The sequence below is a fragment of the Pseudomonas syringae group sp. 243L2 genome (assembly GCF_032587875.1).
Lineage (GTDB): Bacteria > Pseudomonadota > Gammaproteobacteria > Pseudomonadales > Pseudomonadaceae > Aquipseudomonas > Aquipseudomonas amygdali.
On the sequence record NZ_JAWHPL010000021.1, the window covers coordinates 893,398 to 950,235 of the forward strand.

Below are 56,838 nucleotides of genomic sequence, written 5' to 3' on the forward strand. Positions count from 1 at the left end.
CCGGATCGTTCTCGTAATCGCCCTGCCACAGTGCCGGGTCCATTTCACGGGTTTTGATGTCGACAATCACCTTGGGCACCCGCCCGCACAGCATGTCCCAGAACCCCGGAATGCCTGAACCCGGATAGACCACGGTGACATCCAGAATGGCGTCCAGTTGCTCGCCCATGGCAGCCAGCACGAATGCGACGCCACCGGCCTTGGGCTTGAGCAGATGGGTATAGGGCGATGCTTGAGTCGCATGTTTGCCCGGAGTAAAGCGCGTGCCTTCCAGATAGTTGACGATGGTCACTGGCTGACGCTTGAACAGCTCGCAGGCGGCCTTGGTGATTTCCAGATCCTTGCCCTTCAGTTCCGGGTGCTTCGCCAGAAACGCCTTGCTGTAGCGCTTCATGAACGGGTAATCCAGCCCCCACCACGCCAGGCCCAGCAGAGGCACCCAGATCAGTTCTTTTTTCAGGAAAAACTTGAAGAAGGGCGTGCGCCGGTTGAGTGCCTGGACCAGCGCGGGAATATCCACCCACGACTGATGATTGCTGATGACCAGATACGAAGTATCACCGCGCAAGCCCTCATCGCCACGAATATCCCATTGCGTCGGTACACAGGTTGCGAAGATGACCTTGTCGATCTCGGCCCAGGTTTCGGCAATCCACATAACGGCGACTGAACAGCGATCGCGCATTCGGCCTCTGAACAGCAGCTTGAGCAAGGCAAAAACCAATAACGGACCTATCAATACCAGCGTATTGATCAGTAACAACAAAGCAACAAAACAGCCGGTGAGCAGACGGCGCATAGCGGACTCTTGAAGGTTCAGGGGCGGCAATAATAAAGACCCACGCGTTTTACGCCAATTACACAGGTGCTTACAAATGTTTCACGTCCGGGCACTTATGCTGGCCTGACACTCTTGCTGGCGAACCTACTGCAGGTTCGCTGTCTAAAAACGCGCGCCAATCAGGCGCTGACCATTGCGAGGAACCTCTCACGTGAAACCGATCCTGGCGCTATTGTCGTTGCTGGCCCTGCCGGTCATGGCTGCTGAACCGACGCTGTATGGCCGCTACGAGAACATCAAGGTTCTGGACGTAGACCAGACCTTCAAGGCCAAGATGGACACCGGCGCACTGACTGCTTCACTGTCGGCCAAGGACATCGAGCTGTTCCAGCGTGATGGCGATGACTGGGTGCGATTCCGTCTGGCAACCAAGGGCGCCGACAACAAGGTGTATGAGCACAAGGTGTCGCGGATCAGCAAGATCAAAGGGCGTGCAGAAGGTGATGACGAAGACGACGAAGGCATCAACCCTGCCAAGCGTCCTGTTGTAGACCTGGAACTGTGCCTGGGAAACAAGAAGCGTACGGTCGAAGTCAATCTGGTCGACCGCAGCCACTTCAACTTCCCGCTACTGATCGGTGCCAAGGCGCTGCGCGAGTTCGACGCAGCAGTTAATCCGGCCCGCCGCTACACTGCTGATGAGCCTGACTGCTGAGGCGTCTATCGTGCTCATGCTTCTTCCTGACTATCGTGCGACGCTCCGCGTCGCATGCCGTTCTGGACGCTCCGCGTCCGGTCTTGAGGGCGTGGCGCGGCGCAGATTTGTGACGCAGAGCGTCACCCACGGCATTCCCACGCTGGAGCGTGAGGAACGATAGCCGCACGCGAGAACACCATCGTGCCCACGCTCCGCGTGGGTATGCCGTTCAGGACGCTGCGCGTCCTATCTTGACTGTGCGGCGCGGCGCAGATTGACTCAAACTGGCGGCAGGGTCGCGATCATCGAAGGGCGTTGACTGACGTCCAGATACCAGGCGGCCAGTCGCGGATAAGTGCTGCGCCAGTTCAGATCCGGCTGGCGAAAGTCCAGATAACCGAGCGCCACGGCGACGCTGATCGATGCGACATCAAAGGATGTGCTGAGCTCTGTGACCGCATCGCTTTCGAAGTAATGCAGCGAGCGTTCAATCTTCTGCTGCTGGTTGTCCAGCCACTGGTCCCAGTGTTTTTCCTGCGGACGCAAGGCAGTTTCGTAGCGGATCATTACCGCTGCATCCAACACCGCATCGGCCAGAGAAGCCAGGGTCAGGCGCCTCCAGCGTGCCGAGCCTTCCCGGGGGATCAGTGGCAGGCCCACGTGCTGGTGGTCGAGAAAATCAAGAATCACCCGGCTGTCATGAATGACATTACCGTCAGCCAGTCTTAGCGCGGGAAGTTTGCCGGCCGGGTTGTCTTCATTGAGCTCGGCAGAGGGGCTGACCGGCGTCAGCACTGTGGTCTGCAACTCAACGCGGTCGAGCTGAGCAGTTTCATGAAGCATCACCATCACCTTGCGGGCAAAAGGCGAGGCGGCGTTGAAGTACAACGTCATCGTGGGCGCTGACATGGGTGTTCCTCGAATGAGACAGGATCCTAGACTAGTCAGCCTGTGACGCGCCTGCAATGAGCGTTTCAATCAGCCGCGCCGCACCAGCAAGCCCTTGATGCTCAACAGGGCAGCCGTCCCCATGCCCAGCCACGCCAGCGTATCCCACCAGCCATCACCCAGCAGCGCGGCGAACAAGCCGACGCCGATAAGCAGCGCTATCAAGGCGGGTATCGCAAAGGTCTTCCAGAATCGCGATGGCCTGGAACTCATTGCGCCGCCTGAGCGCGAATCACGCTCACCGAGCGCGTGGCACGCCGTCTCACCCACCACAGGTACACCCCGCTGCCGAGCACAATGATGGTCAGCACATCCAGTACCGCCCAGAGAATCTTCATCGGCATGCCGCCGTAATCACCGAAATGCAGAGGCTGCGACATACCCAATGCATCCATGTACCAGGGACGCTCGACCACGGCCGTGACTTGCAGCGTCTGCGCGTCGATCAGCACTGGCGTGGCCAAGTGCGCAGTCAAGTGCGTGTTGCCTTTGAGGAACACCGCGTAATGATGCTCGCTGGAGAAGCGCGTGCCGGGGAAAGCGATGAAATCGGCCTGCATGCCGGGCGCAGCGGATTCGGCAATTTCCAGCAATCGAGTCGCCGGGGCGCGCTGGGTCAATGGCGGCGCGTCCTTGTAAGGGGCGATCATGGTCGCCAGCGCATCATTGCGCCAGGAGGCAATCAGCAGATCGGCACAGGCACTGATCACCCCCGTCACGCCCACCACCAGCGCCCAGGTCAATGTCACCACACCGATCAGGTTGTGCAGGTCCAGCCAACGCGTACGCCTGGATTTATTGACCCGCACCTGGCCGAACTCCAGCTTGCGCATGAACGGCGCATACAACACGGTCCCGGAAACAATCGCCACCACAAACAGCAAACCCATGAACGCCAGCAGCAATTTGCCGGGCAGGTTGGCGTACATGTCTACGTGCAGGCGCAGCATGACCATCATGAAGCCGCCATTGGCAGAAGGCATTTCCAGCGCTTCACCGGTGCGTGCATCAAGGGCGAAGGTATGCGATGAGTTGGGCTCGGTATCTGCGGTTGCCGCGGTGATGGCCATCACGCCATTGGGGTCTTCGTCATCCCAGCCGAAATACTGCATCAGCTCGCCGGGGCGATGTGCTTCGGCGGCCTTGGCCAGTTGCTCCAGGTTCAGATGCGGCGTGTCGGCAGGCATCTCCTGGTACTGCGGGGCGTCGCCCAGCAGGTGATCGATTTCATGATGGAAGATCAACGGCAGTCCTGTAACCGCGAGCATCAACAAAAACAGGGTGCAAATCAGGCTGCTCCAGGTATGCACGATGGACCAGCGGCGCACGGTTTGGCTTTTCATGGTTTATCCACAGGCGAAGGGACGCAAAACCGAGCGCGTCCCCGAAATGACTTGTAAGACTAAGCCGCTCGAAACCGGAAAAGTGTCAGGGCGATCCGGTGCAGGCATGAAGAGGTATGTTTCAGAGTTTTGCCGGATTGCTGCTGGCCTGCTCATCCCTGGCCAGCACAGTGACCCACCACGCGGTGTGTTGTTCGATCTGCACGGGTAAGGTCGGCAACAACGCCTTGAGCGCCAGGTCAGTGTCGGCCAGCGGGAATGTGCCGGTAATACGCAGATCAGCCACGGTCGAGTCGACACCCAGATGGCCTGTACGGTAACGACCCAGTTCAGCAAGCATGTCCGCCAGCCGGGCGTTGTCCACCACCAACATGCCGCGCGTCCAGGCGTCGGCGCCGGAAGGCATGCTGAGCAACGGGCCAAGGCCATTGCGCGTGAGGAGAACCTGCTGGCCCTCGCGCAGAACCTGTTCACCGGACGCATTGCGCGCATTGGCGGCAACCGCTGATTGCAGCACGCTGAGCAGTGTTCCGTCTGGCTCGCGACGGACCAGAAAGCGCGTACCCAGGGCGCGCATTTTGCCATCCGCAGTTTCGACGATGAAGGGACGCGGATCGTCATGATTGCCGGTCTGCACCATTATTTCGCCGTCCTGCAGAATCACCCGACGTTGCTGCGCATCGAAGCGCACATCAATCGCGCTGTGGGTGTTAAGGCGAATCAGGGTGTTGTCCGCCAGACGCACGTCACGCTGTTCACCGGTGGCGGTGCGCTGATCGGCAAGCCAGTAATCTATCGGCAGGTAGCGGTCGCCGACGAACAATGCCAGCCCCAACGCCATGAACACGCCGACCAGACCGCCGCCAAGCTTGCGCAAGCTATGCCGCTGGGCACCAGGCGAGTGCTGCAATGCCTTGCGCGCCGGACCTGCTGGCAAGGCAAAACGCTGATTGACCATGCCCAACTGGTTCCAGGCCCTGGCATGCTCTTCGTCGGCGGCCAGCCAGCGAGCAAGTTCAGCGTCATTGCCGCTGCTGCCATCCATGTTCAATTGCCACTGGATAGCGGCGTCCAGAACACGGGCGGATACCGGCCTGGTGTTCATGTCGGCTCACCGTAGATCGCCACATAGCACTGACGCATGGCCTGAGCCAGGTATTGCCTGACGCGCGAGACCGAAACGCCCACCCTCTCGGCAATCTCAGCGTGACTCAGCCCGTCGAGGCGACTGTACAGAAAGGCTGCCCGTGCCTTGCTGGAGAGACTGCCCAGCATGCGGTCGATCGCTTTGAGATCTTCCAGAATCAGCAACTGCTCTTCCGGCGAAGGCTGCTCGGCCTCGGGAACCTGCATCAACTCCCCGAGATAAGCCTGCTCCAGCGCAGCGCGGCGGAAGTAGTCGAACATCAGTCCCTTGGCAACGGCCGCCAGGAACGCTCGAGGCTCTCTGGGCGTCAGCAATTCCTGTCGCCCGAGCAAACGCACGAACGTGTCCTGACTCAAATCCTGAGCACGCTGTGGACAGGCGACATTGCGTCTGAGCCAGGCCAGCAGCCAACCACGATGATCGCGATACAGCGCGCCAACAATCTCGCTATGAGTGCTTGGGACTGACGACACGAATAGCCTCGATGAGAAAGATCTAACTAAAGAGAATCATTCGCGATTGTGGCAGAGCGCAAGGGTAGTGGCAATTCGCGTCTGTCGGGAGGATGACGCGAATAATAAGAAAGAAGGGAGTTTGAGCGGGGTAGCGGTAGCAATCATCCCCACGCTCCGCACAAGAGCATGGGGATGAACCGGTGTTGCGATCAGGCCTGGTGGCTGATTTCGCGCAGCGGCTTGCCACGTGCAGGTTTGTCGCCTGCAACGAAGTAGTCGGCGGTGCTGCGTGGCAGGGGCTGACGACCGCGGATCTTGTCGGCGATTTTCTCGGCGATCATGATTGTCGGTGCATTCAGGTTACCGGTGGTGATGATCGGCATGATCGAGGCATCGACTACGCGCAGGCTTTGCAGGCCATGCACACGGCCCTGACCGTCGACAACGGCCATCTCGTCGGTGCCCATCTTGCACGAGCAGGACGGGTGATAAGCCGTTTCAGCATGCTCGCGCACGAACTGATCCAGCGCTTCATCAGACTGCACATCGATACCGGGGCTGATTTCGCGGCCACGGTACGGGTCCAGAGCCGGTTGCTGCATGATCTCGCGCGTCAGGCGGATACCATCGCGAAACTCCTGCCAGTCCTGCTCACTGGACATGTAGTTGAACAGGATGCTCGGGTACTCGCGCGGGTCTTTGGATTTGACCTGCACACGACCACGACTCGGCGAACGCATGGAGCCAACGTGAGCCTGGAAGCCGTGTTCCTGAACGCCCTTGGTGCCGTTGTAGTTAATCGCGACCGGCAGGAAGTGGTACTGAATGTTCGGCCATTCAAACGCTTCGCTGGAGCGAATGAAACCACCGGCTTCAAACTGGTTGCTCGCACCGATACCGGTGCCGAGGAACATCCACTCTGCACCGATGGCAGGCTGGTTCCACCACTTCAGCGAAGGGTACAGCGACACCGGCTGGGTGCAGGCGTACTGCAGGTACATCTCCAGGTGATCCTGAAGGTTCTGGCCAACGCCCGGCAGGTCATGAACCACCGGAATATCCAGCTTGTTCAGCACTTCGGCCGGGCCGACGCCGGAACGCTGGAGAATCTGTGGCGAAGCGATCGCGCCGCCACACAGCAGCACTTCCTTGCGGGCACGGGCCTGGATGCGGGTGTCGCTGTCACCTACCAGGTACGCCACGCCGACGGCACGCTTGCCTTCGAACAGAATGCGATCGGTCAGCGCGTGAGTGACGATGGTCAGGGTCGAGCGCTTCTTGGCCTCGTCCAGATAACCACGGGCGGTACTGGCACGACGACCGTTAGGCGTCACAGTGCGGTCCATCGGACCGAAGCCTTCCTGCTGATAACCATTGAGGTCGTCAGTGCGCGGGAAACCGGCTTGCACGCCCGCCTCGACCATCGCGTGGAACAGCGGATTGTTGCCCGCCTTGGGCGTGGTCACGCTGACCGGACCGTCGCCGCCGTGATAATCATTGCCGCCGATGTCACGCGTCTCGGCCTTGCGGAAGTACGGCAGGCAATCGAGGTAGCTCCAGTCTTCAAGACCCGGTTCTTTGGCCCAGCCGTCATAGTCCATCGCGTTGCCGCGGATGTAGCACATGCCGTTGATGAGCGACGAACCGCCCAGGCCTTTACCACGACCGCATTCCATACGGCGGTTGTTCATGTACGGCTCTGGCTCGGTCTCGTAGGCCCAGTTATAACGGCGGCCCTGCAGCGGGAATGCCAGTGCGGCTGGCATCTGGGTACGGAAATCCAGACGGTAGTCCGGGCCACCGGCTTCCAGCAGCAGAACAGTGACGCCTGCGTCTTCGGTGAGACGGGCTGCCAGGGTGTTACCGGCAGAGCCGGCACCAATGATGATGTAGTCGTATTCGGATTGAGTCGTCATAGAGGCTCCCTCATAGAGCTGCAAGTCTCAAGCCTCGGCTGCAAGCAGAAGCAGCGAGGCGATACTTGTGAAAATGGGGTGCGGCAAGCCGCTTTTGATTGCGTCTGCTTGAGATTTGCCGCGTGCCACTTGAAGCGTGTTTAGAAAACCGAGGCGTAGTCGCCCAGCTCGATCTGTACCGACTTGATCCGCGTGTACTGCGCCAGCGAGCTGATGCCGTTCTCACGACCAACACCCGATTGCTTGTAACCGCCGACCGGCATTTGTGCCGCCGACTCGCCCCAGGCGTTGATCCAGCAGATACCGGCTTCCAACAGATGAATCACGCGGTGTGCGCGGTTCAGGTCGCGAGTCACGATGCCTGCGGCCAGACCGAAGTCGGTGTCGTTGGCGCGGCGCACCACTTCTTCTTCGGTGTCGTAGCCGAGGATGCTCATTACCGGGCCGAAGATTTCTTCACGCACGATGGTCATGTCGTCGGTGCAGTCGGTGAACACGGTTGGCGCAACAAAAGCGCCCTTGTCGAACACACCACCGGTCAGACGATCACCGCCGCACAACAGGCGTGCGCCCTGCTCTTTGCCCTTGGCGATGTAGCCCAGCACGCTTTCCATATGCTCGAAGCTGACCAGCGGGCCGAAGTTGATGTTTTCGTCTTCCGGGTTACCGGCGCGAATACGCTTCACACGCTCAAGGATTTTCGCTTCGAACTCGGCTTTCAACGCGTTCGGTACAAACACACGCGTACCGTTGGTGCAGACCTGGCCGGAGCTATAGAAATTGGCCATCATTGCGATGTCGGCAGCACGGTCCAGATCAGCGTCGTCAAACACGATCAGCGGCGACTTGCCGCCCAGCTCCATGGTCACTTCCTTGAGCGACGAGCTTGAGGCACTGGCCATGACTTTCTTGCCGGTGTCGGTGCCGCCGGTGAACGAGACTTTCTCGATGCGCGGGTGCTCGGTGATCCAGGTGCCGACTTCGCGACCGCTACCGGTCAGCACATTGAACACGCCATTTGGCACGCCAGCTTCGGTGTAGATTTCTGCCAGTTTCAGAGTGGTCAGCGAGGTGACTTCACTTGGTTTGAAGATCATCGCGTTGCCCGCAGCCAGCGCCGGTGCGGATTTCCACAGGGCGATCTGGATCGGGTAGTTCCACGCACCGATGCCTGCAACCACACCCAGCGGCTCTCGGCGGGTGTAAACGAAAGAGGAATCACGCAGCGGGATCTGTTCGCCTTCGATGGCAGGCACCAGGCCTGCGTAGTATTCCAGTACGTCAGCGCCGGTCACGATATCCACGTAGCGGGTTTCGGAAATGGCTTTACCGGTGTCCAGCGTTTCCAGCGCGGCCAGCTCATCGTTGCGCTCACGCAGGATGTCGACGGCACGGCGCAGGATGCGCGAACGCTCGACGGCGGTCATGGCCGCCCAGATCTTCTGGCCTTTTTCAGCAGCAACGACTGCGCGCTCGACGTCTTCCTTGCCGGCGCGCTGGATCTGCGCCAGTACTTCGCCGTTCGCCGGGTTGATGGCATCGAAGGTTTCAGTGTTGCTGGCATCGACGTAACCGCCATCGATGTAAAGTTTCTGCAGTTCAAAACGGGCCATAAAGTCCTCGCAAATTCAGTTGGGGGGGCGATGACTGATTTCAGTGTGCCGGGTTCGTTCGGCAACAGGCTTTTACAGTCGTTCGGTAAGGGGCTTCGAAAGCCTCAGCTCGCCGATTTCGCCAATTGGAAATCCATGTACTCGTAAGCAATCCGTTGCGCTTGCTCGGTGTCGAATGCATCGCCTGACAGCGCGCCTCTCAGCCACAGCCCATCTATCAGGGCAGCAAGCCCGCGGGCGGCGCTGCGTGCCTGTTCCAGTGGCAAGGTACGGCGGAACTGACAGCACAGGTTCGAATACAAACGGTGGTCGTTGATACGCTGCAATCGGTGCAGCGAAGGGTGATGCATGCTGGTCGCCCAGAAGGCCAGCCAGGTTTTCATGGCCGGGCCGCTGACCTGACTGGCGTCGAAGTTACCTTCGATGATCACTTGCAGATGAGCCCTTGGGCTGTCTTCGGTCAGCGCCTGCCGACGTTCGCGGACGTTCTGGATCAAGGCGTTCATCAGATGCCGCATCGTGGCGGCGATCAGGCCGTTCTTGTCCTGAAAATAGTGACTGATGATGCCGTTGGACACGCCCGCCAGTCGCGCAATCAGAGCAATGCTGGCGTCGCCCATACCGACCTGATCGACCGCTGTGAGCGTGGCCTGGATCAGTTGTTGGCGGCGGATGGGTTGCATTCCGACCTTGGGCATTGGCGCGATTCTCCCGGGTGTCTGCAATGATCGTTGTACCAAAACGGTGAGGCCAGTCTAAAGATTTTTTATTGAACGATCAATCAATAAAAATAATCGGCAGGTTTTCGCCGGCAAACGGCAAGCTGAAAAGCGCCTGAATGCGGGGTTTCTGGAGGATGCGTCAAGGCGCAGATTTGTGATGCGGAGCGTCACCCACGGCATTCCCACGCTGGAGCGTGAGGAACGCTATCTCAACTATCGTGCTCAGCTTCATCCTCAACTATCGTGCGACGCTCCGCGTCCAGTCTTGGGGCCGTGGCGCTGCACAGACCTGTGACGCAACGGCATTCCTACGGTGGAGCGTGAGGAACGATCACCTCAACTATCGTGCGACGCTCCGCGTCGCATGCCGTTCTGGACACTCTGCGTCCGGTCTTCAGCGCTGCGACAGTCAATCCTGCAAAACCACATCCGCCAGCTCATCAATCGCTTCCTGCCGCTCAGCCTGATTCGGTTTGGCGTGCGGATTGAGTGTTGACCATTGCGGGTGGGCGCGGGCACGGGTGAGCGGCTCGGGGATTTTGCCTTTGCGCCAGGTTTTGTCCTGCGGCGTGGTCAATTCCATGCGGTGAATGGCCGCGTGGCCTCTCACTCCCAATGCCAGCAACAAGTGCCCCTGTCGCAGTGCGAGAAGGCGCAGCACTGCATCGTCCACCGTCAATTCCCTGCGGCCCTTCAACTTGCCCAGCAATCGTCCGCCGTAGCTGCGCGCCGTCAACAGGGCACCGCCCGCAATTGCGCCGACTAAAGCCGCAGCGCCAAGCGTTACGCCGCCGACCATCAGATCGACCCCTGCCCCGGCCGCAGCACCGGCTGCCACGCCGCCGCCAACCCGCACGCCCATCAACCTGAGGGTTTCCGGATTGAACAGATCATCGCCCCAACGGCCATCCATCAACGGCAAATCGCTGGTAGACACATCATCATTGCGAAACGCATACAGCTTGAGCAGCGCCTCGACACATTGCTGCTCACGCTGGCGAACAGCCTTGCGCAACGCTTCCACAGCCTGCTGTTCCTGCTCGGCAGTGGTCTCGACGCTACGCCGACACGCTGCACAGTCAATCAACAGTTCGGCGATAAGCCGCGCCGCGCTGTGTTTTCTGGCTCGACGTTGTTTCTCCTGATCCTCAATCAAACGCTCAAGCCGAGGCCGCGCGCTTTCCAGCAGCAGCGCCAGGCTTTCGTACAGACGACGACCGCCATCTTCCGGCGGTGCGACGCTGTCGAAACGCACCAATGCATGCAAACCCAAGCGTGAAAGCGCCTCTCGCCATTCCGGCTCCCGGTGCTCGCGCGCACTGACGAAATTCAGCACCGGCAGCAACGGCTTGCCACAGCTGGCCAGCACTGCCAGCTCGTCACGGTATTTGGCGAGTACCGGTTCACGCGCATCGATCACATACAGCCCAGCATCCGAGCCGAGCAACTGGCGCATGACCTTGGCCTCTTGCTCAAAGCGCTGGCGTGCTTCACTGCCCTCCAGAAAGCGCGCCAGTCGCGCCGGGCCATCCAGACGTTCACCGGGACGATCAAGCCGCTCCAGGTAATCGAGCAGCGCAATGGCGTCCTCCAGGCCGGGCGTGTCGTACAGATCGACCAGCGCCTGACCGTCCACTGACAGGCGGGCGCCTTCCACATGGCGGGTGGTGCTGGGCCGGTGAGACACTTCGCCGAAGCTGACATCGCCGGTCAGGGTACGCAGCAGCGACGTTTTGCCGACATTGGTGTGGCCAACCACCGCCAGCTTGATGGCGCGGACATTGTCTGCTTCAGTCATGGCCTGTCTCCAGCCAGTTCAAGGGCGCGCTGTCTGTGCGCGGCAATTGCAACTGATCCAGCGCGGCGTGCCAGTCGCCCAGACGCTCCAGATCGAGCACCTGCCCGGCAGGCGCGGGCAACAGCCATACACGTGTCGCCCCCGCGCTGCGCGCCAGTTCGGCAATCAGTGCCAGACTGCCACGATCCGGTGAGCGGCGCGGATCGCAGGCGACCACCATGCGCGCAGGCGGATACTGGGTCAGTTGCTCCAGCAGCTTGTGGCGCGACTCACGGCTGTCGAGAATGCCTGCATCGACCACGCCTGACGGCAGTTCTGGCGGCCAGACTTGTTGATCATCCAGCTCGATGGCCACCAGCAACGCGCCATTGCTGTCGGACGCACCCACGCCGGGCTGAATCTGATGCAGCGCGGCAGGTTCGACGTCATTGACGCCCAATCGCTCGCTGCTGGGCATCAATCGTTCACGCAGCTCAAGGTACTCGGGCAACTCAAGATCGAGACGCAGCCCCGCATTCCCCTGCTTCCAGCGCCACAGGCAGAACGCTGCCAGCAACAGACGCGGCACAATGCCGTAAACCAGCAGCACGCCCACCAGCCACGCAGCCCAGGCCTGGCGTGCATTCTCGATACTCAGCGCTGCATTGCCGCTGGCGCGAATCATGGCTTCGTCCGGCACACTGAAGCCCAGCCAAGCCGGGACGGTACTGAGTGTCTGAGTCAGGCTGACAAACGTGTCGCTGCTCAAAATGGTGGTTTCCCAGACAAACCCGTAGCGCCGGGTCGCCATCAGCATCAACAGCACCACCAGCGCACTGACCAGCGCGAGCAGCCACAGGCTGTGAACCACCAGGCCAAGCACCCAGCGATTCAGACGCTTGCGTTGCAGCAGCAGAACCAATGCCGGAGCAAGTTGCGCAGCCTGGGCGTCACGGGCAAGCTTTTCACTCAACCACAGCCATAAGCGGCCCAGCCCGCTGTTGCTGCGGCCAGCGAAGATAAAGCCCAGCGCCCAGGTAGCCAGCAGCACCAGATTAAGCCCAAGCAGACTGCCCAGCGCCCAGAACACATTGACCGGTGCCTGCCCGTCGCCCATTGCGGCGAAGGCCAGGCCCGCGCCACTGATGACAGCGAATACGGCAAGCGCAATCAACGCCAACCGCGCGCCCTGCTTCCAGTGATGCAATGCGCCGAGCATGCCGTCGCGCTGTGCCAGCCCAAGGGCGCGATGGGTGATACGGGCAGTCAGGTCGCCTCCGGCCGCCCGGGCGCGGCGATTGGCTTCCTGATCATCCAGCGCGCCAGCCTGTTGTTCACGCAGGCGCACGGCTTCGGTCAGCCAGAGGGTATCGAGTGGGGTCAGTGCAGTCACACAGTGTCTCTTGATTGAATTCAGCGGTGAGCATAACCGCTGTCATGGGACTGAGCACGGTGCGTGTCAGTTCATTCGCCTGCCCTGCGACCTCTGATATCCTCGGCGCATGAAAACTCATCTCCCCCTTAGCCTGATTGCCGCCCTTGGTGAAAACCGAGTGATCGGCGTCGACAATTCCATGCCCTGGCATTTGCCGGGGGATTTCAAATACTTCAAGGCCACGACGCTCGGCAAGCCGATCATCATGGGTCGCAAGACCTGGGATTCGCTGGGCCGCCCCCTGCCCGGTCGCCTGAACCTGGTAGTCAGCCGCCAGACTGATTTGCAGCTCGAGGGCGCGGAAGTCTTCCCTTCGCTGGATGCCGCAGTCGTGCGCGCCGAGCAATGGGCGAAGGAACAGGGTGTCGACGAGGTGATGCTGATCGGCGGCGCGCAGCTTTATGCTCAGGGCCTTCCCGAGGCGGATCGCCTGTACCTGACTCGCGTGGCACTGAGCCCTGATGGCGACGCGTGGTTTCCAGAAATCGATACGGCGCAATGGGCGCTGGTGTCCGATACCGAGAACGCGGCTGTCGATGACAAGCCTGCTTACAACTTTGAAGTCTGGGAACGCGTCTGATAAGCGTCTTTCGGCGTATTTGAGGTCGCTGACGAAAAACTGCAATAAAAGTGTCGCTTTTAGTTTCACTGTCGCAAATAAAGGGGCAAACGGCGTCTTTTGGCCTTTTTCGGGTCGCTGACGTACTTTTGCCTTCACAATATTTTGTTACGGTTTGTCCCTTCGTTTTTATGACAAGGGAAAATCGCCTATGAAAATCGCGCCAAAACTGCTGGTTGCAGCGCTCTGTGCCGGGCTCGCCAGTCAGTCCTTTGCTGCCACTGAATTGAAGCACTGGCCCGAGCCTGCCGCCAAGGCACTCGACGCGATGATTGCCGCCAATGCCAACAAGGGCAACTATGCGGTCTTCGACATGGACAACACCAGCTACCGCTTCGACCTTGAAGAGTCGCTGCTGCCGTACATGGAAAACAAAGGACTGATTACCCGCGAAACGCTCGACCCTTCGCTGAAGCTGATCCCCTTCAAAGACACCGCCGACCACAAGGAAAGCCTGTTCAGTTACTACTATCGCCTTTGCGAAATAGACGACATGGTCTGCTACCCGTGGGTCGCGCAGGTGTTTTCCGGCTTTACCCTGCAGGAGCTCAAAGGCTATGTCGATGAGCTGATGGCCCTGAAAAAGCCGATCCCGGCGACCTATTACGACGGCGATACGGTCAAGCAACTCAATGTCGAGCCGCCGCGCGTATTCACCGGGCAGACCGAGCTGTACAACAAGCTGATGGAGAACGGCATCGAGGTCTACGTGATGACCGCAGCGTCCGAAGAGCTGGTGCGCATGGTCGCCGCCGATCCCAAGTACGGCTACAACGTCAAACCGCAGAACGTGATAGGCGTCACCACCCTGCTCAAAGACCGCAAGACCGGTGAGCTGACTACCGCACGCAAGCAGATCACCGCAGGCAAATACGATGCGAAAAGCAACATGGGGCTGGAGCTGACACCTTATCTGTGGACCCCGGCGACCTGGATGGCCGGCAAGCAGGCGGCGATTCTGACCTACATCGACCAGTGGAAAAAACCGGTTCTGGTCGGCGGCGATACCCCGACCAGCGACGGCTACATGCTGTTTCACAGCGTCGACGTGAGCAAGGGCGGCGTGCACTTGTGGATCAACCGCAAGGACAAGTACATGACCCAGCTCAATGGCATGATCAAGGACAATGCCGAAGCTCAGGCCAAGGAGAAATTGCCGGTCACGGCGGACAAGAACTGGGTGATCGTCAAGCCGGACGAGATTCAGTAACGGGCTTCATACTGCGTGATCGTGCCCATGTAACCGGGCACGATCAGCACGCTCAGTCGACTTTCTCGAACTTCAGATCCCAGACGCCATGCCCGAGCTTCTCGCCACGGCGCTCGAACTTGGTGATCGGCCGTTCCGCAGGGCGCGGTACGTACTGCTTGTCTTCAGCCTGATTGCGATAACCAGGCGCTACGCTCATCACTTCCAGCATGTATTCCGCGTAAGGCCCCCAATCGGTGGCCATGTGAAACACACCGCCAACCTTGAGCTTGCTACGCACCAGTGCGGCGAATTCCGGCTGCACGATACGGCGCTTGTGGTGACGGCTCTTGTGCCACGGATCCGGGAAGAACAGCATCAGGCGATCAAGGCTGTTATCGGCGACGCAGCGGTTCAGCACTTCAATGGCGTCGCAATCGTAGACGCGCACATTTGTCAGCCCTTGGGTCAGCACACCGTTGAGCAGCGCGCCTACGCCTGGGGAGTGCACCTCGACACCGATAAAATCGTGCTCGGGAGCCGCTGCCGCCATTTCCAGCAACGAGTGGCCCATGCCGAAACCGATTTCCAGCGTGCGCGGCGCAGCGCGACCGAACACCTGATCGAAATCCACCGGCGCATCGGTCAGCGACAGGCCATACAGGGGGAGACCTTGATCGAGGCCGCGCTGCTGACCTTCGGTCATGCGACCGGCACGCATCACGAAACTCTTGATGCGGCGGTGCGGGCGCTCTTCGCCTTCTTCGACAGCAGGCGACTCTGGGTGCGGAACGTGCGAATCAGTCATCAACGGGCTCTTACTTGATCAGGCCATCCAGCGGCGAAGATGCGCTGGCATAGAGTTTTCGAGGCATGCGCCCGGCGAGGTACGCCAGACGACCGGCAATTACAGCGTGCTTCATGGCTTCGGCCATCATCACCGGCTGCTGCGCATGGGCGATGGCCGAGTTCATCAATACGGCTTCACAGCCCAGCTCCATCGCGATGGTGGCGTCGGAGGCAGTGCCGACACCGGCATCGACCAGCACCGGCACTTTGGTTTCTTCAAGGATGATCTGCAGGTTGTAGGGGTTGCAGATACCCAGACCGCTGCCGATAAGGCCGGCCAGCGGCATGATCGCGATGCAGCCGATTTCGGCCAGCTGGCGGGCGATGATCGGGTCATCGCTGGTGTAGACCATCACGTCGAAACCGTCCTTGACCAGTATCTCGGCGGCCTTGAGGGTTTCGATGACGTTCGGAAACAGGGTTTTCTGGTCGGCCAGCACTTCGAGCTTGACCAGATTGCGGCCGTCGAGCAGTTCGCGGGACAGGCGGCAGGTGCGCACGGCCTCGGTTGCATCGAAGCAGCCAGCGGTGTTCGGCAAGATGGTGTAGCGATCAGGTGGCAGCACATCCAGCAGGTTCGGCTCGCCGGGGTTCTGGCCGAGGTTGGTGCGACGCACGGCAACAGTCACGATCTCGGCACCCGAGGCTTCAATGGCCAGACGGGTCTGTTCCATATCGATGTACTTGCCGGTGCCTACCAACAGACGCGACTCGAAAGTCCGACCGGCCAGGACGAAGGGCTTGTCGCTGCGAACATTGCTCATCGGAAATCCTCATAACGTGCAGATGGGGGTTGGGCTAAGTGCAGGTTGCGAACTAGCCACCGCCAATGGCATGAACCACTTCGACCTGATCGCCTTCACTCAGGACGGTCGCCGCATGCTGACTGCGCGGCACGATATCCAGGTTCAGTTCCACCGCAACCCGGCGTCCGGCAAGGTCCAGGCGGGTCAATAATGCCGCGACGGTTTCGCCATCGGGCAATTCAAAGGGTTCACCGTTCAACTGAATGTGCATGCGAGAGCAGCCATCATTTTTGGGGGGCCAGCATTCTAGCCCGATCAGCCGGTATGACCAAGGCAAAGCCACGCCATTCGTCTCAAGCGCGGCTGGCCTCCAGGTGAGCAGATGTTCAAGGAGGCGAACCCAGCCTCCAGGCCGCCAGCCCCAGCATCGACCAGCCAAACAGAAAGGCCAGACCACCGAACGGGGTGATGATGCCCAGCTTGCCGATGCCGGTCAGGGTGAGCGCGTACAGGCTGCCGGAGAACAGCAGTATGCCGATAGCGAACGAGAATCCGGCCCAGGTGACGAGACGCCCGGGGATGTGCGTCGCCAGTATCGCCACACCGAGCAGGGCCAGCGCGTGGATCAGTTGGTAAAGCACACCCGTATGGAACACCGCCAGGTACTCGGCACTCAGGCGTTCCTTGAGACCGTGGGCGGCAAATGCGCCCAACGCCACACCCGTGAAGCCGAAGAAGGCAGCAAGCATCAAAAAGCTACGAAGCATCAGGAACTCCAGTGAAAAATCGTCGAAAGGCGCACGGTCTGTATAATGGCCCGCTCAACGGGTTCGGCCAAGCCATCTCTATGCTGCAGTTTATCCTTCGTCGCTTCGTCAAAGCCCTGCTGTGGTTCGCCGCAGGCAGTGTTCTCGTGGTTCTGGTTCTGCGCTGGGTACCGCCACCAGGCACCGCGCTGATGGTCGAACGCAAGGTCGAATCCTGGGTCGACGGCGAGCCTATCGACCTGCAACGCGACTGGGAACCGTGGGACAGGATCTCCGACAACCTTAAAATTGCGGTCATTGCCGGCGAGGATCAGAAATTCGCCGAGCATTGGGGTTTCGATGTCGACGCCATTCAAGCGGCCATCCTGCACAACGAGCGCGGCGGCTCGATCCGTGGCGCCAGTACGCTTAGCCAGCAGGTGTCGAAAAACCTGTTCCTGTGGTCCGGTCGCAGCTACCTGCGCAAAGGGCTGGAGGCGTGGTTCACTATGCTCATCGAGCTGCTGTGGTCCAAGGAGCGCATCCTTGAGGTGTACCTGAACAGCGTCGAATGGGACGAAGGCGTATTCGGCGCGCAGGCAGCAGCGCAACATCACTTCCGCACCAACGCCAGCGCGCTTTCTGTACAGCAGGCAAGCTACCTCGCCGCCGTCCTCCCCAACCCGCGCGAGTGGAGCGCCAGCCACCCGAGCAGCTACGTCTCGCGTCGCGCCGGCTGGATTCGTCAGCAAATGCGTCAGTTGGGTGGGGATGAGTATTTGCAGGGACTCAATAGCAGCCGTCGGTGGTGATTGCGTCACAAAAGAGGACGCGAAGCGCCCGAAGCGGCATGCGACGCGGAGCGACGCACGATAGCTGGTACACAAACAAAAACGCCCCGATCATCTCGGGGCGTTTTTTCGTCACCGGGTAGCCTTACGCAGCTATCGACGTCTTGAGCTTGTTCATCGCGCTTTTTTCCAGCTGACGAATACGCTCGGCGGAGACGTTGTACTTCTGCGCCAGGTCGTGCAGCGTGGCTTTTTCTTCTGCCAGCCAGCGCTGGTAGAGGATGTCGCGGCTGCGTTCGTCCAGCACGTCCAGCGCCTGATGCAGGTTGGCGGTGGAGTTGTCAGTCCAGTCGGAATCTTCCAGTTGACGCGCCGGATCGTAGCGGTGGTCTTCCAGATAATTGGCTGGTGACTGAAACGCACTGTCGTCATCCGCTTCGGCTGCCGGATCGAACGCCATGTCATGGCCGGTCAGACGGCTTTCCATCTCACGGACTTCACGCGGCTCGACGCCAAGGCTTTCAGCGACGCGATGCACCTCGTCGTTGTTCAGCCAGGCCAGACGCTTCTTCTGGCTGCGCAGGTTGAAGAACAGCTTGCGCTGCGCCTTGGTGGTGGCGACCTTGACGATGCGCCAGTTACGCAGGATGAACTCGTGAATTTCGGCCTTGATCCAGTGCACGGCAAAGGACACCAGACGCACGCCCATTTCGGGGTTGAAACGCTTCACGGCCTTCATCAGACCAACGTTACCTTCCTGAATCAGGTCAGCCTGAGCCAGACCGTAACCCGAATAACTGCGAGCGATGTGCACGACAAAGCGCAGGTGGGCGAGGACCATTTGTCGGGCCGCGTCCAGATCCTGCTCATAGTAGAGACTTTCAGCCAGTTCACGCTCCTGCTCGGGCGTCAGCAAGGGAATGCTGTTGACCGTGTGCACATAGGCCTCAAGGTTCGCACCCGGGACTAAAGCATAAGCAGGTTGCAAAGAAGTGGTCATACGAAAAAACCTCCAGCGCACAGGTTATGTGCAGTTCAGCAATAGCCAGATTGACCCGGAACCGCTAACCAAGTTCCTTGATTTTCAGAAGCCAGTCTGGTGAACGAAAAATTTGCCTCTAACGGGGCGCCAGCTCACGCAAGTGACGAGCGACCGCAATCCAGGCACCGATATACCCTAACAGAACCGCTCCAAGCAAGAGCGAAAGACCATCACCCATCGGAACACCTGCCAGCGCAAAGTCGCTTCCATAGAGACCTGCCAGCCCGACGACCGCACCGTTCAGCCAGTTCAGGCCATAAGCCAGAACGCCCCAGGACAGGATACCTGCCCCGAAACCGTACAGCGCGCCCATATAAAGGAAGGGTCTGCGCACGTAGCTGTCAGTACCGCCCACCAGCTTGATGACTTCGATTTCGATACGGCGGTTTTCAATATGTAGACGAATTGTGTTACCAATTACTAACAGCAAAGCTGAGACAAGCAAAACCGTCAAGCCGAAAACGAATCGGTCACCCAGCTTGAGGATCGCGGCCAGCCTTTCGACCCAGACCAGATCCAGCTGCGCCTGCTCGACTTTAGGCAGTTCTGCCAACCGCGTGCGCAAGGCTTCCAGCGCAGGTTTGTCCACTTCATCCGGCGTTACCAGCACCACGCCTGGAAGCGGGTTCTCTGGCAATTCCTTGAGCGCCTCGCCCAGACCGGACTGTTGCTTGAATTCACCCAATGCCTGCTCGCTGCTGATGTACTCGGCGTCTGCCACACCGGGCATCGACTTGATTTCATCGCGCAAGCGAGTGCCATCAGCAGTATTGGCATCCAGCTTCAGGTAGATGGAAATCTGCGCCGCACGCTGCCATGAACCACCCAGACGCTCGACATTGCTCAGCAGCAATGACAGTCCCATCGGCAAGCTCAAGGCAATCGCCATCACCAGACAGGTAAAAAAGCTGCCTATCGGCTGTTTGGCCAGACGTCGCAGGCTGTCCAGCAGACTGGAGCGATGGCTTTCCAGCCACGCCGACAACAACGCACTGAAATCCGGGCCGTCATCATCATGGTCGTGACGCTGCTTTTTCTTTTTCGGCGGCACTGGGTCGGCGGCCTTGGGCGCGACGCGCTCCGACACCTTGGGGCTGCGTGTAGCACTCATACTCCGGCCTCCCCGTCACCGATCAGACGACCGCGTTGCAGGGTCAACATGCGATGGCGCATGCGGGCAATCAATGCAAGGTCGTGACTGGCGATCAGCACGCTGGTCCCCAGTCGGTTGATATCTTCAAACACGCCCATGATTTCCGCCGCCAGACGTGGGTCGAGGTTACCGGTCGGTTCATCGGCCAGCAGCAAGGCCGGGCGATGGACAATGGCGCGAGCAATCCCTACACGCTGTTGCTGACCGGTGGACAGGTCGCCGGGGTACAGCTCGGCCTTATCGGACAGCGCCACACGCTCAAGGGCCGAATCGACCCGTTTGGCAATCTCGGGCTTGGACAGACCGAGGATCTGCAAGGGCAACGCGATGTTGTTGAACACCGTGCGATCGAACAGCAACTGGTGATTCTGGAATACCACGCCGATCTGACGACGCAGAAACGGGATTTGTGCGTTGCTGATTTGCCCAAGGTCCTGACCAGCCAGCATCAGTTTGCCGGTGGTCGGACGCTCCATGGCCAGCAACAGGCGTAACAGCGTGCTTTTACCGGCACCGGAATGACCAGTGACAAACAAAAACTCGCCGCGACGTACTCGAAAGCTCAGTTCATGCAACCCGACATGTCCATTCGGGTAGCGCTTACCGACCTGCTCGAATCGAATCATGGACGCTCCCGCTCCGCAAACAGTGCCTGAACAAAGGGTTCGGCCTCGAAGGTACGCAAGTCATCAATACCTTCACCGACACCGATATAGCGAATCGGCAAGCCGAACTGCTTGGCCAAAGCGAAAATCACGCCGCCCTTGGCGGTGCCGTCCAGCTTGGTCAGCGCCAGCCCGGTCAGCGTGACGGTCTGGTTGAATTGCTTGGCCTGATTGATAGCGTTCTGCCCGGTGCCCGCATCGAGGACCAGCAGGACTTCGTGAGGGGCATCTGCGTCCAGCTTGCCAATTACACGGCGAACCTTCTTCAATTCCTCCATCAGGTTATCCTTGGTGTGCAGGCGACCTGCGGTGTCGGCGATCAACACATCAATGCCACGGGCCTTGGCGGCCTGCACGGCATCGAAAATCACCGAGGCGGAATCGGCACCGGTGTGCTGAGCGATGACCGGTATGTGATTACGCTCACCCCAGACCTGCAATTGCTCGACGGCTGCAGCGCGGAACGTGTCGCCCGCGGCCAGCATGACCTTCTTGCCTTCCAGTTGCAGCTTCTTGGCCAGCTTGCCGATGGTAGTGGTCTTGCCCGCACCATTGACGCCGACCACCAGAATCACGAACGGCTTGTGCTCGGCCTTGATCACCAAGGGCTGCTCGACAGGCTTGAGCATCGCAGCCAGTTCACCCTGCAACGAGGTGTACAACGCCTGAGCATCGGTCAACTGCTTGCGCGCGACCTTCTGAGTCAGGCTCTTGATGATGACCGATGTGGCCTCAACGCCGACATCGGCGGTCAGCAAACGGGTTTCGATTTCTTCCAGCAGGTCATCATCGATGGCTTTCTTGCCCAGGAACAGGCTGGCCATGCCTTCGCCGATGCTGGCGCTGGTTTTCGACAGCCCCTGCTTCAGGCGAGCAAAGAAGCCGACCTTGCCGGTTTCGGGCTCTTGTACCGGAGCAGGGGCCAGAGCAGGAACCACTTGCGGAACAGGCGCTACCGGTTGTGGCACAGCCTGCGCCACGACGGGTTCTGGTTCTGGAACAGGCTGAACCAGGAGCGGCTCGGGAACACTCAGCGGCACGATATCAGCCACAGGTTGCGCTGCGACCGGCTCGGGCATGGCATGAGCCTGACTTTGCTCTGGAATTGGCGGGGTGATGTGCGGCTCGCGCTCGTCACTCAGTGCCACTGGCTCCTCGGTTACCGGCAAGGTCAGCCACGGCTGAGGCGACGGCGCACCCGGCTCGACATGGCCTTGCTGCGAATGCGCAACCGGCTCGACGATGCTCTCGGGTACAGATTGCGAGGCAACAGCAGGCTCAACCTGCGGCGTGGTCACAACCGGGTCGTGGACCGGATCGGGTTGCGTCGGGGATGATTCTTGTGGCGCTGGCTCGGCTTGCTGCGGTTTCTTGCGCAGCCATCCGAACAGGCCTTTCTTCTCTCCAGCCTCGGCTGGGGTCTTCTTGTCGTCGTTGGAACCAAACATGGAGGACGGCTATCTCAAGGTTGCGGGGCGCCAGAGGGCGACCCGGAAAAATTCTGACATGCAAAACAGACTGCGTTTAGGACTTCTTGTTCACTCAACGGCCGCTTGAAGCGCTACCTTTACCTGCGTTTCAGACAGGTTTCACTCGCAATCGGCCAGTGAAGGCTGTCTCTGAAGCAAACGGATCAGTATCCTAACACCCCCGCGCCCGCCGACGCTAAGTTCACGCGGGCCGTCCTACAGGTTCAAACTACGAATGAATGCTCTAGCCCGCCGCGCCGCAGGCCTGCTGCTCAGCACTATTTGTCTGCCCTTGACAGCATTGGCTGCTGATTCGCAACCGACCCATGAATTTACCCTGGACAATGGCCTGAAAGTTGTCGTCCGCGAAGACCACCGCGCTCCAGTGGTGGTTTCCCAGATCTGGTACAAGGTCGGCTCCAGCTACGAAACACCCGGCCAGACCGGCCTGTCCCATGCCTTGGAACACATGATGTTCAAGGGCAGCAGCAAGACCGGACCGGGTGAATCCTCGCTGATTCTGCGCGATCTGGGTGCTGAAGAGAATGCGTTCACCAGCGATGACTATACCGCCTACTATCAGGTCCTGGCCCGCGATCGTCTGAGCGTAGCGCTGGAGCTGGAAGCCGATCGCATGGCAACCCTGAAATTGCCCGCCGACGAGTTCAGCCGCGAGATCGAAGTCATCAAGGAAGAGCGTCGCCTGCGCACCGATGACAAGCCGATGGGCAAGGCATTCGAACGCTTCAAGGCGATGGCCTACCCTGCCAGCGGCTATCACACGCCGACCATTGGCTGGATGGCGGACCTGGAGCGCATGAAGGTTGAAGAGCTGCGCCACTGGTACGAATCCTGGTATGCGCCGAACAACGCCACGCTGGTGGTGGTTGGCGATGTGCAGCCGGACGAGGTCAAAGCCCTGGCAGAGCGTTTCTTCGGGCCGATCCCGCGCCGCGACGTGCCGCCCTCGAAAAAACCACTGGAACTGGCCGAGCCGGGCGAGCGCAAGATCACTCTGCACGTCAAAACTCAGTTGCCGAGCCTGATTTACGGCTTCAACGTGCCAAGCGTTGCGACCGCTGAAGACCCACGTTCGGCGAATGCCCTGCGCCTGATTGCGGCACTGCTCGACGGTGGTTACAGCGCACGCATTTCCTCACGCCTGGAACGTGGCGAAGAACTGGTCTCCGGCGCATCGTCGCGCTACGACGCATTTGCTCGCGGCGACAGCCTGTTCATGATCAGCGCCACACCCAACCTGCAAAAGAAAAAGACCCTGGCCGATGTGGAAGCCGGCATCTGGCGTCTGCTCGACGAGCTGAAAACCAAGGCACCGTCGGCCGAAGAACTGGAGCGCGTTCGGGCTCAGGTCATTGCGGGCGTGGTCTACGAGCGCGACTCGATTACCAGCCAGGCGACCATGATCGGCGAGCTTGAAACTGTCGGCCTGTCCTGGAAGCTGATGGACAATGAACTGGAGGCGCTGCAAAGCGTGACCCCGCAAGACATCCAGAAAGCAGCCAATACCTATTTCACCCGTGAGCGCCTCAGCGTTGCGCACGTTCTGCCTGAGGAGAAAGCCAAATGATCACGCGCAACGCTCCACGTCATGCGCTGCTTGGCCTGATCCTGGCCGGTTCACTCGGCACCTTTGTCGCATTGCCAGCCGTGGCAGACAACGCCGCCCCTGCCGAGCAGGGCCAGACCACTGCTGCACTGGGCAGCAACCTGCAAACCCTCAAGGAACTGGACGGCAAGGCGCCGGCCCGTCGTGCCCTGAACATACAAACCTGGAATACCGCCGAGGGTGCCAGGGTGCTGTTCGTGGAATCGCGCGAATTGCCGATGTTCGACATGCGCCTGACATTCGCCGCAGGCAGCAGCCAGGACCAGAAATCACCCGGCATTGCCCTGCTGACCAACGCCATGCTCAATGAGGGCGTCAAAGGCAAGGACGTCAACGCCATCGCTCAGGGCTTCGAAGGCCTGGGAGCGGATTTCAGCAATGGTTCCTACCGTGACATGGCGGTCACGTCCTTGCGCAGCCTGAGTGCTGCCGACAAACGCGACCCGGCACTGAAGCTGTTCAGCGAAGTCGTGGGCAAGCCCACCTTCCCTGCCGACTCTCTGGCCCGTATCAAAAACCAGTTGATCGCCAGCTTCGAGACTCAGAAACAGAACCCCGGCGCTATCGCCAGCAAGGAACTGTTCAACCGTCTCTACGGCGACCATCCTTACGCTCACCCGAGTGAAGGCGACGCAAAAAGCATCAATGCCATTACCCTGGCTCAGCTAAAGGCCTTCCACGCCAAAGGCTATGCGGCAGGCAACGCGGTGATTGCTCTGGTAGGCGATCTGTCGCGAGACGAAGCGCAAGCCGTCGCGGCGCAGGTTTCCGCATCGCTGCCCAAAGGCCCGGCGCTGGCGAAGGTCGCCGATCCGGTTGAACCGAAGGCAGGCACCACGCATATCGAATTCGCGTCCAACCAGACCCACCTGATGCTCGCGCAACTGGGCATCGACCGTAACGACCCGGATTACGCGGCGCTGACCGTGGGTAACTCGGTACTGGGTGGTGGCGGCTTTGGCAGTCGACTGATGACCGAAGTGCGGGAAAAACGCGGCCTGACCTACGGTGTGTCGTCAGGCTTCACCGCCATGCAGGTTGCCGGGCCGTTCATGATCGGCCTGCAAACGCGCGCGGAAATGAGCGAAAACACCCTCAAACTGGTACAGGACATCGTTCGCGACTTCCTCGCCAACGGCCCGACCCAGAAAGAAATCGACGATGTGAAACGCGAACTGACCGGCAGCTTCCCACTCACCGCAGCCAGCAATTCGGCCATCGTGGGCCAGCTAGGAGCAATCGGTTTCTACAACCTGCCGCTGACCTACCTTGAGGACTACATGGCCGCCGCCCAGAGCGTGACCGTCGAACAGGTGAAAGCTGCGATGAGCAAGCACCTGAGCGCCGACAAGATGGTCATTGTTACCGTTGGCCCGACCGTCGAGCAAAAGCCACTGCCGGCGCCGACCGACAAACCCACTCGCCAACCTGTAGGGGTCCCGGAACACTGATGGCCAATCCACGTCCGAAGGGCCACAACGGCCTGGGTCAGCTTCGTATCATCGGCGGAGAATGGGGCAGCCGTCGCCTGACCTTCCCCGACGCCCCCGGCCTGCGCCCGACGCCTGATCGCGTGCGCGAAACCCTGTTCAACTGGCTGGCACCCTACATCGCTGGTGCCAGGGTGCTGGACGTTTTCACTGGCAGCGGCGCGCTGTATTTCGAAGCCCTGTCCCGTGGCGCCAGCATGGGCCTGGCGCTGGACAGCAACGCGGCAGCCATCGCCAGTCTGCGCCAGAACCTCAACGCACTGAACTGCACCAGCGGCCAGGTCTCCCAGACCGACGCCCTGCGCCATCTGGAAACCGCCACCGCCTCGCCCTTTGACGTTGTGTTCCTCGACCCGCCCTTCCATCAGGGCCTGCTGGCTTCAGCCTGCAACCTGCTGGAAAGCCACGGCTGGCTGGCCGACACTGCCTGGATCTACACCGAAAGCGAAACCCCGCCATCGACCACCGGCTTGCCGGGCAGCTGGCGGTTACACCGCGAGAAAAAGGCTGGTCAGGTGTATTACGCGTTGTGGCAGCGGGGCCAGGGCTGACAGCTCACGAACCAATGCTCCGCGTTTGGCATGCGCTCTGAACGTTCCGCGTCCTGTTGACGACGCATAGCGTCATGAAAGGCATTCCCACCCTGGAGCAACTACAACTATCGTGCGACGCTCCGCGTCGCATGCAGTTCTGGACGCTCCGCATCCTCTTGACGACGCAGAGCGTCGTGAAAGGCATTCCCACGCTGGAGCAACTACAACTATCGTGCGACGCTCCGCGTCGCATGCAGTTCTGGACGCTCCGCGTCCTCTTGACGACGCAGAGCGTTGTGAAAGGCATTCCCACCCTGGAGCAACTACAACTATCGTGCGACGCTCTGCGTCGCATGCAGTTCTGGACGCTCCGCGTCCTCTTGACGACGCAGAGCGTCGTGAAAGGCATTCCCACGCTGGAGCGTGCGGAACGATAACCTCGACTATCGTGCGACGCTCGGCGTCGGCATGTCGTTCTGGACGCTGTGCGTACTCTTTTGCGATGCAGAGCGTCACGAAACGCATTTCTAGACGCAACGACACCGTCAAGCCACTTACATCCCGGTCCACTTAATGGCAACGTACAGCTTCAGCCCCTGAACTGATCGTTGAGCAAGCACGTGTCCACACGCCTTACCTTTCTGTCCCATGCCAATCCATTCGTCCCGGCCGTCGGCATGGGCAATCCGCATTTGCAGACGCTTTGGGGGCCGCTGCTGCGCAGGCCGACGCTGCTGGCGCGTACGCGCGAGCGGTTGTGGTTGAAGGATGGGGATTTTCTGGACATGGACTGGCATGGCCCGGATGAGCCCGATAAGCCCTTGGTGCTGGTATTGCACGGCCTGACCGGGTCGTCCAATTCGCCTTATGTTGCCGGCCTGCAAAAGGCCATGGCAGCGCAGGGCTGGCCGAGTGTGGCGTTGAACTGGCGCGGTTGCTCGGGAGAACCCAACTTGCTGTCACGCAGTTATCACTCGGGAGCGAGCGAGGACCTGGCCGAAGTGATCGCTCATTTGCGCTCGCTGCGGCCATTGGCTCCGATTTATGCGGTGGGGTATTCGCTGGGCGGCAATGTGTTGCTCAAGTACCTCGGCGAATCCGGCGCCAACAGTGATCTACGGGGCGCAGTGGCGGTGTCCGTGCCGTTCCGTCTGGACGAATGCGCCAACCGTATCGGTCAAGGCTTCTCGCGGGTTTATCAACGGCACTTCATGCGCGAAATGCTGGCGTATATCCGTGACAAGCAGCATCGGTTCCAGCATGAAGGCATCAGCGAGGGGCTGGCCGAACTCGCCGCGCTGGGCTCACTGGAGAACATGCGAACGTTCTGGGACTTCGATGGACGGGTGACTGCACCGCTGCATGGTTTTTCCGACGCCACGGATTACTACCGCAGGGCATCCAGCCGCTACTATCTGGGTCAGATTCAGACGCCGACGCTGATCATCCAGTCCAGCGACGACCCGTTCGTGTTCCCCCACAGCCTCCCCGAACCAAGCGAGCTGTCGTCCTGCACCGAGTTCGAGCTACACGCCAAAGGTGGGCATGTCGGTTTCGTCGACGGCTCGCTGCGCAATCCGGGCTATTACCTTGAGCGCCGCATCCCGTTATGGCTAAGCGCTGCACATCAGCGCGAAAACGCCTGATCAGGCTGACGACGCATCAACCGGCGCCCGTGGCGATTTCATGCTCGGGATCGTTGATCCACTCGCTCCACGAGCCCGCATAAAGCGTTGCCAGCGGGTATCCGGCCAGACACAGGGCGAACAGGTTATGGCAGGCCGTGACGCCTGATCCGCAGTAGGACACCAGACTTTCCGGCGGACGACCCTGCAATTTTTCGGCAAAACGCTGCCTGAGCTGCTCTGGCGGCAAAAAGCGTCCATCCGGCCCGAGGTTATCGGTACAGGCCGCACACTGAGCACCTGGAATATGCCCGGCGACAGGGTCCAAAGGCTCTACGTCACCTCGGAAGCGCGCTTCGGCGCGGGCGTCGATCAGGGTCATTTCCGGGCGACCTAGACGGCCATGCAAGCGACTGCCGCTGAGCACCATCGACATGTCCGGCTCACCGCTGAAACTGCCTGGCTCACGATTCGGCGCGTCAAGGCTCAACGGCAAACCGGCGGCGTGCCAGGCTTTCAGCCCTCCATCGAGCAGGTAGACGCCTTCGCGCTTACCCATCCAGGCCAGCAACCACCAGGCCCGCGCGGCATACATTCCCGGCCCATCGTCATACAGCACAACATCGCTATCGGCGTTGATGCCCCAAGCCTGAAAGCATTGCAGCAAAGCGGCGGGATCGGGCAGTGGATGACGTCCGGTCTTGCCTTTGATAGCAGGCCCGCTGAGGTCGCGCTTCAAATCGGCAAAGGACGCGCCCTCGATACGCCCTTGGGCGTAACTGCGCTGACCGTAATCGGAATCTTCAAGCGCATAACGGCAATCGAGAATCACCAGACCTGGGGTTTTCTGTCGTGCAGCCAGTTGCTCGGGGCTGATCAGTTGCGCAATGGACATGACACACTCCTGTGGCAGAGAACCGACAAGCAGGCCGCTCATCGGCTCTGAAATTCACATCAGAACCTCAGGCAACGTCGAATGAAACGTTTCGCATAGCGCGTCGAACGCTTCGCGAGCCTGAGGCGCGACAAACACAGATTCGAGCATAAGTACCTGATAGACGCCACGTCGAATCGCTGATTCGTTCAACTCTGTAGCGTTTTCCCGGTTGGTGCACAGAAAACGCACCCACGACGTCAGAACGATCCAGGTGTTGAGACTGGTCCACTCGATCTGCGATTCATCCATTTTCAGGATGCCAGCCTTGATAAACCCCCGATAGATGGTCATCGCCTGCATCAGGCAGCGATACGAAAAGCGCCGGTAACGCCTCGCCAGCTCTGCATCCGACGTCAGTAGATGCTCAAGGTCGCGATGCAGAAAACGGTAGCGCCACATGGCGTCCATTATCGCCAGAAAATAATCGCGCTTGTCTTCGATGGTCGGCGGGCGGTCGGCAGGCAGGGTCAGAAAACTGCCCACCAGCGTTTCGTACTCGGTGAACAGCTCGGCGATGATCACCTGCTTGTTGGCGAAGTGGTAATAGAGATTGCCGGGCGAGATTTCCATGTGCGCAGCAATATGATTGGTGGTCACGCTTCGTTCGCCCTGCTGATTGAACAGCTCCAGACTGGTTTGCACGATGCGTTCACGGGTTTTGGTACGGGTTGCCATGCGGACAAGGCCACTCTAATTGCTAATCAGATGATGGCAATCTTAACGCAGGCAGATGCCGCAATGGTGGCAGAATCGAAGCAGCACCAGTGACGAGTCGACGCAGGCAAGCTGAACACAAGGTGTCTTAGCCAATTGCTGCGCGTCGAGCATCATCCGCACCACAGTAAATAGCCCCAAAATCGGGGGTTTGGGCTGAAACATGGCCGATAATCGGCGCAATACGACGCTTGGCGCTTATTACGCAGCTTGGCCCATCGGGAAGGCTGCGATACCATCCGAGTCCCACAACGGACTCCGACCAGGACGACGCGATGAACCGAGTGTTGTACCCAGGCACCTTCGACCCGATTACCAAGGGCCATGGAGATTTGGTCGAGCGCGCCTCGCGCCTGTTCGACCACGTGGTCATTGCGGTTGCCGCCAGCCCGAAGAAAAACCCGCTGTTTCCTCTGGAACAACGCGTCGAACTGGCCCGCGAAGTCACCAAACACCTGCCCAACGTGGAAGTCGTCGGCTTCTCGACGCTGCTCGCGCATTTTGCCAAGGAACAGAATGCCAACGTCTTTCTGCGCGGCCTTCGCGCGGTATCGGACTTCGAGTACGAGTTTCAGCTGGCCAACATGAACCGTCAGTTGGCACCGGACGTCGAAAGCCTGTTCCTCACGCCCTCAGAGCGCTACTCATTCATTTCCTCGACGTTGGTGCGTGAAATCGCGGCGTTGGGCGGTGATATCACCAAATTCGTTCATCCTGCCGTCGCTCAGGCGCTGACCGAACGCTTCAAGCGCTAGACGCACTGCATGTGAAGGTGCATCCCGAAGCCTAATGCGGCACAATTCGCCGCATTGGTTTTAATGTGCCCCGGCGTCGGCTGCGGCAGGAGCAATTCATGTCCCTTATCATCACTGACGATTGCATCAACTGCGACGTCTGCGAACCCGAGTGCCCAAACGAGGCGATTTCACAAGGCGAGGAGATCTACGTGATCAACCCGAACCTGTGCACCGAATGTGTGGGTCACTACGATGAGCCTCAATGCCAGCAGGTTTGCCCGGTCGACTGCATCCCCCTGGATGAAAATCACGTCGAGAGCAAAGAGCAGCTGATGGACAAGTACCGGATCATCACCAGCAAGGTCTGATACAGCCTTTACTGCTGCTTGCCGTACCCGTCACCGGTGCAACCCAGGCAACGCACAAAGGCTGCCTTGCCCGGATCGACCACCAGCGCCTTGCCCGTTGCGCCGAGGTTGCCGCCTGCCGCTGCAAAAGGCGCAGCAATCACGAACAGCCCTGTACCGATGACCGTGGCTGCTATCAACAGCGGTCGGGCAATCAGCAGATCGCCGATCATCGCGAACGCTGGCGGGTTTTGAATGGTGTAGACCGGATCGCCGCTGCCGGTGGAGACATCGGCGGCAATCGCAGGCAGCGCCTGCAGGCCGATAAGCAGCGCCAGCGTGGCAGCAAGAATACGAAACGGTCTCATGGCTTGGTCCTTCAGGCGTAGCAAATAATTAAGGTGCCATCACTATAAACAGGGGTGCAGCTTAAGCAAGTGGCCTGACGCTCTGCGCCTCTCGTATTTCAGCGCTGGCATTTTGGACAGTAAACACTGGCGCGCTGCCCCAGCTTGATTTCACGCAGCGTTGTACCGCAGACCTTGCATGGCTGGCCGCCACGCCCGTAGACAAACAATTCCTGCTGGAAATACCCCGGCTTGCCGTCGCCGCCGATGAAGTCACGCAGCGTGGTACCGCCGCGCTCTATAGCGTAGGTCAGAATGCGCTTGATCTCGATGGCAAGCTTGAGATAACGAGCCCGCGAGACGCCTCCGGCTTCGCGTCGCGGGTCGATGCCCGCTGCGAACAGTGCTTCGGTCGCGTAAATATTGCCCACCCCGACCACCACGGCGTTGTCCATGACAAACGGTTTGACCGCAATCGACTTGCCGCGCGAGCGCTCGTAAAGGCGCTCACCGTCGAACAGATCAGTCAGCGGCTCCGGCCCCAGACGAATCAACAACTCGTGGTTATGCGGATCAAGGCTCCAGAGCATCGCCCCGAATCGACGCGGGTCGGTGTAGCGCAAGGCCAGCCCGGACTCCAGTTCGATATCGACATGCTCGTGCTTGAGCGCCGGAAGCCCGGCCTCGACGAGGCGCAGATTGCCCGACATGCCCAAGTGGCTGATCAGCGTGCCCACTTCGGCCTGAATCAGCAGGTACTTGGCGCGCCGGTCCACCTGCACAATGCGCTGCCCGGACAGACGGATGTCCAAATCTTCAGGAATGGGCCAGCGCAAACGGCTGTCGCGTACGATAACGCGGCTGACACGCTGACCTTCAAGATGGGGTGCAATGCCGCGACGGGTGGTTTCTACTTCGGGTAATTCAGGCATGTATCACTCGGTTTTACAGGAAGGGCAAGCCAGCAGCGCACAGGCTCAGCGCGCGCCCAGCTCGCGGATGCTTTCCCTCAGGTATTCAAAGTCATATTCGGACAAGCCCACGTAATCCAGCACCAGCGCACCAATGCATTCCCATTCGTGGTCTTCGCCCTGATTGCCCAGCACCTGGTAGGACTGGCAGATGTGCTCGGCCATTTTCAGGGGGGCCAAGAGGTTCTTGAGCGGGGCATTGCGACTGGTATCGTCCTGAAAAATCGCCAATGCGTTGTGATGATTGGCGATCGCGTCAGTCACGTGCGCAGGCAAGCGCCATGACTTGGCCGTGTAATAGCCGACCACCGAGTGGTTGGTGTGGAACGCGGCGTTTTCAGTATCGACAACGCGACAATCAGGCCCTGCGTTGGCGTAGGCTTCTTCAAGGACCGGCATGTAATTCGGGAAGCGCTTGAGCATCAACGGAATACCGCAGTCATGGAACAGGCCCAATGCGTAGGATTCATCCACAGTCTGCGAGCCGATGCGCTTGGCCAGCGTCAGACTGGTCATTGCGACATCCTGCGCGGTGTCCCAGAAGCGATTAAGCGCGACGATAGTCTCATCGGTCATCTCGCCCCTGATCGACTGTGCGTTGATCAGATTGATCACGGTACGACTGCCTAGCAGATTCACGGCCTTGTCAATCGAGGCAATCTTGTTGGACAGGCCGTAGTGCGCAGAGTTGACGATCTTCAGCAGCGCCCCGGACAACCCCGGATCTTGCGCAATCAGCCGCGCAATTACCCCAAGGTCCGGATCGGGCATGTATTGCTCCATCTGCAGATCCACCATGATCTGCGGCTGCGGGGGCACACTGATACCCTGCAACGCTTGCTGGATCTGTTCTGGGCTTAGCTCTTCGGACATAGGAATTTACTCACCGTAATGACTGGATTCTGACCCCTTGCGGGGAAACGGTCCATCACCCAAGACGAAGATATTCTCGGAACTTTGCCAAATGCCAGGCTTCGGACCTTGTGTTGACGGCGTATATGGCGGCCTCAAAACGACTGCCAGACGCCACCCTGAAAGCCCGACACTGGAGGATCCCATGTCTAAAGCACTGATTGGCAAACGCATCGCAATTCTTGTAACCGACGGTTTCGAGCAGGTCGAACTGACCGGCCCGAAAGAAGCGCTGGAGCAAGCAGGTGCCACCGTGGAAATCCTGTCCACCGAAGAGGGCCAGGTCAAAGGCTGGAATCACGACAAACCTGCCGATGATTTCAAGATCGACCGCACGTTCAAGGCGGCCAACGCCAGCGACTACCATGGCGTGGTTCTGCCGGGCGGCGTACAGAACTCCGACACCATCCGCATAGACACGGACGCACAGAAGCTCGTCAAGGACATAGAGGGCTCCGGCAAACCAGTGGCGGTTATCTGTCACGGCGGCTGGCTGTTGATATCGGCAGGCCTGGTGAAGGGTAAAACCCTGACCAGCTTCAAGACGCTGAAGGATGACCTGGTCAACGCCGGGGCTAAATGGGTTGACCAGGAAGTTGTCACCGACGGCACGCTGATCAGCAGCCGCCAGCCTGATGACATCCCGGCCTTCAACAGCAAGTTGATTGAAGCGCTGTCGGCTTGATCGGTTGCGATTATTGTAGTCATCCCGGCGCACTACCGGGATGACGCGCTATAATCCCGCTCTTTTTTCAGGAGCGACGTCATGTCCCTGCCTAGCTTGCGCCTCAAAGCCAACGCCGACCGCCGCCTGCGCGCCGGTCACTTGTGGGTCTACAGCAACGAAATCGACGTAGCCGCCACCCCGCTGCATGGTTTTGCAGCCGGTGATCAGGCCATCCTCGAAGCTGCTGGCGGCAAGCCGCTGGGCATCGTCGCCATGAGCCCCAACAACCTGATCTGCGCACGTTTGCTGTCGCGCGATATCAAGCTGCCGCTCGATAAGTCTTTGCTGGTCCATCGCCTGAACGTGGCGCTGTCGCTGCGCGAGCGCCTGTTCGACAAGCCTTTCTACCGCCTGGTCTACGGCGATTCAGACCTGATGCCGGGTCTGGTAGTGGACCGGTTCGGTGACATCCTGGTTGTCCAGCTGGCCTCGGCCACCATGGAAAACCACAAGGAAGACATCATTGCCGCGCTGGTTCAGGTCATCAAGCCAAGCGGCATCCTGTTCAAGAACGACTCAGCCGCTCGCGATGCGGAAGGTCTGAATCGTTACGTCGAAACCGTGTTCGGCCTGGTTCCCGAATGGGTTGCGCTGGAAGAAAACGGCGTGAAGTTCGAAGCACCGGTGATGGCCGGGCAGAAGACCGGCTGGTTCTACGACCACCGTATGAACCGCGCGCGCATTGCCCCCTACGTCAAAGGCAAGCGTGTACTGGACCTGTACAGCTACATTGGTGGCTGGGGAATTCAGGCAGCGGCTTTTGGTGCCAGTGACGTGACCTGCGTCGACGCATCGTCCTTCGCCCTTGATGGCGTTGAGCGCAACGCAGCCCTGAATGGCTTCGCAGAAAAAATGACCTGCATCGAAGGCGATGTTTTCGAAGCGCTGAAAGAGCTGAAAGCCGGTGAAGAGCGTTTCGATGTGATCGTTGCCGATCCACCTGCGTTCATCAAACGCAAGAAAGACATGAAAAACGGCGAAGGCGCTTACCGCCGCCTGAACGAGCAAGCCATGCGCCTGCTCAGCAAGGACGGCATTCTGGTCAGCGCTTCCTGCTCCATGCATCTGCCGGAAGACGACCTGCAAAACATCCTCCTGACCAGCGCCCGCCATCTGGACCGCAACATCCAGCTACTGGAACGCGGCGGTCAAGGCCCGGATCACCCGGTACACCCGGCAATTGCCGAGACGCGCTACATCAAGAGCATTACTTGCCGGTTGCTGCCTAATAGCTGATGCCTCCAGCATCGGAATGCAGTTCACGACGCTCTGCCTTGCAAGAGGACGCAGAGCGTCGCACGATAGTTGAGGTTATCGTTCAGCCACGCTCCAACACCGTCCGCAAACCCAGCAATATCAGGAAGTGCAGCGGGTAGATCGCATAGGCCCAGCGCCGCATCGGGATCACTGCGAACTTCGGTTTGGTGCGCAGTAGCGCTATGCCCAGCGCAGGTGCCACCAGGCAGGCGGCTATCGAGCCAATGGAAATCGGATCGCCCCAGCTCGCGCCGGCAAACATCTGCGGCCAGGCATTGCCTGCGAGACAGAAAGCTGCCGGAAACACCGAATACCAAAGGCGCTTTTGCAGCACCAACAGAAAAACCAGCGGCAGCAACACACCGGCAAAACCAAACATCAATTGTTGCTGAAAAACCGCCCCCAGCAGCAGGGCCACGATGGCCATGATCCGCGTCGTCACGTTGCGGTGCTGCCAGCCTTGAGCAATCAGCAGCCCCAGCAACAGGGTCGGCATCACGTTCAGCACGGTCACGTCCGCCATGAACAGCCGATAAGGGATTTCTGATAGCGCTGCGAATGCCAGCAGCCAGCCCAGATAGCGCCATTGCACCCGCGGGGCCAGAATAGCTGCGCTGCGCCGGGAAAGGTTTACGGCAATTGCCAGACAGAACCAGGGAAAGGCGAAACGCCCCGGCACGTAAAGAAAATCAACTGACCAGCCCACATAGCGAAGATGATCGAGCACCATGCTCAGCATCGCCAGCCACTTGAGCAGGTCCAGCGCCTTGTTGCGTCCGGGCAGAAAAGGCGGGTTGGACAGATCCATATCGCTCCTGAATGGGGAATTGCGTCATGCAGTCAACACATGACCGAACCTTATATTGTCGCTACAGTGCGCACCATAATCGCCCATAAGGAATCGGCCATGACAGACCAAAGCCAACAGTTCGCCAGCGACAACTATTCCGGTATCTGCCCTGAAGCCTGGGCAGCCATGGAGCAGGCGAACAAGGGGCATCAACGTGCCTATGGTGACGATCAATGGACTGCACGCGCGTCAGATGATTTCCGCCGTCTGTTCGAAACCGACTGCGAAGTGTTTTTTGCCTTCAACGGCACAGCGGCCAACTCGCTGGCGCTGTCATCGCTGTGCCAGAGTTACCACAGTGTCATCTGTTCGGAAACGGCTCACGTTGAAACCGATGAATGCGGCGCGCCGGAGTTTTTCTCCAACGGCTCCAAACTGCTGACAGCACGCAGCGCAGGCGGCAAGCTGACCCCGGAGTCGATTCGCGAAGTGGCGCTCAAGCGTCAGGATATTCACTACCCCAAACCGCGCGTCGTGACACTGACCCAAGCCACCGAGGTAGGCGGCGTTTATCAGCCCGAAGAACTCAAGGCAATCAGTGCGACCTGCAAGGAGCTGGGCCTGCATCTGCACATGGACGGTGCCCGCTTCTCCAATGCCTGCGCCTTTCTGGAGGCCTCACCGGCAGAACTGACCTGGAAATCCGGCGTCGATGTGCTGTGCTTCGGCGGTACCAAAAACGGCATGGCGGTGGGTGAAGCCATCCTGTTTTTCAACCATGACCTGGCTGAAGACTTCGATTACCGCTGCAAACAGGCCGGGCAACTGGCGTCGAAAATGCGCTTTCTGTCTGCGCCGTGGGTCGGGCTGCTGGAAAACGACGCTTGGCTCAAACATGCCCGCCACGCCAACCATTGCGCACAACTGCTGGCCGAACTGGTCAAGGATATTCCCGGCGTGGAGCTGATGTTTCCGGTACAGGCCAATGGTGTGTTCCTGCAATTGTCGCAACCGGCCATTGCAGCATTGACCGCCAAGGGCTGGCGTTTCTATACCTTCATCGGCAACGGCGGCGCACGCTTCATGTGTTCGTGGGACACCGAAGAAGAGCGCGTGCGTGAACTGGCCGCCGATATCAAGCTGGTGATGCAGGGCTGAAGCGTCTGGCTCAAAGCTTGCAGGTGCAGCCTGGCAATCGTGGGGGGGTAATCTCCCCCTTAACGGCAATCGGCTCAAAAGGCCGCCCGGACTTCACTGACCACCCTCAAGAAGGAGCTTGTCTGCATGTTCGATTTCTCCGCCCGGCTCAAGCAGCATTTCGCTGCTCTGCAGAGTGAAGCGCAATTTTTTTCCGTACGTTACGTGCACCGCACCGGCCAACGCCTGTGCGTGCGCAAGAATGTGGCCGAGCCGCCGTCGCTGAGCAGCGACGAGGGCGCAATGCTGACCGTGCGCCTGAACGGTGTTGAAGCCTACGCCGCCACCAACGACATTTCCCTTCGGGGTTTGCAAGCTGCCTTGCAGCAGGCCGAAGCGCTGGCACGTCGCCTGGCACCGCATGCGTTGCTGAACCTGAGCGATCAAGCTGTCTCGACTGCCAAGGCTGACTATCTGTCGCCGCACATGGATCAAGCATTCCCGCCACTGAGCGACTGCATCGGCCTGCTGATGGCCGAGTCCAGCGCCGTCCCGAAAGACGAACGGCTGGTCAACTGGCAGGCCGTACTGGGGCTGGAAACGGTTGAGCAGATTTACCTGAACACCGCGGGCGCAGAGCTTCGTCAGGCGCAACGCTTCGTTTTTCCGGGCCTGAGCGTCACCGCCTACGACGGTCGCGACAGCCAGACGCGTAACCTGGGCGGCGACAACTTCGGCCAACAGGGCGGTCTTGAAGTGCTGAGCAGTTGCGGTCTGATCGGCTCTGCGACCAACGTCGCCGATGAGGCCTTGCAGCTTATCCTCGCCCCCAACACACCGTCAGGCCCACGCGACCTGCTGCTGATGCCGGATCAGATGGTGCTGCAGATTCACGAGTCCATCGGCCATCCGCTGGAACTGGACCGGATTCTCGGCGACGAGCGTAATTACGCAGGTACCAGCTTCGTCAAGACGACCGATTTCGGCACCCTGCAATACGGCTCCAGCCTGCTGAACGTGACGTTCGACCCGGACATTCCTGAGCAACTGGCCAGCTACGCGCACGACGACGACGGCACGGCCGCCAGCAAACAGTTCCTGATTCGTGACGGCCTGTTGCAACGCCCGCTCGGCGGCGCACTGTCGCAATACCGCAGCGGCCTGGACGGGGTTGCCAACAGCCGCGCCTGCGGCTGGAACCGTGCGCCCATCGATCGCATGGCCAACCTGAACATCGAACCGGGCGACCAGTCACTGGACGGCCTGATCGGTAACATCGAGCACGGCATCCTGATGTCGAGCAATCGCTCCTGGTCCATCGACGATGCGCGCAACAAGTTCCAGTTCGGCTGCGAATGGGGCCAATTAATTGAAAACGGTGAACTCAAGGGCGTGGTGAAGAACCCCAACTATCGGGCGATTTCTGCTCAGTTCTGGAAAAACCTCAGCGCAGTCGGTGACGCCAGTATCTTCAAAGTGCTGGGCACGCCCAACTGCGGCAAGGGCGAACCCAATCAGGTGATCCGTGTAGGCCATGCCTCTCCGGCGTGTGTGTTTGCCAATGTCGATGTGTTTGGAGGGGATGCCTGATGTCGCACCAACAGCAATTCGAGGCGCTGGTCGCCGTGCTCAAGGCTGCCATCAGCCCGACGGAACACTTCACCCTGGCCTACGACGCCGAAGCGTCCGACTTCATTCGTTTCAACCACGGCCAGGTTCGGCAGGCCGGGAGCGTGCAGCAGGTCATTGCGACCTTCAAACTGATCGACGACGGGCGTCATGCCAACCTGGAAGTGACCTTGTCCGGGGATCAGGAGACCGATACTCGGCGCCTTTCCAATGCCTTGCAGCAATTGCGCGAAACCCTGCCTTCGCTGGCGAAAGACCCGTATCTGTTGCCTAACACGCAGGCTTGGCAAAGCAGCAATGTGCAGGACTTACCGCTGCCGGACAGCGCGCAGGTCGTCGAGCAGATCAGCCAACTGTCAGGCGACCTCGATCTGGTGGGTTTTTACGCGGCTGGCCCGCTGTACCGGGGTTTCGCCAGTTCGTGGGGAGCGCTGGGCTGGCATCAGGCCAACAGCTTCAATTTCGACTGGAGCCTGTTTCATGAAAACGGCCAGGCGGTGAAAGCCAATTACGCAGGTCACGACTGGAACAACGAAGCGTTCGTGCAACGCTTTCAGCAGGCCCGTGAGCAGCTCGAATTTCTCGGCCGCCCACTGCACACCCTCAAGCCCGGTCAATACCGCGCCTATCTGGCTCCAGCGGCACTGGACGAAGTCATTGGCATGCTCAGCTGGGGCGGCTTTTCCGCGCAAGCGGTGGCCAGCAAGCGCAGCCCGTTGCAAAGGCTGTATGACGGCGAGACTCATTTCAGCCCGCTGATCAACTTCGACGAGCAAGTCAGTGGCTCGCTCTCGCCAGCCTTCTCACGCGAAGGCTACCCGCGCAAGGACCTGAAGCTGATCGTCAACGGGCAGGCCCGCGAGCGACTGGTGGACTCGAGCAGCGCCGCTGAGTACGACCTGCCTGCCAACGGCGCGGATTATGGCGAAGGTCCAAGCGCGTTGAGCATTGCCGGCGGCTCGCTGGAGCTGGACCAGATCCTTGAAAAGCTCGGCACAGGCCTTTACATCAGCAACCTGTGGTACCTGAACTTTTCGGATCGCGCTGCCGCACGTCTGACCGGGATGACACGTTTCGCAACATTCTGGGTCGAAGACGGCAAGATCGTTGCACCGGTCAGCACCATGCGTTTCGATGACAGCGCCTACAGCCTGTTGGGTAGCGCACTGGAGGACCTGACTCGCGAGCGGGAACTGATTCTTCAATCGAGTACCTACACTCAGCGCCAGACGGGGTCGATTCAACTGCCCGGCGCTCTGATAAGCCGACTCACCCTAACCTTGTAGCAGGAGCTTATGTCGAACTCAGCAGCGCCAATCATGGATGAAAAGACCCTGCGCTGGATGCCCTGGGTCATCGCCATTGCGTTCTTCATGCAAAGCCTGGACGGCACGATCCTCAACACCGCCCTGCCGTCCATGGCCAGCTCGCTGGCGCAAGACCCCCTGCGCATGCAGTCGGTGGTTATCGCCTACATGCTGACCATAGCACTGCTGATCCCGGCCTCGGGCTGGATTGCCGATCGTTTCGGGATCAAGCGCATCTTCTTCAGCGCCATTTTGCTGTTCAGCTTCGGCTCGTTGCTGTGCGCGCTTTCCTGGTCGCTCAATGTGCTGGTGGCGGCGCGGGTGATTCAGGGGCTGGGTGGCGCGCTGATGCTGCCCATCGGACGCCTGATCGTCTTACGTGCGTATCCGCGGTCGGAGCTGGTACGAATCATGGGCTTTATCACCGTGCCCGGTCTTTTGGGACCGTTGCTAGGGCCGACGCTTGGCGGCTGGATGGTCGAGTACCTGAGCTGGCACTGGATTTTCCTGCTCAATATTCCAGTCGGGATTATCGGCTGCTATGCCGTCAAACACTTCATCCCCGACCTTCCCGGAGGCGGTCGAACGCGTTTTGACGGCATCGGGTTTATCCTGTTTGGCGCGGCAATGGTGCTGATCACCATTGCCCTCGAGGGGCTGGGCGAGCTGAACCTGCCACATATGCGCGTGGTGCTTCTGCTGTTTGCCGGGATGGGCTGCCTGGCGGCCTACTGGCTGCGCGCCGGGCACATCGAATCGCCGTTGTTCGCCCCTTCGCTGTTTCGCACCCGAACGTTTGCGGTCGGTATTCTGGGCAATCTGTTCGCCCGTCTGGGCAGCGGAGCCTTGCCGTTCCTGATCCCGTTGCTGCTGCAAGTGGCACTGGGGTATTCGCCTTCCGAGGCGGGCATGAGCATGTTACCGCTGGCAGCTGCAGGAATGTTCGCCAAGACGGTAGCGCGCTGGCTGATCGAGCATATGGGCTATCGCCTCATTCTGACCGGTAACACATTGCTGCTGGGCATCCTGCTGGCAAGCCTGGCACTGGTCGATGTGCAGACGCCTTACTGGGTTTTGCTGGTGCATCTGGGCCTGCTCGGTGCAGTCAACTCCTTGCAGTTCACCGCGATGAATACCGTCACCCTGATCGATCTGGACGATGCCAGCGCTGCAAGCGGCAACAGCCTGCTCTCGGTGGTGGCACAACTTTCGCTGAGCCTTGGGGTTGCAAGCGCTGCGGCCTTGTTGGGCGGTTTCAGCGAAGAAGTGGCCAGCGGCGAGCTGAGCAGCGTGCTGGAGGCTTTCCAGCTGACGTTCCTGAGCGTCGGAGTTCTGGCCATGTTTGCCGCCGGGATTTTCCTGCAATTACCAGCGAAGGAGGCCAGGGTAGCGACGACTTGATTGACAACCCTTCCGGACAGGAGCAAACCTGTATGGCGAAATCCCCTTTAAAACAGGGACTTTGCCCGAAAAACGAGCAGTTTCAAGTATCCGACCAGATACATTGAAGAACCTGGGCAATCGGCCGACACTTTTATAGCACTAAGCCACTGTGGTCTCTTGTAAGCACGAGCCGCATCATGCAACCTTGCCATACGCGAAAGTGGGGTTTACGCCCGTCGCGACTAGTATTCCGGAAGCGAGTTTGTTCATGAAAAGCCAAACCGATGCTGCCGGTAGATCCGCAGCCGAGGTAGTGACGCAATTGCCAGTGCCATCGCGCCTGGGCATGCTGCGTTTCGAGCGGCTGAATGAAGCCAATTGGGCGCTATTGTTTCTCGATCCGAATTGCGAAAAGCAGTTCGGCCTGCCCGCCGTCGACCTTTGCGCCTTGATTGGATCCCCTTATGCCAGCCTCATGGAGCCGCAAGCACGCTATCAACTGCATGACGACATCCAGCAGCAACTGGCTTCTTCTCCGAATTACCTGATTCGCTACACCCTGCACAGCCCCAAGGGCGCGCTTGGCTTGCTGGAAATCGGCGAAGCCTACAAGCAGCACAATCGTCATCTGCTGCGTGGTTATTTTCTGATCGTCGATGGCCTTGTCACAGAAAGCGAGACCGCCACTGACTCCGATCTCGAAACCCGTAACCTGCGCCTGCAGATTGCCCTTGAACTCAACCAGCGCGCCCAGCGTGACCAGTTTGCCCATCTGGAACGCGTGCGTGCCCAGCAGGACCTGATCCTGCGCCTGACCCGGCATCGTTACACCACAGCCAATACCCTGCTGGAAGCGGCAAAGCTGATCACCAAGAGTGCCTGCGACATTTATGACGTCGATCATGTCAGTATCTGGAACCTCACCGACAAGCGTCTGGAACCGATCACCGACTATCGTCGGGAAAGCGGCGACTATCAGTCGCGTACGCCGATTGATATCAGCGCCTACCCCACCTATCTGCAAGCGCTCAATACCAGCAGGGCGATTGACGCCAGCAATATCCAGACCGACCCGCGCACCCGCGAAATGGCCGAAAGCCTGAACCCTGGAGAAGACAAGGCGGTCCTCGATGCGAGTATTCGTATCGATGGCCAGGTCATTGGCGTGCTCTGCCTGGAACAGTCCGGCTCGACACGCGAGTGGCAGTCCGACGAAATCGCCTTCGCCGGGGAGCTGGCCGACCAGTTCGCTCAGGTCATCAACAACCATAACCGTCGAGCCGCGACCAATGCGCTGCACCTGTTCCAGCGTGCGGTCGAACAGAGCGCCAACGCCTTTCTGCTGGTCAACTGCAACGGCGTGGTCGAATACGTCAATCCAAGCTTCACGGCGATCACGCAGTACAGTTCCGATGAAGTCTCCGGACACAAGCTCTCGGAACTGCCTGCGCTGGAAAACCTCAACCAGTTGCTGCTGGAAGCCAACTCCAGCCTGACCAACAGCAACAGCTGGCAGGGCGAGTTCAAAAGTCGACGCAAGAACCTCGAACCCTACTGGGGCCAGCTGTCGATTTCCAAGGTGTATGGCGACAATCGTGAGCTGACGCACTATATCGGCATCTACGAAGACATCACCCAGAGCAAGCTGGCTCAGCAGCGCATCGAGCGCCTGGCCTACACTGACAACCTCACCAATCTGGGCAACCGTCCGGCCTTTATCCGCAATCTGGACGAACGCTTTGCCCGCGACACCGATACGCCTATGAGCCTGTTGCTGGTCGACATCGATAACTTCAAGCGCATCAACGACAGCCTCGGCCACCAGACCGGTGACAAACTGTTGATCAGCCTGGCGCGGCGCCTGCGCAACACCTTGAGCCCGTCCGACGTATTGGCGCGCTTTGCCAGTAACGAATTTGCCGTACTGATCGACAACACCGATCAGGAAGCCGGACAGGCCACCGCCACACAAGTGCTGGCCACGCTGGACAAGCCGATGTTCGTCGACAATCAGCTGATCAGCGTCACCGGCTCGGTGGGTCTTGCCTGCGCGCCGCTGCACGGTCGTGACCCGCAGACCCTGATGAAAAACGCAGGTCTGGCCCTGCACAAGGCCAAAGCCAACGGCAAACATCAGGTTCAGGTGTTTACCGAAGCATTGAATGCCGAGGCCAGTTACAAGCTGTTCGTGGAAAACAACCTGCGCCGCGCCCTGACCCAGAACGAGCTTGAGGTGTTCTATCAGCCCAAGCTGTGCCTGCTGACCGGTCGTCTGCTGGGCATGGAAGCGCTACTGCGCTGGAATCATCCTGAAAAAGGCATGATCCGCCCCGATCAGTTCATCAGCGTGGCGGAAGAAACCGGCCTGATCATCCCCATCGGCAAGTGGGTCGCTCGCCAGTCCTGCCGCATGAGCAAGGACCTCACCGCCGCTGGTTTCGGTAATTTGCAGGTAGCGATCAACGTGTCACCCAAGCAGTTTTCCGACCCCGAGCTGGTGTCATCGATTGCCTCTATCCTCAGAGAAGAAGAGCTGGATCCTTCGCTGCTGGAACTGGAACTGACCGAAGGCCTGCTGCTGGAAGCCACCGAAGACACGCGCCAGCAGCTGGACTCGCTGAAGAAGCTTGGCCTGTCGTTGGCCATGGATGACTTCGGCACCGGTTACTCGTCATTCAGCTACCTGAAGAAATTCCCTATTGATGTGATCAAGATCGATCGCAGCTTCATCCGCGATATTCCGGATGATGAAGACGACATGGAAATCACCTCTGCGGTCATCGCGATGGCCCACAACCTCAAGCTCAAAGTGGTCGCCGAAGGCATTGAAACCGCTGCACAGTTGACGTTCCTGCGCCGTCATCGTTGCGATGTGGGCCAGGGCTATCTGTTCGACAAGCCTATCCCCGGCGAAGAGCTGATCGAGAAACTGAAGCGCTACCCGCGTCGTCCGTCCGCCTGACAACCTTCCCTGCACCCTGCTCTCTCGGGCACACTGTCAGGCTGTTATTACACGGCAGCACTTGTTTGTGCGTGTAACGGGACCTATGTAACTCTGCTCATCTGTCCTGGCCCCTGCTGCCTGTCTCTAAACGAGAGGATATGGTTCATGACTCTGCGCTCGGAAATTCTAGTGAACAAAAACGTACTGCCCACCGCCGAACAAGCACTGCCGGGTCGTGAAACGCCTATGGCGCTTCCGGAAACTCATTTCGTCAACGGCAACCCGCTGCTGGGACCGTTTTCGAGCAATGTGGAATTCGCCATCTTCGGCCTGGGTTGCTTCTGGGGCGCAGAACGCCGCCTGTGGCAACAGGAAGGTGTGGTGAGCACGGTCGTGGGGTATGCGGGCGGATTTACCCCGAACCCGACTTACGAAGAAGTCTGCTCCGGTCTGACTGGCCACACTGAAGTGGTGCTGGTTGTCTACGAGCCCGAGAAAATCAGCTACAAGTCGTTGCTCAAGGTGTTCTGGGAAGCGCACAACCCGACCCAGGGTATGCGTCAGGGTAACGACATCGGTACTCAGTACCGCTCGGTGATCTACTGCACCACTCCCGAACAGCTCGACGCCGCCAAGGCCAGCGCTACAGAATTCCAGGCGGAACTGAGCAAGGCCGGGCTAGGCGCAATTACCACTGAAATCGAAGAAGCCCCGACGGTCTACTTTGCCGAGGCCTACCACCAGCAATATCTGGCCAAGAACCCTCAGGGCTATTGCGGCCTGGGCGGCACGGGTGTGTGCATGCCGGCTTGAGACACGCCCCTGCCGGGGCGTCAGGAAACGGGCTTCTGCCCGGAGGGCGTAGGAGCGGACTTGTCCGCGATGGGCTGCGAAGCGGCCCCAAAACCGGCCACCTCGGCTGTATCTGGCGCCCCGAGGCAAGCGGTTTTGCTGCCGGTTCCCGGCAGATCGCGAACCAGTGAAGCGTTGCACGGTACGCACCTACACGCCCTACACAGTCTTCTGGGCTTGCCAGGATCTGTGTACAACGCTGAGTGCTCCGCATGGGTACGTAGTGATGGATGCAGGCAAGCCTACTCCGCAATCAACCAGTCCATCTTCCAGCCGCCCTGGGTCTGGCCCAGTTTCTGGGCGAGGTACGGCATCAGCTCACGCAGCTCTTCTTCCAGGCCCCACGGCGGGTTGGCGATGGCCAGGCCTGAACCGTTGAGGCTGGCCGGGGTGTCCAGCGGGTGGACGAACAGCTCGACGCGCAGCAATTTGGGTGCGCCAGTCTCGGCCAGGTCCTGATAAAAACGCCGCAGCAGGCGCGGGTCCTTGATCGGGTACCAGATAGCAGCCACCGTCTGACGCATGCGTCCGATGGTTTCCTTGAGCGCTACAGCGCAGCGTTTCATTTCATCGAGCTGCTCGAACGGCGGGTCGATGAGCATCACGGCACGCTTTTCAGCCACCGGCAGCAAGGCGCGTGGCACATGCCAGCCTTCCCCCAGATGCACTGCCACGCGGCGATCTCCCTTCATGTTTTCCTTGAGCAGACGCCCATCTTCGGGGTGCTTCTCGTTGAGCAGCACACGCTCGCGCTCGCGAGTCAGGCGGCGGGCCAGCTCCGGCGAGCCGGGGTAGTAGCGCAGCTCGCCGTCGGGGTTCATGTCGTGCAGCACTTGCAAATAATCGGAGGCCAGCGCAGGCAAGTCCGGTGCATCCCAAAGACGGCCGATGCCTTCCAGCCACTCTCCGGTGCGGGTGGCCTGATCGCCCTTGAGGTCGTATAACCCCAACCCCGCGTGGGTGTCGAGATAGGCGAACGGCTGCTCCTTGCGCGCCATGAGGGCGATCAAGCGAGTCAGAGTCAGGTGTTTGAACACGTCGGCGTGGTTGCCGGCATGGTAGGCGTGACGGTAATTCATGGCAGCTCCTGGCAAGCTGCGCAGTTTAGCAAACCTGAGCAATGAACAAGAATTTGTAACGAATTTGCGGGACTCGTCTCTTTCGTTTGAAGGAAATTTCCGAGAAACTCCCGCCCCCTTGTGCCTGCCGATTTCGATCACTACTCTGCGCCCGTCGCTGCATATTCAGCGATGAGGATTAGTAGCCCTCGTTAATCCAGGCGCATTGCGCCACCTCGTGCAGGTGCCCTTTCACGGCCTGCATTTTTTATGGTGGTCGTGCGTGGGGCATCTTCGGATGCACCGGGGTTCCTGGACCGGGCTACTACCTGCGCATGATCACCACCCTCGCTTAGTAGCCGACGGTGATGGTCTTCTAAAACTCCAGGAGATACATCACATGCTAAAAATCGTCCCTGACCCACCCCTCTTCAACGCCCGCCCCAAAGTCAGCCATGAAGATGCGCTGATGTACGCCAGCGACCTGCTGCGCTGTGCAGCAACCAGCGCTTACGAATTCAGCGACAGCATGACCGGCGCGCAAAGAGACATGACGCTCACGATCATGCATTTGGTGGAAATGGCAAAGGTCATGGTCGACAACACAATAGAAAACCTGCAAATCGAATAAGCGCGACCTGAACTGAAAACGACGTACCTGTAGTCAATCCTGCCATGCGCGACGCACAGGACTTGCCCTTGGCAGTCTGCCCTACCAGAATCGGAAAAAAGCCCGATCAAAGGAACAGAAGCCATGATGCACGCAGATTTGATTGACCAGGAAGACCTGCTCGGCCAACTCAGAGCCCTGGGCTTCGAAGCACCCGGCGGCGCAACCGCTGAACAAGCCTGCGCGCAAGCCGTTTGCGGCCTGAACGCCGAACGCGCTACAGCCCTGCGACGTCTGGTAGAGCAACTCCTCACCGGCAGCGCCACCCTCCTCCCCGCCGTCCGCCAGGCCATCGACCAGCAACTGCTGCCAGCACTGGCGGCTTATAAGCAGAGTCACAGTGGAAGGTAACCGATAGATACCCGAAAGAATGCCCATCGTACCCACGCTGGAGCGTGCGGAAGGATGACACCAACTATCGTGCCCATGCTCCGCGTGGGTATGCCGTTCCGGACGCTCTGCGTCACACAGTTTCAGTCGTGCTCAATACTCAATCCGCACATCCCCCTTCGGTACGCTGCAGCAGGACAGAATGTAGCCCTCTGCAACATCCTCGTCGGTGATGCCGCCGTTGTGCTCCATTTCCACTTCGCCGCTCAGCTTCATAACCTTGCAGGTGCCGCAAATGCCCATACCACAGGCTTTGGGGATCATCAGGCCGAGTTTGGCGGCAGCGGCGTGAACAGTTTCGCCCGGGGCCACGCGAATGCTCTTGCCGGTGTCGGTGAATTCCACCTGATGCAGGTCGGCGGCGTCAACATCCGGCGTGTCGGCTGCGATTTCGGCCTGCTCGACTGCATCGGCCCGCGCTTCAGGCGGTGTCGCGCCGAACGACTCCTCATGGTATTGCGCCATGTTGAAGCCGTTTTCCAGCAGAAGACGCTTGACCGCCGCCATGTACGGCGTCGGCCCGCAGCAGAACACCTCGCGGTCCATGAAGTCCGGGGCCATCAGTTCAAGCATTTTCTGGTTCAGGTAGCCGCGATAACCGGCCCACGGCTCACCCAGCCCATGCTTTTCGCAGACAAGATGCAGGCTGAAGTTATCGATCCGCGAGGCCATGTGTTCCAGCTCGCGGTGATAGATGATGTCCTTGGGCGAGCGGGCGCTGTGCACAAACACCATGTCGACATTGGCGTTGGTGTCATAGAACCAACGCGCCATGGACATCACCGGCGTGATGCCGACGCCACCGCTAAGGTAGAGAATCTTCGGGTTGGGGAAATCGATGGCATTGAACAGCCCGACCGGTCCGTGCACGGCCAGTTCCTGACCCTCACTGAGTGTGTCGTGCAGGTAGTTGGAGACCTTGCCGCCCGGTACGCGTTTGACGGTGATCGAAAAGCTGTAGGGCACCGACGGTGAGCTGGAGATGGTGTAAGAGCGCATGATCGGCAGACCATCGATCTCCAGCTCCAGGGTCACGAACTGGCCCGGCTTGAAGAAGAACATGATCGGCTGGTCGGCCATGAAGCAGAAAGTGCGCACATCCCAGGTTTCCTGGATGACTTTGACGACACGTACCAGGTGGCGACCGTTGGCCCATGTCTGGGTCGTGACCGGGCTCAGGAAACTTTGCGACATACTCGATCTCCACGGCCGACTGTCGGCCTCTCATGCTGCGGATTCTGCGTAACGCGCGAGGCGGCCATTTACCTATCAACGACATTCACGTACTTACCGCGACCAGCCCCGTGCAACAAGGCCTGTCGCGTCGGGAACGGATGCGGCCATGTCGCCCATGGATAAGGTTCGCTGCGCGCCCGGCTCCACACTCGCCACCAAGGGTCATAAGCATGGTCGACTGATCTATCGTCATGCGTGAAACGCGATCACACCCGTATCAGCCACATTCGCAGGCCGCCCATGCCGCGGTCATGAGGGATTTAATCGATGGACGTCACCGCAACCTTGAGCCTGGGCGATCCGCTGGAACCTGCACGCAAGGCCACTGCCGAGATGCTGCAGAATCGCGAGCGCACCTACTCGCTGCCGCAGCCTTTTTACAGTGATGACCGACTGTTTGAAATCGACATGCAGGAAATCTTTCACAAGGAGTGGCTGATTGCCGGGATGACGTGCGAGATCCCGACCAAGGGCAATTACCTGACGCTGCAGATCGGCAAGAACCCGATCCTGGTGGTGCGCGGCCCGGACGGTGCAGTCAACGCGTTCCACAACGTATGCCGCCATCGCGGCTCGCGCCTGTGCACCGCCGAGAAAGGCAAGGTCGCCAAACTGGTTTGCCACTATCACCAGTGGACCTATGAGCTGGACGGTCGTCTGCTGTATGCGGGCACTGAAATGGGCGACGACTTCGACATGAAGCAGTTCGGCCTCAAGCCGGTGCACGTCAAGACCGCAGGTGGCTACATTTTCATCAGCCTGGCGGAAAACCCGCCTGCCATCGACGAGTTCCTGTCGACGCTGCGGCACTACATGGAACCCTATGATATGGAGAACACCAAGGTGGCGGTGCAAACCACCTTGATGGAAAAGGCCAACTGGAAGCTTGTACTGGAGAACAACCGCGAGTGCTATCACTGCGGTGGCTCGCACCCTGAGCTGCTCAAAACCCTGCTGGAATGGGACGATGTCACAGACCCGCGCGCCGATCAGGCCTTCAAGGATCACGTGGCCGCGTCTGCTGCTGCGTGGGACGCCGAGAAAATCCCCTACGCCCACGCCAGTTTCGGCCTGCGTAACCGTATCGTGCGCATGCCGCTGCTCAAAGGCACGGTGTCGATGACCCTGGACGGCAAGGTCGGCTGCAAAAAACTGATGGGCCGCATCCAGAACCCGGACCTGGGCTCGATGCGTATTCTGCATTTGCCGCACTCCTGGAACCACTGCATGGGCGATCACATCATCGTATTCACGGTGTGGCCGATCAGTGCGCAGGAAACCATGGTTACGACCAAATGGATTGTCCACAAGGATGCAGTCGAGGGTGTGGACTACGACGTGGAACGCATGCGCCAGGTCTGGGATGCCACCAATGATCAGGACCGCCGTCTTGCCGAAGAAAACCAGCGTGGCATTAACTCTACCGCCTATCAACCCGGGCCTTATTCGAAAACCTATGAGTTCGGCGTGGTCAACTTCGTCGACTGGTACAGCTCGCGCATGCTGGAAAACCTCGGGGCAGAGCCTGCACCCTATCTGAAGGGCGTGGCGGTGAATCACGAGTAGAGGGCACACCTGCCCTTGGCAATACTGAGTACGGCTCACTCTCCAGCGAGGTGAGCCTGCTCAAACGATCGTCGACTGACGAATTTCCCGTTTCCCCCGCACAACAACTCCTCCGCCGATACCGTCATTTCTGACAGTTACCTGAAAACCCCTCTCGTGATCAACTCTCGTTGAAGTCAATCCAACGGAAGGAGACACGGACTATGCTCAACCCAAAAATCATTAATCAATATAAAAACAAAACAACCGATGCCGCCTCGGCCATGCCGGATATAAGGGGCAAAAATATTCTCATGGGGTTCTGGCATAACTGGCCTTCCGAACCCGGTCAAGGTTACCAGCAAGGCCTCTTCAAAGAGATGGCGCTGACCGACATACCCGAAGCGTATAACGTTGTGGCAGTGGCCTTTATGAAAGGTGCCGGCATTCCCACCTTCAAACCTTATAACCTGAGTGATGATGCGTTTCGCGCTCAGGTGGCAGCACTCAATGCACAAGGCCGTGCAGTGCTGATTTCTCTTGGCGGGGCTGACGCGCATATTGAGTTGCATGCCGGTCAGGAAGATGCACTGGCCTATGAAATTATTCGTCTGGTTGAAACCTATGGCTTTGACGGCCTGGATATCGACCTTGAACAAGCTGCTATTACCTTTGCCGATAACCAGACCGTATTACCCGCTGCGTTGAGGATGGTGCGCGAGTATTACGAGACAGAAGGTAAGCACTTCATCATCAGCATGGCCCCGGAATTTCCTTACCTTAGAGTCAGCAAAAAACTGCCTTTATTGAAAGAAATCACTGCGTACTTTCCGTTTCTAAAAGACGTCGTGACGTTCCTGGAATCGTTGAGAAGCGGCGGCGCTTACCTGGCCTACATCAACGCTCTGGAAGACATCTATGACTTTATCGCGCCACAGTATTATAACCAGGGCGGCGATGGCATATGGGTCGATGAGCTGAACCTGTGGGTCACTCAAAACAACGACGCCCATAAGAAAGAGTTTATTTACTACCTGACCGACAGCTTGATCCACGGTACGCGTGGCTTCACTAAAATTCCGGCCGACAGGCTGGCCATTGGTCTACCGACCAACAATGACGCCGCCGCCACCGGTTACGTGGTTGATCCGCAGGACGTCAAGGATGCACTGCAAGAGCTGGAAGACGCCGGCAATCCGATTCGCGGGCTGATGACCTGGTCAGTCAACTGGGATGCCGGCAAGAACAAAAGCGGCGAGGAGTACAACTGGGAGTTCGTGAACCGCTACGGTTATCTCACCGGAGGCGAAACACCTGTACCGGAAAAACCATCAGTACCTGCTGATCTCAGATCAACCGAAAAAACTGCAACGTCGGTGAAACTGAACTGGTCGCTCTCGGAAGGCCCGCAACCGGTCTTGCAATATGAATTGCGTCGTAACGGTACGGACTCCTTTCTTGTAGACAACCCCGTTTATAACAATACCGGCCTTCAGCCCGGTACTGCTTACAGTTACCAAGTGCGTGCAATTGATGTCACGGGCAACACATCCGAATTCTCGGCCGCGCTCACCGTGCGTACACAGAGTGAAGGCGGAGGCGATGCAAAACCGACGACACCTGTATTGAGCCTCGTGGACGTCACCGAGAGCAGTGTGTCACTGACCTGGACACCGTCCACCAGCGATAGCCAAATCGTCAGGTATCAAATTGGCCGCAACGGTTGGCCTTTTCAAACGATCGCGAGCGTAACGACCGCGTATACCGATAGCGACGTCACTGCCGATACTCAATATGAATACTACGTCGTTGCACAAGATACCGAACTTCAGTGGTCAGAGGTCAGTAATGTATTAAAGGTCAAGACCGCTGGCGAAACACCTGTGCCCGGCAACCCGTCACTGCCTCTCGACTTCAAATCCACCGAACAGACCACAACGTCGGTAACGCTCGACTGGAGCAAGGCGAAAGTTGCTCACGTCCAATATGACCTCTTCAGGGATAATGTTTTTTTACAGCGCGTTGGAAGCGCACCCTTTACTGACACAAGTGTTTTGCACAGCCGTCTTTATGGTTATCAGATCCAGGCGATTGACAGCGTGGGAAACAGCTCTGAGCGCTCTGAAACGCTCTTGGTCACTACAAAGTCCGAGCCCTCTGACGATCGCCCTACGCCACCAGGCAACTTACGCCAGACCGCTGCAACAATGACCAGTGTTTCATTAGAGTGGGACGCGTCTTTCAGTGCACTGGGTGTCGCGTCCTACCGCCTCATAACCTTTGGCGGGGAGACAGTGAGTCTCGACGCCACAACACTCAAGTACACTGTGGAAGGACTAACAGCGGCTAAAACGTATCAGTGTCTTGCCGGCGCGATCGATACAGAGAAAAACCTGTCTGGCCCAAGCAATGTTGTACACGCTTCGACCAGCGCAGCGATTCCTGAGTGGAAAACAGCTCAATCCTATTTGGAGGGGGATAAAGTGACGTATGGCGGCGACACCTATATCTGTCTCAATCCTCACACCTCACAAATAGACTGGAAGCCAGGTAGTGCACCAACGTTGTGGGCGCTTTGGGTGGAGCAAGCAGGCGGCAAACTTTATCCCGGTTTGCCGAAAAAATGGCAGTAATCCTCGTGGCGTCAGGTACCTGCTGCCATAGCCGATGAGACGGGCTTGAAAATATAGCGACGAAATGACTTATCCACACAGCCTTCAAAGCGTTCATGTGGGTGAGTCGTTGCGCTGACGCAAGAATGTACTGGATAACAATCACTTATCCAGATCACCTTGCAAACATTGCACCTGTACATTTTTTGCTCAAAACCTTGTAGCCCACAGTTTCACTGGGTTACAGAGGAGCGCAAACACCTTATCCACAGAAGCGCCAACAGACTTTGGGTACAACTTCGTCCGAATCACCCGGCCTGCTGTGGACAACGTATAAAATGACTTAAAAACCACCCGAATGAACCAACGCTGCACGCAAAACCCTGCTTTGATCATTTTTCATACAAAACCTCCAAAGCCTTTATTTACAAGGCTTGCAGGTAATCACAAACAACTTGTCCACAAGCACGCGCACAGAGATTGTGGGCAAACCAGTGGCTGGCAGATGGCAGTGCGTATTTATCCACAAAAAAATGCAATAACAATAAAGAGTTAGATTGATCGTTTTTTAAACACCACTCCAAAAGCCACGCTCTACAAGCCCTTCAGACGTTCACCAACACATTATCCACAGGCACACGCACAGGGATTGTGCGTAAGTCTTCCCGAAAAGATATTGGTCAAGGCCGTACAGGCGTGACGTTCAAACGAGCCATCTTGCTACCCCATCACCATTTCGAGTTTCAACCGCAGTTACGAAAACGCGGATGTAAAAGTCGAGGTCAGTAATGGCGGTGGTCTGGACGGGAGTATTTCCTATGCCTGCTTCCGGCCTCTCTCCGAGCAGAAAGGCAAACCGCCCATCAAAGAGGGCAGCACAAGACCATAGCCTTACTTTACGACGCCCTCATCGATCAACAGCTTCAGAATCGCGGCTGCGCCCTCTTCCGGGCGCAGCCCCTTCAGCACTTGACCTGCGCCGCCGCTGGCCTTGGCAGTGGCGGCTTTCATGCGGTCAGCGCCGCTCTTGGCCTTGATCACTTTCAGGCGTTTGGGCCGCGGTCTGGCTGGCTGCAGCGATTGGTTGGTCAATAACTCATCGGCAACGACCTGAACTCTTTCGGTGTCCAGCGTGCCACGCTGTGCGGGCCCGAAGGCGCTCTGCCGGGGTTTGGGAGCCGCGTTATCCACAGTGGCCAGAAACGGCAGGCGGACCTTCAGCCGACGACGCTGGCCGCGAGGCAGAGCCTGCAACACCACTGCGGTACCGTTGTTCAGCGACTCGACTTCAGCCAGACCGGTCACCAGTGACCAGCCCAGCCTTTCAGCCAACAAAAAAGGCAGCATGCCCGACCCTTCACCGGTTTCAGCCTGACTGCCGGCCAGCACCACCTGTGCGGCAGAATCGCGGAGGTAGTCAGTCAACGCGACCAGCGCATCGGCGCCCTCGGGTTGCTCCAGCACATGTAGCTCGTTGAGCCCCATGCCAAGGTAAGCGCGCAGCGCCGGTTCTTCGGCATTGCCGGCGTGCAGTACCTGCAAGTTATCCCCAGCCAGCTGCAAGCCAAGCTCGACGGCCCGCGCATCCTGTTCGGCGCGGCGCGCACGACCTGATGTCGGGTGCGCTCCGATGGACACCAGACTGATGATCTGTACCGCATGCTTATCCACAGACACTTCAGGCTGCATCGCGCTTACCTCCGCTGCGCCAGGCTTGCACTGCGGCTATCAACGCCGTGAGTACTTCGGCGCTTTCGCCGATGACCGATAGATCAGCGCGCTTGACCATGTCGCACCCCGCATCCAGATTGATCGCAATGACCTTGTCACAGGCGCCGATGCCCTGCAGATGCTGGATGGCCCCGGAAATACCAACGGCAACATACACCCTTGCGGTCACCCAGGTGCCACTCGCGCCCACCTGACGCTCGCGGCCCATGAAACCATCGTCCACCGCCACCCGCGACGCCCCTTCGGTGGCCCCGAGTACCGAAGCGGCGTGATGAAACAGGTCCCAGTCTTTGACACCATTGCCGCCAGACAGAATGAATTCGGCTTCAGCCATGGGGATAACGCCGGGATCGACGGCAACCGCTCCCAGGTCCTCTATACGCGGCAGGCTGCGCGCCACGCTTGTGGACAACTCGACCGGCACTACCTCGTGGCGGGTTTCGCTCACCGGTTCGGCACACTCTACGGCGGCCAGAATCAGACGGGCCAAAGGCCGAACCAGGTCTTCGCGCCCGGCTCCTGCCCGACTTATGCACAGCTGGTCCTTGACCTGCCAGACCCGCGTTGCAGGTCGCTCGCCGATGCTGGCGGCAAAACGTCTTCCCAGTTCGCCACCGCCGGTGCGGCTATCCGGCAGCAGCCAGTGGCGCGGGGTGAACTGGTTATCCACAGCTCGCAATCCCTGCACGCGCTGTTCCGGTGAATAACCGTCGAACCCGGCACCGTCGATAATCAATAACCGATCCACGCCAGCAACGTCGAAAGCAGTTTCCTTGTGTTCGCCGAACACCACTGCCAGCACGGCACCTTCAACTCCGGCAAGCTGACGCGCCAGCCCCAGCAAGTCGCGATCGTGGCTGCTCAGGCGGCCGCCGACCATATCGGGCACCACCGTGATATAGAACGCTGGCTCGACGATGGTATGCAGTGGCAACTGCACGTCGGCAGCGGCCGAACGCTTGACCGCGCCACCCTGCTGAGCGCCGCTGCGGTCGATGCGGTCGATGCGCTTTATACCGTTGGGACCGATAAAACCCAGGCCATGCACGTTCTTGCGCAGCAAACCGTTTGGTCCCATCCAGCTGTTCAGCGCCGGCTGCATGGCCGCATGCAGTGGGTGCAGTCGATTGCGGGCAATCCACTCGGCACGAGGGTCGCGGCGGATAATGTCGCTCATCAGTGCACCTCCGCGGGTTCACGTTTGCTGGCAACAGACGGGCTGGGGATAACTTCTTCAATCAGCGCATCGGCCACCAGCTCGGCGATATCCTTGATCAGCGGGCGTGGTTCAACCACGCCTTCAAGCATGGCCGTGCACTGTGGACAACCGACTGCTACCACCTCGGCAGCGGTTTCACGAATGTCGTCCATGCGCATGTCGGGAATTCGCTGTTTGCCGGGGATATCGGTGATCGGCGCGCCGCCACCACCGCCACAGCAGCGGGAACGAAAGCCCGAGCGCTGCATTTCCCTGATTTCTATACCCAGCGCACGCAGCACGTCACGAGGGGCCTCGTACTCGCCGTTATAACGGCCCAGGTAACACGGGTCGTGATAGGTCACGCTGGCACCTTTGTGCTGGCCCAGACTCAATGCGCCATTGCGCACCAGTTCAGCCATGAAGGTGCTGTGGTGCTGCACCTGATAGTCACCGCCAAAAGCGCCATATTCGTTTTTCAGCACATGAAAACTGTGTGGGTCGCAGGTCACGATACGCTTGAAGCTGTAATTGGCCAGGGTCTGAATGTTGCGTCGGGCAAGTACCTGAAAGGTTGCCTCATCGCCCAGACGCCGTGCAACGTCACCGCTGTCGCGCTCTTCGAGGCCCAGCACGGCGAAATCGATCCTGGCCGCTTTAAGCACTTTGACGAAGGCGCGCAGCGTGCGCTGATTGCGCATGTCGAACGCGCCATCACCGACCCAGAACAGCACGTCCACGCTCTTTCTCTCGCTGAGCAGACTCAGGTTCAGATCCGCCGCCCAATTCATCCGCCCGCCCGGTGCAAAACCGCCGGGGTTATCGGTGGCGATCAGGTTATCCAGCACCTCGGCACCCTTGTTTGGCGTCGCGCCCTTTTCGAGGGTCAGGTGACGGCGCATGTCGACGATGGCATCGACGTGCTCGATCATCATCGGGCACTCTTCGACGCAGGCTCGGCACGTGGTGCAGGACCACAGCGTTTCGGCGTCCACCAGCCCGTTGACGATGGGCTGATGCGGATTGCCACCATGCTCGCCCAGCGGCTTGCCTTTGCCATCCAGCGACGGATATGGACTGCCCGCAAATTTTGCGTCGGTGCCACCGGCAAGGCCGACCACCATGTCCTGAATCAACTTTTTCGGGTTGAGTGGCTGGCCTGCCGCAAACGCCGGGCAGGCCGCTTCGCACTTGCCGCACTGCACGCAGGCGTCGAAGCCCAGCAGTTGGTTCCAGGTGAAGTCCTGAGGTTTCTCCACACCCAGCGGTGCGGTTCGATCGTTCAGGTCCAAAGGTTTCAGGCCCGTGGAGCGACCACCAGCAAAACGCTCGGCTCGCCGGTGCCAAGCCAGATGCAGCGCCCCGGCGAAAGCATGTTTCATCGGCCCGCCCCAGGTCATGCCGAAGAACAGTTCACTGATGCCCCACAACACGCCCAACCCGAGGATAACGACCAGCACCCAGCCACCAAAATGCTCGGGAATAATGCCCGCCACCGGCAGCGTGATCAGAAAGAAGCTCGCTGAAAACGCCATGAGGCTTTTCGGCAGGCGCATCCAAGGCCCTTTCGACAAACGCGCGGGCGGATTGAGACGACGCTTATAGACAAATACCGCGCCGACAAACATCACCGCCGTCATTAACAATAGCGCGTAGCCAAGAACGCGGTTATGCAGGCCGAAGCCGTGCACCAGAATCGCCAGCACGATTGAGGCAACCGCCCCGCCTGCAGTGGCAACATGGGTGTTGGCGATGTATTTATCGCGTGCGACTACGTGGTGCAGGTCAACCATGTAGCGCTTGGGCATGGCCAGCAGCCCGCCGAGCAAGTCGACTTTCGAGGGCCGTCCGTTGCGCCACATGCTCACCCGCCGCCACGCACCCAGCGCCGCAAGGGCCAGGGCGCTGAACAGCAGGATGGGAAGAAGGTTGTCTAGCATCACGTTGCCCTCAAGGTGCAAGCTTTAAGCTGGAAGCCTCAAGCTGCAAGCTTCAAGAAAAAGCACCGAGCAAAGGCTTCTACTTGCAG

General features: G+C 59.2%; 53 protein-coding genes (1 of these 53 only partly in view). 23 read left to right on the top strand and 30 right to left on the bottom strand.

What is annotated here, in order from left to right; all coding sequences use genetic code 11:
- Positions 1-799: the 5' portion of an acyltransferase gene (locus RYB66_RS16980; RefSeq protein ID WP_004654799.1), read on the bottom strand. 101 nt of this gene lie to the left of the window's left edge; 799 of the gene's 900 nt are visible here — the first part of the coding sequence; its start codon is at positions 797-799; the stop codon falls past the left edge of the window.
- 193 nt (positions 800-992) lie between these two features.
- Between RYB66_RS16980 and RYB66_RS16985 the strand changes: the two genes are divergently transcribed.
- A complete protein-coding gene (locus tag RYB66_RS16985; RefSeq protein ID WP_005735042.1) occupies positions 993-1,496 on the top strand; it encodes an ATP-dependent zinc protease in 504 nt (167 codons plus the stop codon).
- A gap of 261 nt (positions 1,497-1,757) precedes the next feature.
- Here the strand turns inward: RYB66_RS16985 and RYB66_RS16990 are convergent, their stop codons facing one another.
- The 10 genes from RYB66_RS16990 to RYB66_RS17035 form a co-directional block, all read right to left on the bottom strand.
- A complete protein-coding gene (locus RYB66_RS16990; RefSeq protein WP_005781167.1) occupies positions 1,758-2,387 on the bottom strand; it encodes a glutathione S-transferase family protein in 630 nt (209 codons plus the stop codon).
- Between the two features lie 69 nt (positions 2,388-2,456).
- Positions 2,457-2,639: a hypothetical protein gene (locus RYB66_RS16995; protein ID WP_004654803.1), complete on the bottom strand. Its 183-nt coding sequence runs from the start codon at positions 2,637-2,639 to the stop codon at positions 2,457-2,459.
- Complete coding sequence (locus tag RYB66_RS17000) at positions 2,636-3,769, bottom strand: PepSY-associated TM helix domain-containing protein (RefSeq protein ID WP_316894929.1); 1,134 nt, start codon at positions 3,767-3,769, stop codon at positions 2,636-2,638. The genes RYB66_RS16995 and RYB66_RS17000 overlap by 4 nt, the downstream gene beginning before the upstream one ends.
- 121 nt (positions 3,770-3,890) lie before the next feature.
- The gene (locus tag RYB66_RS17005; protein WP_316894931.1) at positions 3,891-4,874 is read right to left on the bottom strand and encodes a FecR family protein; all 984 of its coding nucleotides are present in this window, start codon (positions 4,872-4,874) and stop codon (positions 3,891-3,893) included.
- Positions 4,871-5,389: an RNA polymerase sigma factor gene (locus RYB66_RS17010; protein WP_005744073.1), complete on the bottom strand. Its 519-nt coding sequence runs from the start codon at positions 5,387-5,389 to the stop codon at positions 4,871-4,873. Before RYB66_RS17010 ends, RYB66_RS17005 begins: the two co-directional genes overlap by 4 nt.
- Before the next feature lie 191 nt (positions 5,390-5,580).
- Positions 5,581-7,287 (bottom strand): choline dehydrogenase, encoded by a 1,707-nt coding sequence (gene betA / locus RYB66_RS17015; protein ID WP_005744074.1) that lies wholly within the window; start codon positions 7,285-7,287, stop codon positions 5,581-5,583.
- Positions 7,288-7,427: 140 nt separating this feature from the next.
- The gene (betB, locus tag RYB66_RS17020) at positions 7,428-8,900 is read right to left on the bottom strand and encodes a betaine-aldehyde dehydrogenase (protein WP_044319674.1); all 1,473 of its coding nucleotides are present in this window, start codon (positions 8,898-8,900) and stop codon (positions 7,428-7,430) included.
- A gap of 104 nt (positions 8,901-9,004) precedes the next feature.
- Entirely contained in the window at positions 9,005-9,598 is a 594-nt protein-coding gene (betI, locus tag RYB66_RS17025) for a transcriptional regulator BetI (RefSeq protein ID WP_002555619.1), read from the bottom strand.
- A 433-nt stretch (positions 9,599-10,031) separates the two neighbouring features.
- On the bottom strand, positions 10,032-11,420 hold the full coding sequence (locus RYB66_RS17030; RefSeq protein WP_316894936.1) for a GTPase/DUF3482 domain-containing protein: 1,389 nt from the start codon (positions 11,418-11,420) through the stop codon (positions 10,032-10,034).
- Positions 11,413-12,792, bottom strand: a complete 1,380-nt coding sequence (locus RYB66_RS17035) for a DUF2868 domain-containing protein (protein ID WP_316894938.1) — start codon at positions 12,790-12,792, stop codon at positions 11,413-11,415. Before RYB66_RS17035 ends, RYB66_RS17030 begins: the two co-directional genes overlap by 8 nt.
- Positions 12,793-12,901: 109 nt before the next feature.
- Here RYB66_RS17035 and RYB66_RS17040 point away from each other — a divergent pair, with 109 nt between their 5' ends.
- Both RYB66_RS17040 and RYB66_RS17045 read left to right on the top strand, forming a co-directional pair.
- Positions 12,902-13,414: a dihydrofolate reductase gene (locus RYB66_RS17040; protein ID WP_005781189.1), complete on the top strand. Its 513-nt coding sequence runs from the start codon at positions 12,902-12,904 to the stop codon at positions 13,412-13,414.
- A 190-nt stretch (positions 13,415-13,604) separates the two neighbouring features.
- On the top strand, positions 13,605-14,663 hold the full coding sequence (locus RYB66_RS17045; RefSeq protein WP_010194758.1) for a hypothetical protein: 1,059 nt from the start codon (positions 13,605-13,607) through the stop codon (positions 14,661-14,663).
- Positions 14,664-14,715: 52 nt separating this feature from the next.
- Here the strand turns inward: RYB66_RS17045 and trmB are convergent, their stop codons facing one another.
- The 4 genes from trmB to RYB66_RS17065 form a co-directional block, all read right to left on the bottom strand.
- Positions 14,716-15,363: a tRNA (guanosine(46)-N7)-methyltransferase TrmB gene (gene trmB, locus RYB66_RS17050; RefSeq protein ID WP_212785061.1), complete on the bottom strand. Its 648-nt coding sequence runs from the start codon at positions 15,361-15,363 to the stop codon at positions 14,716-14,718.
- A gap of 97 nt (positions 15,364-15,460) precedes the next feature.
- A complete protein-coding gene (locus RYB66_RS17055) occupies positions 15,461-16,255 on the bottom strand; it encodes a thiazole synthase (RefSeq protein ID WP_003304387.1) in 795 nt (264 codons plus the stop codon).
- A 52-nt stretch (positions 16,256-16,307) separates the two neighbouring features.
- Positions 16,308-16,508, bottom strand: a complete 201-nt coding sequence (gene thiS / locus RYB66_RS17060; RefSeq protein ID WP_003372514.1) for a sulfur carrier protein ThiS — start codon at positions 16,506-16,508, stop codon at positions 16,308-16,310.
- 115 nt (positions 16,509-16,623) lie between these two features.
- On the bottom strand, positions 16,624-17,004 hold the full coding sequence (locus RYB66_RS17065; protein WP_005781198.1) for a DUF423 domain-containing protein: 381 nt from the start codon (positions 17,002-17,004) through the stop codon (positions 16,624-16,626).
- Positions 17,005-17,084: 80 nt separating this feature from the next.
- On the opposite strand from RYB66_RS17065, the gene mtgA reads away from it, so the two are divergent.
- Positions 17,085-17,795: a monofunctional biosynthetic peptidoglycan transglycosylase gene (mtgA, locus tag RYB66_RS17070; RefSeq protein WP_057404993.1), complete on the top strand. Its 711-nt coding sequence runs from the start codon at positions 17,085-17,087 to the stop codon at positions 17,793-17,795.
- A gap of 124 nt (positions 17,796-17,919) precedes the next feature.
- Here the strand turns inward: mtgA and rpoH are convergent, their stop codons facing one another.
- The 4 genes from rpoH to ftsY all read right to left on the bottom strand — a co-directional run bounded on the left by rpoH (position 17,920) and on the right by ftsY (position 22,082).
- Positions 17,920-18,774, bottom strand: a complete 855-nt coding sequence (rpoH, locus tag RYB66_RS17075; protein WP_002555629.1) for an RNA polymerase sigma factor RpoH — start codon at positions 18,772-18,774, stop codon at positions 17,920-17,922.
- Between the two features lie 118 nt (positions 18,775-18,892).
- The gene (gene ftsX / locus RYB66_RS17080) at positions 18,893-19,927 is read right to left on the bottom strand and encodes a permease-like cell division protein FtsX (RefSeq protein WP_002555630.1); all 1,035 of its coding nucleotides are present in this window, start codon (positions 19,925-19,927) and stop codon (positions 18,893-18,895) included.
- Entirely contained in the window at positions 19,924-20,595 is a 672-nt protein-coding gene (gene ftsE / locus RYB66_RS17085; protein ID WP_002555631.1) for a cell division ATP-binding protein FtsE, read from the bottom strand. Before ftsE ends, ftsX begins: the two co-directional genes overlap by 4 nt.
- Positions 20,592-22,082, bottom strand: coding sequence for a signal recognition particle-docking protein FtsY (gene ftsY / locus RYB66_RS17090; RefSeq protein WP_005781201.1), 1,491 nt, complete (start codon positions 22,080-22,082; stop codon positions 20,592-20,594). Before ftsY ends, ftsE begins: the two co-directional genes overlap by 4 nt.
- A gap of 256 nt (positions 22,083-22,338) precedes the next feature.
- Here ftsY and RYB66_RS17095 point away from each other — a divergent pair, with 256 nt between their 5' ends.
- The 5 genes from RYB66_RS17095 (at position 22,339) to RYB66_RS17115 (ending at position 27,399) form a co-directional block, all read left to right on the top strand.
- The gene (locus tag RYB66_RS17095) at positions 22,339-23,691 is read left to right on the top strand and encodes a M16 family metallopeptidase (RefSeq protein WP_002555633.1); all 1,353 of its coding nucleotides are present in this window, start codon (positions 22,339-22,341) and stop codon (positions 23,689-23,691) included.
- Complete coding sequence (locus tag RYB66_RS17100; RefSeq protein ID WP_057404971.1) at positions 23,688-25,181, top strand: M16 family metallopeptidase; 1,494 nt, start codon at positions 23,688-23,690, stop codon at positions 25,179-25,181. Before RYB66_RS17095 ends, RYB66_RS17100 begins: the two co-directional genes overlap by 4 nt.
- Positions 25,181-25,771: a 16S rRNA (guanine(966)-N(2))-methyltransferase RsmD gene (gene rsmD, locus RYB66_RS17105; RefSeq protein WP_003316320.1), complete on the top strand. Its 591-nt coding sequence runs from the start codon at positions 25,181-25,183 to the stop codon at positions 25,769-25,771. The genes RYB66_RS17100 and rsmD overlap by 1 nt, the downstream gene beginning before the upstream one ends.
- Before the next feature lie 74 nt (positions 25,772-25,845).
- Complete coding sequence (locus RYB66_RS17110; RefSeq protein ID WP_316894940.1) at positions 25,846-26,190, top strand: hypothetical protein; 345 nt, start codon at positions 25,846-25,848, stop codon at positions 26,188-26,190.
- 183 nt (positions 26,191-26,373) lie between these two features.
- Entirely contained in the window at positions 26,374-27,399 is a 1,026-nt protein-coding gene (locus RYB66_RS17115) for a hydrolase (RefSeq protein WP_117140512.1), read from the top strand.
- A 16-nt stretch (positions 27,400-27,415) separates the two neighbouring features.
- Here RYB66_RS17115 and RYB66_RS17120 read toward each other — a convergent pair whose 3' ends face one another.
- Both RYB66_RS17120 and RYB66_RS17125 read right to left on the bottom strand, forming a co-directional pair.
- Positions 27,416-28,273, bottom strand: a complete 858-nt coding sequence (locus tag RYB66_RS17120; protein WP_054079090.1) for a sulfurtransferase — start codon at positions 28,271-28,273, stop codon at positions 27,416-27,418.
- 54 nt (positions 28,274-28,327) lie between these two features.
- A complete protein-coding gene (locus RYB66_RS17125; RefSeq protein WP_005744091.1) occupies positions 28,328-28,990 on the bottom strand; it encodes a TetR/AcrR family transcriptional regulator in 663 nt (220 codons plus the stop codon).
- A gap of 314 nt (positions 28,991-29,304) precedes the next feature.
- On the opposite strand from RYB66_RS17125, the gene coaD reads away from it, so the two are divergent.
- Positions 29,305-29,784, top strand: a complete 480-nt coding sequence (gene coaD / locus RYB66_RS17130) for a pantetheine-phosphate adenylyltransferase (protein ID WP_002555639.1) — start codon at positions 29,305-29,307, stop codon at positions 29,782-29,784.
- 98 nt (positions 29,785-29,882) lie between these two features.
- Positions 29,883-30,134, top strand: a complete 252-nt coding sequence (locus tag RYB66_RS17135) for a YfhL family 4Fe-4S dicluster ferredoxin (protein WP_002555640.1) — start codon at positions 29,883-29,885, stop codon at positions 30,132-30,134.
- Positions 30,135-30,142: 8 nt separating this feature from the next.
- On the opposite strand, the gene RYB66_RS17140 is transcribed toward RYB66_RS17135, so the two are convergent.
- From RYB66_RS17140 to RYB66_RS17150, 3 genes are all read right to left on the bottom strand, one after another.
- Positions 30,143-30,481, bottom strand: a complete 339-nt coding sequence (locus RYB66_RS17140; protein ID WP_005758164.1) for a hypothetical protein — start codon at positions 30,479-30,481, stop codon at positions 30,143-30,145.
- A 98-nt stretch (positions 30,482-30,579) separates the two neighbouring features.
- Complete coding sequence (gene mutM, locus RYB66_RS17145) at positions 30,580-31,392, bottom strand: bifunctional DNA-formamidopyrimidine glycosylase/DNA-(apurinic or apyrimidinic site) lyase (RefSeq protein ID WP_002555642.1); 813 nt, start codon at positions 31,390-31,392, stop codon at positions 30,580-30,582.
- A gap of 45 nt (positions 31,393-31,437) precedes the next feature.
- Complete coding sequence (locus tag RYB66_RS17150; RefSeq protein ID WP_183135666.1) at positions 31,438-32,250, bottom strand: HDOD domain-containing protein; 813 nt, start codon at positions 32,248-32,250, stop codon at positions 31,438-31,440.
- Positions 32,251-32,488: 238 nt separating this feature from the next.
- On the opposite strand from RYB66_RS17150, the gene RYB66_RS17155 reads away from it, so the two are divergent.
- Positions 32,489-33,028, top strand: coding sequence for a type 1 glutamine amidotransferase domain-containing protein (locus RYB66_RS17155; RefSeq protein ID WP_016980687.1), 540 nt, complete (start codon positions 32,489-32,491; stop codon positions 33,026-33,028).
- Between the two features lie 81 nt (positions 33,029-33,109).
- Complete coding sequence (locus RYB66_RS17160; RefSeq protein ID WP_005744093.1) at positions 33,110-34,306, top strand: class I SAM-dependent rRNA methyltransferase; 1,197 nt, start codon at positions 33,110-33,112, stop codon at positions 34,304-34,306.
- A gap of 82 nt (positions 34,307-34,388) precedes the next feature.
- On the opposite strand, the gene RYB66_RS17165 is transcribed toward RYB66_RS17160, so the two are convergent.
- Entirely contained in the window at positions 34,389-35,135 is a 747-nt protein-coding gene (locus RYB66_RS17165) for a TraX family protein (protein WP_005744094.1), read from the bottom strand.
- A 99-nt stretch (positions 35,136-35,234) separates the two neighbouring features.
- Here RYB66_RS17165 and RYB66_RS17170 point away from each other — a divergent pair, with 99 nt between their 5' ends.
- The 6 genes from RYB66_RS17170 to msrA all read left to right on the top strand — a co-directional run bounded on the left by RYB66_RS17170 (position 35,235) and on the right by msrA (position 44,330).
- Positions 35,235-36,275, top strand: a complete 1,041-nt coding sequence (locus tag RYB66_RS17170) for a low specificity L-threonine aldolase (protein ID WP_005744095.1) — start codon at positions 35,235-35,237, stop codon at positions 36,273-36,275.
- A gap of 126 nt (positions 36,276-36,401) precedes the next feature.
- Entirely contained in the window at positions 36,402-37,844 is a 1,443-nt protein-coding gene (locus tag RYB66_RS17175) for a TldD/PmbA family protein (protein WP_316894945.1), read from the top strand.
- Complete coding sequence (locus tag RYB66_RS17180; RefSeq protein WP_005744098.1) at positions 37,844-39,169, top strand: TldD/PmbA family protein; 1,326 nt, start codon at positions 37,844-37,846, stop codon at positions 39,167-39,169. Before RYB66_RS17175 ends, RYB66_RS17180 begins: the two co-directional genes overlap by 1 nt.
- Positions 39,170-39,178: 9 nt before the next feature.
- A complete protein-coding gene (gene mdtD, locus RYB66_RS17185; protein ID WP_005744099.1) occupies positions 39,179-40,591 on the top strand; it encodes a multidrug transporter subunit MdtD in 1,413 nt (470 codons plus the stop codon).
- 250 nt (positions 40,592-40,841) lie between these two features.
- On the top strand, positions 40,842-43,535 hold the full coding sequence (locus RYB66_RS17190; RefSeq protein ID WP_316894947.1) for an EAL domain-containing protein: 2,694 nt from the start codon (positions 40,842-40,844) through the stop codon (positions 43,533-43,535).
- 147 nt (positions 43,536-43,682) lie between these two features.
- Positions 43,683-44,330: a peptide-methionine (S)-S-oxide reductase MsrA gene (gene msrA, locus RYB66_RS17195; protein WP_005758175.1), complete on the top strand. Its 648-nt coding sequence runs from the start codon at positions 43,683-43,685 to the stop codon at positions 44,328-44,330.
- A gap of 281 nt (positions 44,331-44,611) precedes the next feature.
- On the opposite strand, the gene RYB66_RS17200 is transcribed toward msrA, so the two are convergent.
- Positions 44,612-45,448: a 23S rRNA (adenine(2030)-N(6))-methyltransferase RlmJ gene (locus RYB66_RS17200; RefSeq protein WP_005744101.1), complete on the bottom strand. Its 837-nt coding sequence runs from the start codon at positions 45,446-45,448 to the stop codon at positions 44,612-44,614.
- A gap of 379 nt (positions 45,449-45,827) precedes the next feature.
- Between RYB66_RS17200 and RYB66_RS17205 the strand changes: the two genes are divergently transcribed.
- Positions 45,828-46,058 (top strand): DUF6124 family protein, encoded by a 231-nt coding sequence (locus RYB66_RS17205; protein WP_004654874.1) that lies wholly within the window; start codon positions 45,828-45,830, stop codon positions 46,056-46,058.
- Between the two features lie 123 nt (positions 46,059-46,181).
- Positions 46,182-46,448 carry a hypothetical protein gene (locus RYB66_RS17210; protein WP_039847315.1) on the top strand — a complete coding sequence of 89 codons (267 nt, stop codon included), beginning with the start codon at positions 46,182-46,184 and terminating at the stop codon, positions 46,446-46,448.
- A gap of 132 nt (positions 46,449-46,580) precedes the next feature.
- Here the strand turns inward: RYB66_RS17210 and gbcB are convergent, their stop codons facing one another.
- Positions 46,581-47,681, bottom strand: a complete 1,101-nt coding sequence (gene gbcB, locus RYB66_RS17215) for a glycine-betaine demethylase subunit GbcB (protein WP_004654878.1) — start codon at positions 47,679-47,681, stop codon at positions 46,581-46,583.
- Positions 47,682-47,990: 309 nt separating this feature from the next.
- Here gbcB and gbcA point away from each other — a divergent pair, with 309 nt between their 5' ends.
- On the top strand, positions 47,991-49,289 hold the full coding sequence (gene gbcA / locus RYB66_RS17220; protein WP_002555658.1) for a glycine-betaine demethylase subunit GbcA: 1,299 nt from the start codon (positions 47,991-47,993) through the stop codon (positions 49,287-49,289).
- A 203-nt stretch (positions 49,290-49,492) separates the two neighbouring features.
- Positions 49,493-51,901, top strand: coding sequence for a fibronectin type III domain-containing protein (locus tag RYB66_RS17225; protein WP_316894950.1), 2,409 nt, complete (start codon positions 49,493-49,495; stop codon positions 51,899-51,901).
- A gap of 870 nt (positions 51,902-52,771) precedes the next feature.
- Here the strand turns inward: RYB66_RS17225 and RYB66_RS17230 are convergent.
- Genes RYB66_RS17230 through dgcB form a run of 3 tightly spaced genes read right to left on the bottom strand, consistent with a single transcriptional unit; the run spans position 52,772 to position 56,749 of the window.
- Positions 52,772-53,569 (bottom strand): electron transfer flavoprotein subunit beta, encoded by a 798-nt coding sequence (locus tag RYB66_RS17230; protein WP_057454317.1) that lies wholly within the window; start codon positions 53,567-53,569, stop codon positions 52,772-52,774.
- Positions 53,559-54,788 (bottom strand): electron transfer flavoprotein subunit alpha/FixB family protein, encoded by a 1,230-nt coding sequence (locus RYB66_RS17235; protein ID WP_316894954.1) that lies wholly within the window; start codon positions 54,786-54,788, stop codon positions 53,559-53,561. Before RYB66_RS17235 ends, RYB66_RS17230 begins: the two co-directional genes overlap by 11 nt.
- Entirely contained in the window at positions 54,788-56,749 is a 1,962-nt protein-coding gene (gene dgcB / locus RYB66_RS17240) for a dimethylglycine demethylation protein DgcB (RefSeq protein ID WP_316894956.1), read from the bottom strand. The genes RYB66_RS17235 and dgcB overlap by 1 nt, the downstream gene beginning before the upstream one ends.
- Positions 56,750-56,838 lie beyond the last annotated feature (89 nt).

Excerpts from the sequence above, each read along its gene's own strand:
- coaD (WP_002555639.1), top strand. The coding sequence starts at position 29,305 with ATGAACCGAGTGTTGTACCCAGGCACCTTCGACCCGATTACCAAGGGC.
- betI (WP_002555619.1), bottom strand. The coding sequence starts at position 9,598 with ATGCCCAAGGTCGGAATGCAACCCATCCGCCGCCAACAACTGATCCAG.
- RYB66_RS17005 (WP_316894931.1), bottom strand. The coding sequence starts at position 4,874 with ATGAACACCAGGCCGGTATCCGCCCGTGTTCTGGACGCCGCTATCCAG.
- RYB66_RS17200 (WP_005744101.1), bottom strand. The coding sequence starts at position 45,448 with ATGAATTACCGTCACGCCTACCATGCCGGCAACCACGCCGACGTGTTC.
- RYB66_RS17095 (WP_002555633.1), top strand. The coding sequence starts at position 22,339 with ATGAATGCTCTAGCCCGCCGCGCCGCAGGCCTGCTGCTCAGCACTATT.
- RYB66_RS17045 (WP_010194758.1), top strand. The coding sequence starts at position 13,605 with ATGAAAATCGCGCCAAAACTGCTGGTTGCAGCGCTCTGTGCCGGGCTC.
- ftsE (WP_002555631.1), bottom strand. The coding sequence starts at position 20,595 with ATGATTCGATTCGAGCAGGTCGGTAAGCGCTACCCGAATGGACATGTC.
- RYB66_RS17000 (WP_316894929.1), bottom strand. The coding sequence starts at position 3,769 with ATGAAAAGCCAAACCGTGCGCCGCTGGTCCATCGTGCATACCTGGAGC.
- betA (WP_005744074.1), bottom strand. The coding sequence starts at position 7,287 with ATGACGACTCAATCCGAATACGACTACATCATCATTGGTGCCGGCTCT.
- RYB66_RS17040 (WP_005781189.1), top strand. The coding sequence starts at position 12,902 with ATGAAAACTCATCTCCCCCTTAGCCTGATTGCCGCCCTTGGTGAAAAC.
- mtgA (WP_057404993.1), top strand. The coding sequence starts at position 17,085 with ATGCTGCAGTTTATCCTTCGTCGCTTCGTCAAAGCCCTGCTGTGGTTC.
- RYB66_RS17030 (WP_316894936.1), bottom strand. The coding sequence starts at position 11,420 with ATGACTGAAGCAGACAATGTCCGCGCCATCAAGCTGGCGGTGGTTGGC.
- mdtD (WP_005744099.1), top strand. The coding sequence starts at position 39,179 with ATGTCGAACTCAGCAGCGCCAATCATGGATGAAAAGACCCTGCGCTGG.
- RYB66_RS17155 (WP_016980687.1), top strand. The coding sequence starts at position 32,489 with ATGTCTAAAGCACTGATTGGCAAACGCATCGCAATTCTTGTAACCGAC.
- trmB (WP_212785061.1), bottom strand. The coding sequence starts at position 15,363 with ATGCGTGCCGGTCGCATGACCGAAGGTCAGCAGCGCGGCCTCGATCAA.
- RYB66_RS16995 (WP_004654803.1), bottom strand. The coding sequence starts at position 2,639 with ATGAGTTCCAGGCCATCGCGATTCTGGAAGACCTTTGCGATACCCGCC.
- RYB66_RS17235 (WP_316894954.1), bottom strand. The coding sequence starts at position 54,788 with ATGAGCGACATTATCCGCCGCGACCCTCGTGCCGAGTGGATTGCCCGC.
- ftsY (WP_005781201.1), bottom strand. The coding sequence starts at position 22,082 with ATGTTTGGTTCCAACGACGACAAGAAGACCCCAGCCGAGGCTGGAGAG.
- RYB66_RS17065 (WP_005781198.1), bottom strand. The coding sequence starts at position 17,004 with ATGCTTCGTAGCTTTTTGATGCTTGCTGCCTTCTTCGGCTTCACGGGT.
- RYB66_RS17120 (WP_054079090.1), bottom strand. The coding sequence starts at position 28,273 with ATGTCCATTGCGCAACTGATCAGCCCCGAGCAACTGGCTGCACGACAG.
- betB (WP_044319674.1), bottom strand. The coding sequence starts at position 8,900 with ATGGCCCGTTTTGAACTGCAGAAACTTTACATCGATGGCGGTTACGTC.
- rsmD (WP_003316320.1), top strand. The coding sequence starts at position 25,181 with ATGGCCAATCCACGTCCGAAGGGCCACAACGGCCTGGGTCAGCTTCGT.
- gbcB (WP_004654878.1), bottom strand. The coding sequence starts at position 47,681 with ATGTCGCAAAGTTTCCTGAGCCCGGTCACGACCCAGACATGGGCCAAC.
- RYB66_RS17100 (WP_057404971.1), top strand. The coding sequence starts at position 23,688 with ATGATCACGCGCAACGCTCCACGTCATGCGCTGCTTGGCCTGATCCTG.
- ftsX (WP_002555630.1), bottom strand. The coding sequence starts at position 19,927 with ATGAGTGCTACACGCAGCCCCAAGGTGTCGGAGCGCGTCGCGCCCAAG.
- RYB66_RS17140 (WP_005758164.1), bottom strand. The coding sequence starts at position 30,481 with ATGAGACCGTTTCGTATTCTTGCTGCCACGCTGGCGCTGCTTATCGGC.
- RYB66_RS17165 (WP_005744094.1), bottom strand. The coding sequence starts at position 35,135 with ATGGATCTGTCCAACCCGCCTTTTCTGCCCGGACGCAACAAGGCGCTG.
- RYB66_RS17135 (WP_002555640.1), top strand. The coding sequence starts at position 29,883 with ATGTCCCTTATCATCACTGACGATTGCATCAACTGCGACGTCTGCGAA.
- gbcA (WP_002555658.1), top strand. The coding sequence starts at position 47,991 with ATGGACGTCACCGCAACCTTGAGCCTGGGCGATCCGCTGGAACCTGCA.
- msrA (WP_005758175.1), top strand. The coding sequence starts at position 43,683 with ATGACTCTGCGCTCGGAAATTCTAGTGAACAAAAACGTACTGCCCACC.
- RYB66_RS17110 (WP_316894940.1), top strand. The coding sequence starts at position 25,846 with ATGAAAGGCATTCCCACCCTGGAGCAACTACAACTATCGTGCGACGCT.
- RYB66_RS17230 (WP_057454317.1), bottom strand. The coding sequence starts at position 53,569 with ATGCAGCCTGAAGTGTCTGTGGATAAGCATGCGGTACAGATCATCAGT.
- RYB66_RS17175 (WP_316894945.1), top strand. The coding sequence starts at position 36,402 with ATGTTCGATTTCTCCGCCCGGCTCAAGCAGCATTTCGCTGCTCTGCAG.
- RYB66_RS17170 (WP_005744095.1), top strand. The coding sequence starts at position 35,235 with ATGACAGACCAAAGCCAACAGTTCGCCAGCGACAACTATTCCGGTATC.
- RYB66_RS17225 (WP_316894950.1), top strand. The coding sequence starts at position 49,493 with ATGCTCAACCCAAAAATCATTAATCAATATAAAAACAAAACAACCGAT.
- RYB66_RS17160 (WP_005744093.1), top strand. The coding sequence starts at position 33,110 with ATGTCCCTGCCTAGCTTGCGCCTCAAAGCCAACGCCGACCGCCGCCTG.
- thiS (WP_003372514.1), bottom strand. The coding sequence starts at position 16,508 with ATGCACATTCAGTTGAACGGTGAACCCTTTGAATTGCCCGATGGCGAA.
- dgcB (WP_316894956.1), bottom strand. The coding sequence starts at position 56,749 with ATGCTAGACAACCTTCTTCCCATCCTGCTGTTCAGCGCCCTGGCCCTT.
- RYB66_RS17190 (WP_316894947.1), top strand. The coding sequence starts at position 40,842 with ATGAAAAGCCAAACCGATGCTGCCGGTAGATCCGCAGCCGAGGTAGTG.
- RYB66_RS17125 (WP_005744091.1), bottom strand. The coding sequence starts at position 28,990 with ATGGCAACCCGTACCAAAACCCGTGAACGCATCGTGCAAACCAGTCTG.
- RYB66_RS17180 (WP_005744098.1), top strand. The coding sequence starts at position 37,844 with ATGTCGCACCAACAGCAATTCGAGGCGCTGGTCGCCGTGCTCAAGGCT.
- RYB66_RS17055 (WP_003304387.1), bottom strand. The coding sequence starts at position 16,255 with ATGAGCAATGTTCGCAGCGACAAGCCCTTCGTCCTGGCCGGTCGGACT.
- RYB66_RS16990 (WP_005781167.1), bottom strand. The coding sequence starts at position 2,387 with ATGTCAGCGCCCACGATGACGTTGTACTTCAACGCCGCCTCGCCTTTT.
- RYB66_RS17210 (WP_039847315.1), top strand. The coding sequence starts at position 46,182 with ATGATGCACGCAGATTTGATTGACCAGGAAGACCTGCTCGGCCAACTC.
- rpoH (WP_002555629.1), bottom strand. The coding sequence starts at position 18,774 with ATGACCACTTCTTTGCAACCTGCTTATGCTTTAGTCCCGGGTGCGAAC.
- mutM (WP_002555642.1), bottom strand. The coding sequence starts at position 31,392 with ATGCCTGAATTACCCGAAGTAGAAACCACCCGTCGCGGCATTGCACCC.
- RYB66_RS17205 (WP_004654874.1), top strand. The coding sequence starts at position 45,828 with ATGCTAAAAATCGTCCCTGACCCACCCCTCTTCAACGCCCGCCCCAAA.